The following is a 57224-nucleotide window of genomic DNA, read 5'->3' as shown; positions in this document are numbered from 1 at the left end:
ACGACCCGCCACGTCCCCACCAGCCTCTCAACGATCACCCCGCCGAAGAGACCAACGAACGACAAGATCGATTGCTACGACCACCTGAGCACGGGGGGGCGTCCCGGTGAATGGGTTGGCCGATATCCATGAACCCGAGTCGATCAAGCGGTGGGGCGGTGGGTCCGCGCAGCACGTGACGTCAGCCGCGGCAGGTCGGTCATGGCAGGTCGGCCGCCACGGGTCAGTCGCGGTGGTGTCGACCGATGGAGCGCAGTGATCGGCGGTTGTTCTCCTGACCGGGCTCGTTGTCCGTCACCGGCTTGCTCAGACCGGCCACCCAGTCGACGAACTCCTCGTCCTGGGTCGCCAACGGCTCCGCCTCGTCCGACGTCTTGGGGCTCTCCTCGTCGGCGCGGGACCGGTTGCGGCGGAACAGCCCGCCGAGCCGCCCGCGTCGGGAGGGCTGCTCTGCCACCGTCGGGGCCGTCGACGCCGCGGTTGGGGCGTCGGCAGGCACCGGATCGCCGGTGCCGACGGGGGCGCTGGCGGCGTTCACGGGGGCTTCGGTCGGGCCCGGACGTTCGGCCGGAGCGGTCGTCTCGCTGACGTCGGTCGGCGCCGTCGGTGCCGGCGAGCTGTCCCGCGATTCCGTCGACCTGCCCCGCCGGGAGGTGTCGAACGCGTTCCAGGTGCCAGCCCGGCTCAGGTCCGGCAACGGTGCCCGGTGCCGGGGCCTGGGGGTCGGGCCGGTCGGTTCGGGGGACCCGCTCGGCCCCTCCGATGCCGTCGCTTCCGGCGGTGCGGCCTGTGGTGGCACCGCCCACGTCGAGGCGACCGGCCAGGCCGACGGCGCAGGCGTCCACAGGTCGGCGTCCGGGTCACCGGCGGCGGTGGCCTCGAACAACCCTGCGGTGGAAACGTCCTCGGCGGCGGACCGTGCGGAGTCCGTGTCACCGTCACCGGCCACTGCCGAACCGCTGGTCGCAGCGGCCGGTGCCGTGGCGCTGCCCGCGCCGGTCTTCGGGACCCTCGGGGATGCGGTGGCGTCCGCGCCAGCGGTGCCCGACGCGGTGGTCGGTGCCGGTGTGGCATCGGCGGTCGCGTCGGGGGACTCCGCATCGACCGGCATCTGCGTCGCGCCGGTCGCCGTGGTGGCCGCTGCCTGCTTCGCGTCGGCGGCGGTAGGGGCCGGTGCGCGCTTCGCGTCGGAGCCGGTGGTGTCGGCGGACCTGCCCGATCGGGTGCCCTTCGTTGCGCGGCCGGCGGTCGGCTCGGTGGTGGCTGGGCTGGCAGGGGCCGCGTCGTCGGCCGCTTCGGAGGTGGTGTCCGGGTTGACCTTCGCCTTGCGGGTCCGTCGCGGCTTGCTCGTCGGCGCTGCCTCGGGCGTGCCGTGGTCGGCCGCTCCCGTGCTGGTCGTGCCGGTATCCGTGCTGGCCGCGGCAGCGCTGGTCCGGGCCGCGCTGCCGGTGGCGGAGTCGGCCGCGGCCGGATCGGCCGGGCCCGCTCCGACCGCGTCCGAGCTGGTCGATTCCGAGTCAGGCGCGTCCGAGCTGGTCGGGCCGGTTGGCGCGGAGGCACCGTCCGCCGACGGCGTCTGCCCCGCGGCGGTGAACTCACCTGTCGGTGCGGTCAGCCAGGCTGCGCGCTCAGTCGAACCGGCTGGAGACGACGGAGCAGCCGGAGACGACGGAGCAGCGGGAGACAACGGAACAGCCGGAGCTGCGACAGTCGGACCATGCTGGCCGCTCGCGGTGGTCGTCGGCCAGTCCCAGTGGGCCGGGACGGTGCGTACGCCATCGTTGTCGCCCGTGGCCCACGGACCCGCGACGACACTGCCGGGCCGTGTGGTGGTCAGCTCGGCGTTCGTCGTCTCGGTGTCGGTGCGCTCGGCGGCGTCGCTGTCGTTCGCCGACGCGGCACCGGGCAGCGCCGGGCCGGCGGGCAGCGGGCGCAGGATCGCGGAGGGCTCGATCGCCTCGGGGTCGGCGGTACGGGTGCCCGTCGGCAAGCGCAGCAGCGCGGCGGCGGCCGCGCCGAGGGCACCGGCGAGGATTGCGATCAGCGAGCCGTAGTACGGGGAGGCCTGGTAGCGGTCCACCGCGTCGCCCGGGCCGGCGGTCAGGTAGGCGAACGCCACCAGCACCGGACCGGCCACCCCGGTGGCCCCGCTGACAAGTGGGGCCTGACCCCGCGAGCGGGCCAGCCCGGCGGTCGCCGCCCCGGCCAGCAGCGCCACGATGGGTAGCAGGAGCAGCGCCAGCCGCTGGGCGGCGGCGTCGTCGAGCCGGCTCGGCTCCAGTACGCCGAGTCGGACGGTCGGCAGTGGGCCCGCAGTGCCGAGCGACGGCAGGACGGAGATCAGCGCCAGCAGCCAGACCGCGCCGGACACGGCGGCCATGTTCCAGCCGAGTTCGGGCCGGAACAGGACGGCGATCGCCGCGCCCGCCCCGATGACCGCACCGACCACGGCGCAGATGCCCACCGCCCAGACCGGGTCCACGGAGATCAGCTCCGCGGCGCGAGCCGGCTGCATGCAGAGCGGGGCGATGACCGTCGCGCCCAGCGCTGCCGCGCCTCCGACCGCCAACTGCCGGCCGGTGCTCGCCGCCGGCGCGTCGCGGCGGGCGAGGCGGCCGGTCAGGACGGCACCGGCGACGGCGGCGTTGGCGGCGAACCAGCCCACCCAGACCAGCTGGGCCGGCCACTGGTTGACTGTCGAGCCGGTGAATGCGCCGGTCAGGCGGACGATGCCGAAACCGTACGCGACGCCGAGCTGGCCGGCTCCGGCCAGCACGCTCACCCCGAGCGCCGTGAGCAGCAGTCTGCCCCAGGTCCGAAAGGCCATGTCCGGCACGTTACGCATCCGGTACACCCGATCGCCACCGGCGCGCCGCGCGGCGCGCCGGTGGCCATCGGCGGGTCTACTTGAGTTCGACCAGCCGGGCCAGGTAAGTCGTATCCCCGACATTGGTCAGCATGTGCACGGCGCCCGGGTCCCGGTAGACCACCCCGCCGGTGGGTTCGTCGGCGTCGATCCGGGTCCCGTCGATGGTCTGTACGACGTTCTTGGCGCCCTCGATCGCCACCACCAGATAGGGGTGGTCGTGTCGGTGCAGCGGTTGCCGCTCGCCCGGCTGGAGCCGGATGTGCCAGACCCGGACCCGCTCGTTCTCGAACACGATCTCCTGACCCACCGGTCCGAGTTCGGTTCCGTCGATCACGTCGGTCATCGTGCTCCGTCCAGTTGGGGCAGCACCTCGGCGGCGATCAGCTCGAGGTGGTCGAGATCGTCGAAGTCGATCAGGCGTAGGTGGACCCGGGTGGCACCGACCGCGGCGAACTCGCCGATCCGCTGCACGAGCTGCGCGGGGGAGCCGACCACCGGGTCCTCCGGTGGCAGCGCGCTCTTCTCGTGCAGGGGCGCCGCCCGACGCTGGGCCTCCGCGTCGGTCCGGCCGATGGCGACGACGATCCCGGCGGAGAGCACCAACGGGTCGCGCCCGGACTCCGTCCGTCCGGTGCGCTCGCACGCCTCGCGCACCCGGTCGTACGCCCCGGCGGTGACCGCCACGGACTTGAACGGCATGTTGAACTCGTCGGCGTAGCGAGCGGCCAGTTCGGGTGTGCGCTTGGGACCGCGTCCGCCCACGATGATCGGTGGCCCGGGCACCTGCACCGGCTTGGGCAGGGCCGGAGCGTCCACCAGTTGGTAGTGGTCGCCGGTGAAGCTGTAGGTCTCGCCGGACGGGGTTGCCCACAGCCCGGTGATCACCTCGAGCTGCTCGGCCAGCCGGTCGAAGCGCTCGCCGACCGGCGGGAACGGGATGCCGTACGAGGTGTGCTCGCGCTCGTACCAGCCGGCGCCGATGCCCAGATCGATTCGGCCACCGCTCATCTGGTCGACCTGCGCGACCATCACCGCGAGCGGGCCGGGGAGGCGGAACGTGGCGGACGTCACCAGGGTGCCGAGCCGGATCCGTTCGGTCTCCCGGGCCAGCGCGGCGAGGGTGAGCCAGGCGTCCGTCGGGCCCGGCAGGCCCGGGTCGGCGCCCATCGACTGGTAGTGGTCGGCGCGGAGGAAACCCTCGTAACCGCAGGCCTCGACCAGTCGGGCGAACCTGAGTTGGGTGTCGTAGGTGGCACCCCGGTTGGGTTCGGTGAAGACCGACACCCGCATGTTCATCGTCCTTCCGCGCCGGCCGCCGCCGGCTCGTCACGTTCCATCAACAGCTCGTGCAGGTCGGCGCTGACTCGCGCGACGTCGGCCAGGTGGGCGTTGCGGCCCAGGGTGCGCGGTCGGGGGATGTCGACGTCGAGCACCTTGCGGATCCGGCCGGGGCGAGGGCTCAGCACGACCACCCGGTCGGCGAGCAGCACCGCCTCGTCGATCGAGTGGGTGACGAAGACGATCGTCGGCTTGTTCTCCATGTGCACCCGCTGGAGTTCGCCGGAGAGTTCCTCGCGGGTGAGCGCGTCGAGCGCGGAGAACGGCTCGTCCATCAGCATCACCCGGGGCTCACCGATCAACGACCGGCACAGCGACACCCGCTGCTGCATGCCGCCGGAGAGTTCGTGCGGCAGGCGCTTCTCGAAGCCGGCCAACCCGGCCACGTCGAGCAGTTGCCGAGCCCGCTCGCGATGCTTGGCGCGGCTCCAGCCGAAGATCTCCACGGGCAGCAGGACGTTGTCCAGCACGGTGCGCCAGGGCAGCAGCGCCGGCTTCTGGAACAGCATGGCGATGTCCTGGCGCGGCCGGGTGATCGGCGTACCGGCGACGGTGACCTCACCGGCGCTCAGTGGCAGCAGCCCGGCGATCAGCCGCAGCAGGGTGGACTTGCCGCAGCCGGAGCGGCCGAGTACGGCGACGAACTCGCCCTCGGCGACGTCGAGGTCGATGCCGCGCAGCGCCTCCACCCGGCCGGACCGGCCCTCGAAGGTGCGGGACACCCCGGACAGTCGGATCATCTCCGGCGTACCTCCGCTGAGTCGACGGTCAGGAATCCGACAAAGGCTAGCCGCCCTGTCGAGGTATGACACCGGCTGGGGTGGTCGTCAGGTTGTTTCCGTTCCGCAACCCGATGCGCCTGGCGTCGCGACTGTGGGTTTCTCGTACGCTGTGCCCGCGAAGAATCCCCCCACGACGGCGGAGCCCGGCTTCCACCCCTCCCGCCGGCCCGTCATAACAACCCCCTCCGGTGGCCTGCCGGCCCCGGTCGGAAAGGACATGGTGCACTGATGAGAAGGCTGACCCGTACGGTCGCTACGGCCGCGCTGGCCACCGCCCTCGCCCTTGTCTCCGCCTGCAGCAGCGGGTCGGATTCGGCCGACGATGCCAAGGGCGGCGATGGCGGCAAGCTGCAGAAGGTGACCTACCTCACCTCGTTCGGCAACTTCGGCCGCGACTCCTACGCCTGGGTGGCGAAGGACAAGGGCTTCTTCAAGGACGCCGGCTTCGAGGTGGACATCAAGGCCGGTCAGGGCACCGGTGGTGTGATCCAGACCATCGTCGGCGGTCAGGCCGACTTCGGCCCGATCGACCTCACCGGCGGTCTGCTCCAGCTCGGCAACGGCCAGGCGAAGGACTTCACCGCCGTCGCCGCGATCCAGCAGCGCACCATGGCGGGCATCGCCACCGTCGAGGGCAAGAACATCACCTCGCCGAAGGACCTGGAGGGCAAGAAGCTCGCCGACACCCCCGGTTCCGTGGTCCGCAACCTCTTCCCGACGTACGCCCGGCTCGCCGGGGTGGACGCGACCAAGGTGACCTGGGTCAACGGTGAGGCGCAGAACCTGATCGGCACCCTGGCCAACGGGTCGGTGGACGGCATCGGCCAGTTCGTCGTCGGTCAGCCGACCATCGAGGGTGTGGCCAAGAAGAAGGCAGTCATGCTGCCGTACAGCAACGTGATGCAGGACCTCTACGGCAACGTGCTGATCACCTCCTCCAAGACCGCCAAGGAGAAGCCCGAGATGGTGAAGAAGTTCACCGCGGCGCTGCTCAAGGGTCTGGAGTACAGCCTGGCGAACTCGAAGGAGGCCGCCGACATCCTGAAGAAGAACGTCGACGCCACCAACCCGGTCTCCGCCGCCGCCGAGCTGGAGCTGATGGCCGCGTACGTCCGTTCCGGCAACACCGGCACCGCGATCGGCACCCTGGACAGCGGTCGGGTCGCCAAGAGCATCGCGATCCTGCAGGGCGCCGGCGCGCTGAAGCAGAACATCACCCCCGAGCAGATCATCGACTTCAGCCTCGCGCCGAAGGCCTGATCGTCCGGTCGTCACCAGGGGGTACGTCCTGCCGATTCCGGTGGGGCGTACCCCCGTCGCTCGTCGGCCCCCGGCGGGCCGTGGGATTTCGAGGAGGACAGAGATGACCGACGTCCGGTCAGCGGACCCGGCGGTGGCGGAACCCCCACCCCCGAGTGTCGGCACCAAGGCGGGGCGCGCGGGTCGAGGTGCCGGTCTCCGGGCCGGGGCCGGGGCGGCGCTGCTGCCCGCTGCCGGCCTCCTGGTCGCCCTGGCGGCGTGGTGGTTGGTCGCCCGGCTGGAGCTGATCCACCCGTTCGCCCTGCCGCCGCCCGGCGACGTGTTCACCGCGTTCGTCGACAAGCCCGCCCTGATGCTGGAGCACACCTGGGCCACTCTGCTGGAGATCGTGTACGGCTTCGCCCTCTCGGTTGCCGCCGGCGTCCTGATCGGACTGTCCCTGGCGACCTCCCGCACGGTCGAGCGGATGTTCACCCCGCTGCTGGTCGCGGTGAACGCGGTGCCGAAGATCACGCTGGGCCCGCTGCTGGTGGTGGCGCTCGGCTGGGGTCAGAAGCCGATCCTGACCATGGTGTTCCTGCTCTGCTTCTTCCCGATCGTGTTGTCCACCGCGACCGGTCTGACCACCACGCCTGCGGACCTGGCCGAGCTGGTGCGTTCCTGGAACGCCTCCCGCTGGCAGGCGTTCCGCAAGGTCCGCTTCCCGGCCGCGCTGCCGCAGATCTTCGTCGGGCTCAAGGTGGCCATGCCGCTGGCCGCGATCGGCGCGGTGATCGGTGAGTTCCAGGCCGGCGAGAAGGGCCTCGGGTACGTCATCCTCCAGTACGCCGGCGTCGGCGACGCCGCCACCGCCTGGGCGGCGATCATGCTGGTGGCGCTGGTGAGCATCCTGCTCTACTCGGCGCTCTTGCTTGTCGAGCGGATCGCCCTGCCCTGGGTCCGCGAGACCACAAGCAGCCACTGACCCGACGACAGAAGAGATCAACCCCAGGAAACGCGAAGGGCCGGCCTCCACATGGAGGCCGGCCCTTCTGTCGAAGCCGCAAGCGAGTGGGGTGTGGCCACACCCCCACCCGGCACCCGACGAACCCCCAGCCGAAGGAAAGGCCCGAGCGTTACCCCGCCAACCGCCAGCGCCCGTTGCGGGCGACGAGCGTGGTGAGCGCCTGCGGCATCAGACCGCTGTGGTTGTCCGGCGTCATGCGGATCGGGCCGGACAGGCCGTCCATCTGGGACGTCTCCAGGACGTCCCGGAGGCCGTCGCGGTTCACCTTCCCGATCTCGCCGCCGGCGCGCAGCTCGGCGTCGGCGATCAGTTGGACGGCGTCCGCGGCGAACGACGAGGACCCGCTGTAACCGCCGAAGCGGGCCGTGTAGTCCTGGAACCACTGCCGCCGCGCCGCCTTGGCCGGCGTGGTCGCGATGACGTCGTCGATGACCATGGTCTGCGTGAAGATCAGCGTGGCCTTCTCGGTCGCCTTGGCCGCCGAGCCGAGGAAGAGGTCCCCGGCCGCCCCCGCGTCAAAGTAGATCGACCCGCGGAAACTGGTCTGCTGGGCGCTTGTGGCGGCAAGCGTCGCCTGCTCCGGCGGGGTCCAGAAGAGCATCGCGTCGGGTTTGCCCGACGCGAGCTGCTGGACCTGCTGGCTGACGTCGGTGGTGGTGGTCTTGGCCTTCTGCTGCCGGAGCGAGATGTTTGCCTTGTCCAGCTCGTTCTTGAGCGCGGTCACGCCCTCCTGGCCGTAGGCGTCGTCGCTGACCAGCATCCCCACCTTGCGGATGTTGTTGCGGCGCAGTTCGGTGGTCAGTGCGGCGGCGCTGTCCTGGGCGTTGGGGCCCAGCTTGAACACGTAGCGCCGTTCGGCGGCCGGGCTGGCGATCGCGCCGGAAGCGGCGAGCGCAATGGTGGGAATCCGCTTCTCGTTGATGGTCCCCACGGCACCGAGCGCGCATTCGTTGCAGCCGCCCATGATGATGGCACTGACCTGAGAATCGCTGCTGAAGTCGGCGATGTTGCGAAGCGACTCGGCGGCGTCGGAACGGTTGTCCTTGATGTCCAGGTCGATCCTCCGGCCGTTCAATGCTCCGGAGGAGTTCAACTGCTCGACCTTGAGTTTCAAGGCCCGCTGGTATGTCTGACCGACCGTGGCCGCGGCGCCGGAGAGTTCGAGATCGGCGGCGATCACGATCGGACTCGTGTCTTGCTCCGCCTCGCCGAACTGGCAGCCGGTGAGCGTGGTGGCCACTACGGCCGATGCGAGCGCCGCGATGGTCGCGGAGCGGATGGGGCTCAACTCAGTCCTCCAGGTGCGGGCGCGGGCGCTGCCCGGTCACCGCCGCTAATCCGTCCTCCGTGGAGCACGGGATCTCCTCTGCCGTACGGTGTGCGCGAAGCCTGCAAAACCTTGCCAATGGCCGGCGCTGTGGTCAAGCGCGGACCCCGGCAGCATTTTCGGGACGGCCATCCCACATGCTGGGGTAACGCAATGTTTGCAAAAGCTCACTTTGCATGCACGCGTGACCACTCTGGAGTTACATGCCCTGATCAGGGGCTTGCGGAAATGAAGGTATCAGTTGCCCGGATCACGGGATGCGCTCCGTCCGACCGTTTCCTACCTCACTGCGGCTTCCCAAACAGGATCAACTCTGATGAAATCGCGGCCGTGCCGCGCGTGGTCCCCTCCGCTTACGGCATGGCTCGGCGGCTCAGGCGGGGAAGAAACGACGGAGGCGATGTCGTGAGCACCGGACCGACGACTCTGCCCGCACTCGGCGACAGCGGACGGCGTACGCGCCAACGGATGCCGAGACTGCGCGACGCCCGGATCCGGTCCAAGTTGGCCCTGATTCTGGTCGTCCCGGTGGCGGCGGTGATCGCGCTGGCCACGGTCCGCCTGATCTCCGTCGGCGAGGGCGCCTTCGACGCCACCCAGGCCCGTGCGCTCACCGCACTCTCCATCGACGTCAGCGCCCTCACCCAGGACCTCCAATCCGAACGGATGGCAGCCGCCGCCTACCTGGCCACCCCGCAGCAGCCTGCCGACGCGTACAACCTGCGGGTCCGGCAGACGCAGCAGAGGGTGGACGAGTACCGCGCCGAGCGGGAGCAGATCGGCGACGTGCCGACCGCCCTGCGGGACCGGCTCGCCACCATCGACGGCCACCTGGCCACGCTCGATGGCACCCGCCAGGAGGTGCTGGACCGGCGGCAGATGGCGGTCGCCGAGGCGGTGCTCCGCTACGGCGTCATCCTCACCGACCTCGTCTCGTACGGCGACGGTCTGGCCCAACTCCCCGGTGACGAGAGCCTGGCGGACAGCCGCCGCGCCGTCGCCGCCTTCGCCCGCGCCAAGGCTTCCGTCGCCGAGGAGCAGGCCGTCGCCTTCACCGCGCTGTCGACGGGTCAGCTCGACTCGGAGCAGTTCTCCTCCTTCGTGGCAACGTTGACGGGTCAGCAGGAGGCCCTGGTCTCCTTCTCCCTGGCCGCCGACCCGGTGCAGCGCGCCCTCGTCAACAGCACCGTCTCCGGTGACGCGGTCGGCCTCTCCGACCGGGTGGCCAGCGACATCACCCGCTCGGTCGGGCAGCGCCCTCTGGTCACCGCGCAGGACGCCACCGCGGCCATCGGCGCCGTCAACGACCTGATGCGCTGGGCCGAGGTCCAACTGCAGGACCGACTGTTCCAGCAGTCCGACGACGCCCGCTCGGACGTCATCCGGCAGGCAGTGGTCGAGTCGGTGCTGGTGCTGCTGACCCTGATCATCGCCGTGACGCTGGCCGTGGTGCTGGCCCGTTCGCTCAACGACTCGCTGCGCAGACTCCGTGAGGGTGCCCTCGCGGTGGCCAACCACGACCTGCCGGACGCGGTGCAGCGGCTGCAGAACATGGGCAGCGTGGGTGACGGTGGGGTGGACGAGATCGTCCGCCAGGTGCGCGATCCCATCCAGCTCAACACCCGCGACGAGGTCGGTCAGGTGGCGCTGGCCTTCAACGTCGTACACCGGGAGGCGGTGCGGGTCGCCGCCGAGCAGGCGGCACTGCGTACCAGCGTGTCGGCGATGTTCCTCAACCTGGCCCGTCGTAGTCAGACGCTCGTCGACCGGATGATCGGCGAGCTGGACGCGATCGAGCGTGGCGAGGAGGACCCGAAGCGGCTCGCGCAGCTCTTCGAGCTGGACCACCTGGCCACCCGGATGCGCCGCAACGACGAGAACCTGCTGGTGCTCGCCGGCGCCGACTCCGCCGTACCGCGCCGCGACGACGCGTTGGTGGTGGATGTCCTGCGCGCCGCCCAGTCCGAGGTGGAGCTGTACAACCGCATCGAGTTCGGGACTGTCGACACCGACATCTCGGTGGCCGCGCACGCCGTCAACGACGTGGTACGCCTCGTCGCCGAACTCCTCGACAACGCCACCCGGTTCTCCCCGCCGAACACCACCGTCGTCGCCGACGGTCGCCGGATCCGCGACTACGTCCTGATCCAGATCGAGGACCGTGGTCTCGGCCTCACCGACGAGCAGCTCGACTCGCTCAACCGACGGTTGGCCGCCCCGCCGAGCGTCGACGTGGCCGCGTTCCGGCTGATGGGTCTGGCCGTGGTGAGTCGACTCGCGTCCCGCTACGGCATCCGGGTGGAGCTGCGCCGCAACGTCGAGGGCGGCACCGTCGCCCAGGTGACGCTGCCCGCCGCCACCGTGGTGCTGCCGAACAGCCGGGGCCGCGACCAGGTGCTCACCAGGCCGCGTCAGCCGATGGCGGTGGAGCAGAACCCGCTCACCCCGGTCGGTCACGCCGAGCAGTTCGCGGGTGCCGCCACGACGGCGGCGACGCTGCCCGACCAGTGGCGCACCAGCACTCCGGCACCCGCTCAGTGGCAGTCGCCGCTGGACTCGCGCGACACCACGCCGGCCGTCCAGGCGGGTGGCTACACCGGCCCGCGTTCGACCGCGTCACCCGTGCCCGCGCCGGCCGCTCCGGCTCCCGCCGCCCCGCTCCCGCCGGCCGCTCCGGCGCCGGCTGCCCCGCTGCCGCCGGTCCGGACGGACTTCGGCAACGGCGCCTCGGTGGGCAGCCCGACCGTGGCCTACCCGACCGTCGACCCGCTGCCTCGGCGGGGTTCCACCGCGGACGCCCCGGATGGGCGCGGTGTCCAGGGTCTCCCGGTCGGGCCGGTCGCCGGGCCGGGCGCGGTGGCTCCGGCGGCCGCACCATCGGTGCCCGCCGCGCCGGTCAGCACCCGGCCGGACTTCCCGGCCGAGGCGCCGATCTTCCGGGAGATGGAGGCGGTCTGGTTCCGGTCGCACGGCGACGACGCCACCGCGATCTTCACCCGGCCCAACTTCGACGAGCCGCCCGCGCCCGCCGCCGCCGCTCCGTCCGACAACGGACTGCGTACCGGCAACGGCGGCCAGCCGGGCGCCGGTGCGGTGCCGGCCGCCGCGCCGGCCCGACCGAAGCTGCCGACCCGCACCCCGGGCAACGCCGGCGCCGACGGCACGACCACACCGGCTGCCGGGGGCCTCGGCACCACCACCGACGGGTTCACGCCGCGGTCGTCGGCGCCTCCGTCGTACACCCCGCCCCCGGCCGCACCGACGGCTCCGCCCGCGCCCGCCCCCGACCCGGCAGCCTGGCGTACGGCGGCCGACGAGGGCTGGTCCCGGGCCAGCCGGGCGGCCGAGCCGGCTCCCGCCGGCACCACCCGCTCCGGGTTGCCCAAGCGGGTGCCGCAGCAACAGCTCGTGCCGGGTGGCATCGAACCGAAGAGCGGCCGGGACCGCAGCCGGCGGACCCCGGACGAAGTACGTGGTCTGCTGTCGGCCTACCACCGCGGCGTGCAGCGCGGCCGGACGGCCGGAACGGACCTGAACAGCACCTCGACCAAGGAGAGCCGATGAACAGGCCAGCTGCCATGCAGGACATGGGTTGGCTGCTCACCAACTTCGCCGACAGCGTGGCGGGCATCGCCCACGTGGTGGCGGTGTCCGCCGACGGGCTGCTGCTCGCGTCCTCCCGGGATCTGCCGGGGGACCGGGCCGACCAGCTCGCCGCGATCACCTCCGGGGTGGTGAGCCTGACCGAGGGCGCGGCCCGGATGTTCAGCGCGGGCGGGGTGTTGCAGACAGTCATCGAAATGGACAGCGGGTACCTATTCCTGATGTCGATCAGCGATGGTTCATCGATGGCCGTGCTGGCCGCGCGCAGCTGCGACGTGGGCCAGGTGGGTTACGAGATGGCGCTGCTGGTCGAGCGGGTGGGTGCCGCGCTGGTGCCGCTGCCGCGAGACGCGGTGCGCTCTTAGCACCGCAGGCCGGCGCTCGTTACGAGCGTCGGGCCAGGGACGAGAGGCGGCGCAGGCCGGCTCCGCAGGGGACGAGGAGGTGATCGGGGATGGACCAACGACGCGCTGACCCGCGTGGCGCGCTGGTACGTCCGTACGCGGTCACCCGTGGTCGTACCGAGCCCCGGCAGGACATCGCCCTCGAGGCCGTCCTGACCGCCTCGCTCACCCAGGTCGCCGAGTCCCGCTTCGCCGGGCACGACAAGCACCGCATCGCCACGGTCTGTGAGGGCCGAGCACAGTCGTTGGCGGAAATCGCCGCGTACACCCGGATGCCGCTCGGCGTCGCCCGGGTGCTGGTCGCCGACATGGTGGCCGAGAGCCTGCTGACGTTACACACTGCTGCTCCCGCCGAGGGGTTCGAGGAGCGGATGGAACTGCTTGGAAGGGTGCTAAGTGGACTTCGCAGGCTATGACCCCGCAGGGGGGCGGCCGGGCCGGGGAATCGTATCCGCGAAGATCGTCGTCGCGGGTGGCTTCGGCGTCGGTAAGACGACACTGGTCGGGGCGATCTCCGAGATCACACCGCTGACCACCGAGGCGTTGATGACCGCGGCGGGCGTCGGCATCGACGACCCGTCGAAGGTGCCGGGCAAGGAGACCACCACGGTCGCCATGGACTTCGGCCGGATCACCATGGCCCAGGACCTGATCCTGTACCTCTTCGGTACGCCCGGTCAGACCCGTTTCTGGTTCATGTGGGACGAGATCATCCGGGGGGCGGTGGGTGCCGCCGTGCTTGTGGACACCCGCCGGATCACCGACGCGTTCGCCCCGCTGGACTACTTCGAGAACCGCAACCTGCCGTACGTGGTGGCGCTGAACAAGTTCGACGGCGCTCCGCAGTACGAGGCGGAGGAGGTCCGCGAGGCGCTGGCCATCTCGCCGCAGGTGCCGCTGGTGATGACCGACGCCCGGCAACGGGACTCGGTCAAGCAGGTGCTGGTGACGGTGGTCGAGCACGCCATGCTCCGGCTCCAGTCCGAGCACGGGCGGGGCTTCCCGACGCCGGTCGGCTGAACCGTCGCGTCACGGCCGGCACACGAGCCGGTCGTGACGCGTTCAGTCGACCCGGAGCCGGTAGCCGCGCTTCACCACGGTCTGCACCACGCGGGGCGCGCGCAGGCCGGCCCGTAGGCGGGCGACGGCCATCTCCACGGCGTGCTCGTCGGCGCCCCGGGGCAGCGTCCGCAGCAGCGCCGTACGGGACAGCACATGGCCCGGGGCCTGGGCCAGCGCCCGCAGCACCGCCATCGGTGCGGGCGCGAGTGGCCGCAGCTCGCCGTCGATCACCGCGGCGTGCCCGCGCAACGTGAGCAGGTGCCCACCGGCCTTGAACGTCACGGTCCGGCGGGGCAGTTCGTCGACGATGGTCCGTACCAGCGCGCCCAACCGGGCCCGACTGGGTGCGCTCACCGGCACCCCGTGCCGCAACAGCGGCTCGGCGGTCACCGCGCCGACGCAACTGGCCAACACGTCACTGCGCAACGCGGACAGCACCGCGTCGGTGCGGTCACCGGCGGCCCGCAGCAACGCCTCGGCCGCCGGCGCCGACGTGAACGTCACCGCGTCCACGAGCCGACCGGCGATCAGGTCGATCAGGCGGTGCAGCGGTGCCGGGTCGGTCGGCGGCGCCCAGCGGTAGACCGGCACCTCGATGACCGTGGCGCCGGCCGCCTCCAACGCGAGCGTGCACTCGGGCTGCCGCTCGCCGTGCAACTGCATGGCGATCACCTGCCCGGCCACCCCGCGCCGACGCAGGTGGTCGACCACCTCGTCGCAGCTCTCCGAGGCCGGCGACCACTGGTCGTGCAGCCCGGCCGCCCGGATCGCGCCGCGTGCCTTGGGGCCGCGAGCCACCACGTACGAACTGGCCAGCACCGAGCGCAGTGGCTCGGCCAGCCCCCAGCCCTCGGCCGCCTCCAGCCAGCCGCGCATGCCGATGCCGGTGTTGGCCATCAGGATGTCCGGCGGCAGGTCGAGACAGGCGCGGGTCGCCTCACGCAGCTCGGTGTCGTCGGAGAGCGGCACGATCCGCAACGCCGGGGCGAGCACCACCCGGGCGCCCCGGCGTTCGAGCAGCGCGGCCAACTCGTCGCGCCGCCGGTCGGCGGTCACCCCGATGGTGAAACCCGCCAGTTCTTCCCGCATCAAGCCTCCTGTCGCAGCCGCACCTCGACCAGCCCGTCACGACACCGCGCGTCGTGTCGGGCGACGGCCACCCCGGGCAGGTCGAGACAGTGCCCGGTGCGCAGGTCGTACACCTGCTTGTGCAGCGGTGAGGCGACCGTCGGCACGCCACCTCGGCTGCCGACGATGCCCCGGGACAGCACGTACGCCCCGGAGACCGGGTCGCGGTTGTCGATCGCGAACAGCCCGTCGACGGTTCGGAAGAGGGCGATCTGCACCCCGTCGACCAGGGCGGCGACCCCCCGGTCCGGTTCCAACCGGTCGAGGAGGCAGACGGTGGTCCAGGTGAGCGTCAGGGTCTGGGTCATCGCCGTACCTCCGGTAGGCCGAGGGTGACCGGTTGCCGACGGCTCGTCGGCTCGGATCCGGTCGGGGGTTGGTCGCGTACGGGCACCGGCTGGCCGCGTTCCCTGGTGAAGGTGATCGACGGGTCCGGTACGTCGGGGGCGTTGACGAAGGAGGTGTAGCGGCGCAACCGGTCCGGGTCGTCCAGGACGTCACGCCACTCGTCGGAGTACGACGACACGTGTCGGGCCATCGCCGCGTCGAGGTCCGCGCAGAGCCCGAGCGAGTCGTCCACGATCACCGAGCGCAGGTGGTCCAGGCCGCCGTCCAGCGCCTCGATCCAGCCGGCGGTGCGTTGCAGCCGGTCGGCGGTGCGGATGTAGTAGATGAGGAACCTGTCGATAAGCGTGATCAGCGCGTCGGTCGACAGGTCGGTGGCGAACAGGTCGGCGTGCCGGGGCCGGAAGCCGCCGTTGCCGCCGACGTAGAGGTTCCACCCGGTCTCGGTGGCGATGATGCCGAAGTCCTTGCTGCGCGCCTCCGCGCACTCGCGGGCGCAGCCGGAGACGGCCGACTTGAGCTTGTGCGGGGCGCGCAACCCGCGATAGCGCAGCTCCAGGGCGACGGCCAGCCCGACCGAGTCCTGTACGCCGTACCGGCACCAGGTCTCGCCCACGCACGACTTCACCGTGCGCAGCGCCTTGCCGTACGCGTGACCGGACTCGAAGCCGGCGTTCACCAACCGTCGCCAGATCTGCGGCAGCTGCTCCACCCGCGCCCCGAACAGGTCGATCCGCTGACCGCCGGTGATCTTCGTGTAGAGCTGGAAGTCCCGGGCGACCTCACCGATCACGATCAGCTTCTCCGGGGTGATCTCACCGCCGGGGATCCGGGGGACCACCGAGTAGCTGCCGTCGCGTTGCAGGTTGGCCAGGAAATGGTCGTTGGTGTCCTGTAGGGACGCCTGTTCGCCGTCGAGCACGTGCCCGCTGCCGAGCGAGGCGAGGATCGACGCCACCACCGGCTTGCAGATGTCGCAGCCACGGCCCCGACCGTGCTCGGCGACCAGCCGGGAGAAGGTGCGGATGCCGCGTACCCGGACGATCTCGAACAGCTCCCGCCGGCTGACGTCGAAGTGCTCGCAGAGCGCGCGGGACTGCTCCACCCCGGCCGCGTCCAGGAGTTGCTTCAGCATCGGCACGCAGGAGCCGCAACTGGTGCCGGCCCGGGTGCACGCCTTCAACGCCGGTACGTCCGCGCAACCGCCGGCGATGGCGGCGTCCACGTCGCCCCGGGTCACCGCGTTGCAGGAGCAGACCTGTGCGGTGGCCGGCAGCGCCCCGGCGTCCGCGCCGCCGCCCTCGGGGGCGAGCAGCGCCAGCGGCGCGGCCGGCAGCGGGCCGCCGACACTGGCCCGCAACGTCGGGTACGCGCTGGCGTCACCGACCAGCACCCCACCGAGCAGGGTGTGCGCGTCGTCGGAGAGGACCAGCTTCGCGTAGACCCGGGTGGCCGGGTCGGTGAACGTGACGTCCAGGCACCCCTCGGTCGCGCCGTGGGCGTCGCCGAACGAGGCCACGTCGACGCCGAGCAGCTTGAGTTTGGTGGCGGTGTCCGCGCCCGGGAAGGTCGCCGCCCCGCCGACCAGCCGATCGGCCACCACCTCGGCCGTCGCGTACCCGGGTGCGACCAGACCGTGGCAGGTGCCGTCGACGGCCGCGCATTCTCCGACAGCCCAGATCCGCTCGTCGGCGGTGCGGCAGGTCGCGTCGACGAGTACCCCACCGCGTGGGCCGAGCGGCAGACCGGCGTCCCGGGCCAACTGGTCCCGGGGCCGGATGCCGGCGGCCACCACCACCAGTTCGGCGTCGATCGCGGTGCCGTCGGAGAGTTCCAGGGCGGCGACACCGCCGTCCGGGCCGGGCCGGATCGCGGTGGTCGCCACCCCGAGGTGGGTCCGTACGCCCAACTCGTCGACGTAACGGCGGAGCATCGCGCCACCGGCCTGGTCCACCTGCACCGGCATCAACCGGGGCGCGAACTCGACCACGTCCGTGCTCAGGCCGAGCAGCCGTAGGGCGTTCGCGGCCTCCAGACCGAGCAGACCGCCACCGATCACCGCACCGGCCCGCCGGCCCTGGGCGTACTCCCGGATGGCCGTCAGGTCGTCCAGGGTGCGGTAGACGAAGACCCCGGGCAGTTCGGTGCCGGCCACCGGCGGCACGAACGCGTACGACCCGGTGGCCAGCACCAGCGCGTCGTAGCGGTACTCGCCGACCGCGGTGGTCACCACCTGCCGGTCCCGGTCGACGGCGACGGCCGGCTCGCCGAGCAGCAGTCGCACCCCGTCGTGCGGGGTGTGCAGGTTGAGGTCGCTCTCACTCACCCCGTCGAAGTACGCCGAGAGCCGCACCCGGTCGTACGCCGGGCGCCCCTCCTCGGCCAGCACGGTCACCCGCCAGCTTCCCTGCGGGTCACGGGCGCGCAGCGCGTCCACGAAACGCTGCCCGACCATGCCGTTGCCGATGACGACCAGTTCGCCGCCGCTCATCGCGTCACCTCCACCGATTCCGCCTGGCTGAGCCAGTCGACGATGCCGCTCACCGCGTCCCGACAGCCGCCGCAGCCGGTGCCGGCCCGGGTCGCGGCCACCACCGCATCGACGGTCCGGGCGCCGGAGCGCCAACTCCTGACCAGCGCGCCCTTGCTCACCGTGTTGCACTGACAGACCGTCGCCGCGTCCGGCATCAGCGCCGGTGAGGCGGCCGGGGTCGCGCCGACCGCGCCGAGTGCCCGGCCCAGCAGCAGCGCCCGCCGGTCACTCGGCACCGGCTGACCACGGTCGAAGAGTTGGATCACCGTGCCGACCGCCGGGTTGTCGCCGAGCAGGATCGCGCCGATCAGCCGCTCGTCCCGGATCCGCAACCGGGCGTACGTGCCCCGGGTCGGGTCGGCGAAGGTCAACTCCTCGCCGGGCCCACCACCTGCCGCCTCACCCATCGAGGCCAGGTCGATCCCGGCGGCTTTCAACCGGGTCACCACCGGCCGGGGCCGGTACCGGGCCAACGGCTCCGTACCGGTCAGCACGTCCGCCAGCACCTGGGCCTGAGCCCAGGCGGGCGCGACCAGCCCGGTGAGCACACCGTCGTGCTCGGCGCAGTCGCCGATCGCGGAGATGGACCGGTCGTTGGTGCGCAGCCGATCGTCCACCACCACGCCACGCCGCACGGTCAGACCGGCGGCCTGCGCGAGGGCGGTGTCCGGTCGTACCCCGCAGGAGAGCACCAGCAGGTCGGCGCGCAACGACCGGCCGTCGGCCAGGTCGAGGCGGACGCCGTTCGCGTCCGCGGCCACGCCGGTCGCCGACACCCCCAGTTGGACGCTGACCCCGAAGCCGGCCAGTGTGCCGGCGAGCACCGCGCCGGCGGTCGGGTCCAGTTGTCGTTCCATCAGGTGCGCTCTCGGGTGCACGACGGTGGTGGCCAGCCCGCGGGTGGCCAGCCCTCGGGCGGCCTCCAGGCCGAGCAGCCCACCGCCGAGCACCAGCGCACTGCGGGCGCCGTCGGCGACGGCGAGGATCCGCCGGCAGTCGTCGAGGGTCCGGAAGGGAACCACCCGCTCCGGCAGGGCTGCCGGGTCGAGGCCGGGCAGTGGCGGCACCACCGCGCGGGCGCCGGTGGCCAACACCAGGTGGTCGTACCCGATGCGTTCGCCGTCGTCGGTGCGGACCTCCCGGGCGGATCTGTCGACGGCGACCACAGGCACACCGCTGCGCAGGTCGACACCGTGCCCGGCGGCTTCGGTCAGCTCCACGTCCGGTTCGCCGATCCGCCCGGCCAGCAGGGTGGAGAGCAGAATGCGGTTGTACGCGCGGTGCGGCTCCGCCCCGAGCACGGTGACCTTCCGGTCGCCCTCCCGGGCGTGCAGCTCACCGGCGAGGCGCGCGCCCGCCATCCCGTTACCGACGATGACCACCCGGGCGGTCATGCCTTCTCCACCCGGACCGCGCAGATCTTGAACTCGGGCATCCCGGAGATCGGGTCCACCGCGTCGTTCGTCACCGAGTTGGCGCGTCCCGCCCCCGCGTAGTGGAACGGGGCGAACACGGTGTCGGGTCGGATCCCGGCGCTGAGCCGGGCCGGGGCGCAGAACTCCCCTCGTCGTGAGGTGACCCGCACCGGGTCGCCGTCGTCGATGTCCAGCCGGGCGGCCAGGTCGGGGTGCAGTTCGACGAACGCCTCCGGGGCGGCGCGCCGCAGCGCGGCCACCCGTCGGGTCTGGGTGCCGGACTGGTACTGCGCCAGCACCCGGCCGGTGGTGAAGTGCAGCGGGTACGCGGCACAGACCTCCTCGGCGGCCGGCCGGTGGTCGACGTTGTGGAAGCGGGCCCGGCCGTCCGGGGTGGCGAACCTCTCGGCGAACAGTCGTGGGGTGTCCGGCCCGTCCTCGGTCGGGCAGGGCCAGTAGACGCCGTCGTGGGTGTCGATCCGGTCCCAGCTGATGCCGGCGTAGTCGGCGGCCCCACCGGCGGAGGCGCGGCGCAGCTCGGCGAAGACGGCGGCCGGGTCGGCCGGGAACCGGGCCGCCGCGACGGCGGCCGGTCGCACGTCGGGCGGGTCGGCGTCGGACGGGTTGGCGTCCGTCATTTCAGTGGCGGCCAGCCGCGCCGCCAGGTCGGAGATGATGGCGAGGTCCGTGCGGACGCCGGGCGGGGGCGGACGTAGCGCGCGCCGACGCAGCACCCGACCTTCGAGGTTGGTCATCGTGCCGTCCTCCTCGGCCCACTGCGCGGTGGGGAGCACCACGTCCGCAAGCGCGGCCGTCTCGGAGATCAGAAGGTCGGCGACGACAAGCAGGTCGAGGTCGCGCAGCCGGCCCTCGACCCGGGCCGCCCGGGGCGCCGAGACCACCGGGTTCGACCCGAACACCAGCAACGCGCGCGGGCCGCCCGGGGTGCCGAGTGAGTCGAGCAGTTGGTAGGCGGGCACCCCCGGGCCGGGCAGCTCGTCGGGTTGCACGCCCCAGACCCGGGCCACGTGCTCCCGGGCCGCCGGGTCGTCGATCTTCCGGTAGCCGGGGAGCTGGTCGGCCTTCTGCCCGTGCTCCCGGCCGCCCTGGCCGTTGCCCTGGCCGGTGAGGCAGCCGTACCCCGAGCCGGCCCGGCCGGGCAGACCGAGGGCCAGAGCGAGATTGACGTACGCGGTGACGGTGTCCACCCCCTTGGCGTGCTGCTCGGCGCCGCGTGCGGTCAGGATGATCACGCGACCACCGGTGCCGAGCGCGCGGGCGGTAGCCTCCAGGTCGGCGACCGGCACCCCGGAGAGCTGTTCCGCGCGGGCCGGCCACCAGGCGGTGACACCCCGGCGGACCTCGTCGAACCCGGTGGTGCGGTCGGCCACGTAGGCCCGGTCGACCCAACCCTCGGTGAGGGCGATGTGCAGCAGCGCGTTGGCCACCGCGAGATCGGTGCCGGGCAGCGGTTGCAGGTGCAGGTCGGCCTGGCGGGCGGTGGCGGTGACCCGGGGGTCGACGACGATGAGCTTCCCGCCGTTACGGCGCTGCTCGGTGAGCCAGCGCACCAGCGGCGGCATGGTCTCCGCCGGGTTCGCCCCGACCAGCAGCAGGGTGTCCGCCCGGCCCAGGTCGGCGAGCGGGAACGGCAGCCCACGGTCGATCCCGAAGGCGCGCATCCCGGCGGCTGCCGCCGACGACATGCAGAACCGTCCGTTGTAGTCGATGTGTCGTGTACGCAGCCCGATCCGGGCGAACTTCCCCAACGCGTACGCCTTCTCGTTGGTCAGGCCGCCACCGCCGAAGACGGCGACCGCGTCCCGGCCCGCGTCGTCCTGGACGGCGCGGATGCCGGCGACCACCCGGTCGAGCGCGGCGTCCCAACTTGCCGGCTGCAGCTCGCCGGTGGCCGGGTCACGCACCAGCGGGGTGGTCAACCGCTCCGGGTGGTCGAGCAGTTCGGCGGCGGTCCACCCCTTCTGGCAGAGCCCGCCCCGGTTGGTGGGGAACTCGCGCGGGTGGACCGTCACCCCGGCGTCGTCCGCGCGCAGCGTCATCCCACACTGCAGTGCGCAGTACGGGCAGTGCGTCGCCACTTCCCGGGGCGTCCGCCCCGGTGCAGTCGCCGGCCGTGCACCGTCTGTCATGTCGGAAAAGCGTGCCGCCGGGCGGTTTCCGGTCCGGGTCCCTTCTGTTTCGGTCCTGTCAAGTGGGGCTCACACCGCACCGGGGCAGCGAACGCGTTGGAGGGTGTGAGTCGGAGTCTGCGGGGGTGAGGGTCGGAGCCTGTGGAGCTGAATCGTTTGCGACATCGGCGGCCGATTCGTTTGCGACATCAGCTCCAAAGGGGCAGCGCACGTTACTTCGTGGGTGGTGAGCGCACGTCGCCTCGTGGGTGGTGAGCGCACGTCGTGGCGGTGTGCGAGGCGCAGCTGAGCCGGCGAACACGGCAGGGAGCGGCGGGCGAGCGCGTCACCCTTCGCGGCCAGCTCGTAACCGTCCATCCACGGTCGCCCGGCGCCGGAAGAGGTCGCCGCGTGTGCTCGCCGACAGAGATCTTGGACAGTTTCCGTCCGCTGGGCGGGCTGTGTCCAAGATCTGCGCGGGACGGGCGTCCCGGGGCGCGAACACGTCCCCCGGATGCCCATCGGCATGGTCGGGGTCTGGGTCGTTCACCGCGCGCCGTCTATACTGTGGGAAAGTTGTCTCAAATTATGGGAGGCTGCGATGGGCGTGGCGGACGTCTTCAACGCGTTGGCCGGCACGTACGACGAGTCGCGCAGGCGGCTGATTCCGTGCTTCGACGCCTTCTACGGCACCGCCGTCGACGTGGCAGCGCCGCCGCTGCGGGCCGCGCTCGCCGCGGGGCGTACCCCGGAGGTGTTGGATCTGGGCGCGGGCACCGGCCTGCTCTCGCTGCTGCTCTCCGCCGCGGTGCCCGGTGTCCGGTTGACCCTGGTGGACGGTGCTCCGGCGATGCTCGCCCGCGCCACCGACCAGTTGGACGCACGGTCCGTGCCGCACCGGACCGTGCAGGCGGACCTGGCCGACGAGCTGCCGCCCGGCCGGTACGACGCGGTGATCAGCGCCCTGGCGATCCATCACCTGGACGACGCCGGCAAGCGTGCGCTCTACCGGCGGGCTGCCTCCGCGCTGGTGCCGGGTGGGGTGTTCGTCAACGCCGAGCAGGTGGCCGGCCCGACCGCGGAGCTGGACCGGCGCTACGACGAGGTGTGGCTGGAGCGGATCGCCGAGCTGGGTGCGTCCCCCGACGAGATCGCGGCCTCCCAGGGACGGATGCGTCACGACCGCCCGGCGAGCGTGGCCGACCAGTGCCGGTGGCTCACCGAGGCGGGCCTCGTCGACGTCGACTGCTACTTCAAGGAGTGGCGCTTCGCGGTGTTCGGCGGTCGGGCGGCCGGGTGAGCCCGGCGTAATGTGCGTTTCTCCGCCGGTGGCGCAGCGGTGCGCGCGGGGATGACTGTCGGTCACACCGGTGGGTAATCTGCTCGGCATGACTGCCAAGGTGACTCTCTCGTTCACCGACGAGACGATCGAGGAGGCGCGGCGGTTCGCCAAGCGCGAAGGGCTGTCGCTCTCCGCGTGGATGGACCAGGCCGCCCGGGAGAAGGCGCTGCGCGAGGTCTTCACCGCGCACGCCGACGCCGTGGGCCGCGCCAGCCTGGATCTGGAGTCCGCCGCCCTCGCCGACGCCCGCGAGGTGGGCATGGTCAACGACCTGTTCTCCGACGGACGGCCGCGTGCTGCGTAGGGGTGAGATCTGGCGCATCGAGGGCGCCCGGGAACGCCTCGGCCTCGTGATCAGCTCGGACGTCTACAACTCCACAGGCGTGCCCATCGTGATCGTGGTCGAGGTGGTCGAGGAGTCGCTCCTGCGGGATTCGCCGCTCGCCGTCTCGATGGGCCGGTACGTGGTGATGCCCGACCGGATCTCCTCACCGATGAAGAAGTGGTTCACCGAGTGCGTGGACGTCGCCGACACCGACACCATGCTCCGGGTCGGCCGTGCGTTACGCATCCTCCAGCAGCTCTGACCGCGACAGCAGACCCGACCGCGTGCTCACCATCGCCGCCGGCCCGTGGTGCGATCCCCGTTTCCGGCCCGACCCGTGACGGGCACTGCCAGGTAACCGGGTGTTCCTAGCGTTTCCCCTCGTCACACCGACGAGGAGGAGCCGCCGTGAGCACGCTCACCAGCACCGCAGTCACCGCCGAGCCGCCCGCCGTCACCGGCCGCCGCCAGCCGCTGCACGACTGGCGCCCGGAGGACCCGGAATTCTGGCGAACCACCGGCGCGCCGATCGCCCGGCGCAACCTCTGGGTCTCGATCTTCGCGGAGCACGTCGGCTTCTCGGTGTGGAGTCTCTGGTCGGTCACCGTGCTCTTCCTCGGCCCCGCGTACGGCATCGACCCGGCCGGGAAGTTCCTGCTCACCGCCGTGCCGGCCGCGCTCGGCGCGGTGCTGCGGCTGCCGTACACGCTCGCGGTGGCCCGCTTCGGCGGACGACGCTGGACGATCATCAGCGCACTGCTGCTGCTGGTGCCCGCGGTGCCGATGACGGTCCTGCTGGAACCCGGGGTGTCCTACTCCACCCTGATGGTGCTCGCCTGCCTCACCGGGGTGGGCGGCGGCAACTTCGCCTCCTCGATGGCCAACATCAACCTGTTCTACCCCCAGCATCTCAAGGGCCGCGCCCTCGGGCTCAACGCCGGCGGCGGCAACCTGGGCGTACCCGCCGTGCAGCTTGTCGGTCTGGCGGTCCTCGCGACTGCGGGCGCCGCGTACCCCCGGTTGGTGCCGGCGGTCTACCTGCCGCTGATCGTGCTGGCCGCGCTGGCGGCGGCCCGCTGGTTGGACACCGTGCCCGGGGCCCGCAACGAGCCCGGCGCGTTGCGTGACGCGGCCCGTGACCCGCACACCTGGGTGATGTCACTGCTCTACATCGGTACCTTCGGCTCGTTCATCGGTTTCGGCTTCGCCTTCGGGCAGGTGCTCCAGCTCCAGTTCGCCGAGCGGTTCCCCACCCCGGTCGACGCCGCCTGGCTGACCTTCCTCGGCCCGCTCGTCGGCTCGCTGATCCGGCCGCTCGGTGGGCACCTCGCCGACCGGTTGGGCGGGGCCCGGGTGACCTTCTGGAACTTCGTGGCGATGGCGGCCGGCGCGAGCACCGTGCTGTACGCGGCCCGGGAGCGCTCGTTCGGGCTCTACCTGGCCGGGTTCATCGCCCTCTTCGTCTTCTCCGGCGTCGGCAACGGCTCCACGTACAAGATGATCCCGGCGATCTTCCGGGCCCGGGCGGCGGACGCGGTGGCCACGGGTGAGCGTGGTCCGGAGGCCGCCGCGCGGTGGGCGCGCAGGATGACCGGTGCGCTGATCGGCGTCGCGGGTGCGGTCGGCGCCTTCGGAGGGGTGCTCGTCAACATCGCGTTCCGGCAGTCGTTCCTCAGCTCGGGCAACGCCGACGCCGCCTACCTGGCCTTCATCGGCTGGTACGCGTTGTGTTTCGCGATCACCTGGGTCGTCTACCGGCGGCCGAGGGCGGGTCGGTGGGCCAACGTGTGAGCTGAGTCACCAACGGCGCGTCGCCGCGCGGCACCGCACCCCCGTTTTGACCTGCGCACGGGGCGCCGGGTATCGTTGCCTGCTGTTGTACGACATCCAGAGGCGTGCCCCATCAGGTACGCTTGGTCGTTCGTGCGCGCTGGTCCGGCCTGCAAGATCTGGTCACCTCGGCGCGCGACCCCAGACCGACGACGAGACAAGGTAGACCTGTGCGTACGTACAGCCCGAAGCCGGGTGAGATCGAGCGTCAGTGGCACGTCATCGACGCCTCTGATGTCGTGCTGGGCCGCCTGGCCACCCACGCCGCCACGTTGCTGCGTGGTAAGCACAAGCCGACTTTCGCGCCGCACGTCGACACGGGCGACTTCGTCGTCATCGTGAACGCGGGCAAGGTTGCGCTGACCGGCAACAAGCGCCAGACCAAGGTCGCTTACCGCCACTCCGGTTACCCGGGTGGTCTGAAGCAGATCGGTTACGACGAGCTGCTGACCAAGCGCCCCGAGCGGGCCATCGAGCTGGCTGTGAAGGGGATGCTCCCGCACAACAAGCTCGGCCGTCAGCTCATCAAGAAGCTGAAGGTCTACGCCGGTGCTGAGCACCCGCACCTCGCGCAGCAGCCGGTGCCGTTCGAGATCAAGCAGATCGCGCAGTGAGCGCGGGCGAAGGAAGCAGCATGACCGACATCATCGAGACCGAGGTCGCCCCGGAAGCCCCTGAGGCCACCGAGGCGCCGGCGCCCGTCGCCCGCGCGCCTCGTGGTGACCGGCCGATCCAGACCGTGGGCCGCCGCAAGGAGGCCATCGTCCGGGTCCGCATCGTCCCGGGCACCGGCAAGATCACCTGCAACGGCCAGGAGCTCGAGGCCTACTTCCCGAGCAAGGTGCACCAGCAGCTCATCAAGGACCCGCTGGTCACCGCCGAGAAGCTCGAGCAGTTCGACGTGATCGCCAACCTGCGTGGCGGCGGCACCACCGGCCAGGCCGGTGCGCTGCGGCTGGGCATCGCCCGCGCGCTGATCATCAACGAGCCGGACGACCGCCCGGCCCTGAAGAAGGCCGGCTTCCTCACCCGGGACGCCCGGGTCAAGGAGAGCAAGAAGTACGGCCTCAAGAAGGCCCGTAAGGCTCCTCAGTACTCGAAGCGCTGATCTTTCCCAGCGCGTTGTACTTCTGACGGACGGCCGGTCCGCCTCCCCTCTGCGGGGGAGGTGGGTCGGCCGTTCCGCTTTCTCCTCACTTGCAGTGCTCATTCGGAGGTTGGCGGGTATGGGTCGGTTGTTCGGCACGGACGGCGTACGCGGGCGGGCGAACGCGGATCTCACCCCGGAGTTGGCGCTGGCGCTCGCGGTGGCCGCCGCGCACACGCTCGCCGAGACGGACCGCAGCCATCCGCCGCTCGCCGTCGTCGGGCGGGACACCCGGGCCAGCGGCGAGATGCTCGAGGCCGCCGTGGTCGCCGGTCTGACGAGTGCCGGCGCCAACGTGGTGCGGGTCGGCGTGCTGCCCACCCCCGCGGTGGCGTTCCTCACCGCCGAGGCCAAGGCCGACCTGGGTGTGATGCTCTCCGCGTCACACAACCCGATGCCCGACAACGGCATCAAGCTCTTCGCCGCCGGTGGCCACAAGCTGCCCGACGAGATCGAGATGCAGATCGAGGCGGCCGTCGAGACGAACGCCACCACCGCCTGGGACCGGCCGATCGGCGCGGGCGTCGGCCGCGTGCACGACCTGCTCGACGGTGCCGACCACTACGTCCAGCACCTGGTGGGCACCGTTCCGCACCGGCTCGACGGGATCAAGGTCGTGGTCGACTGCGCCAACGGCGCCGCCGCCGAGGTCGCCCCCGTCGCCTACCGGGAGGCCGGTGCGGAGGTCGTCGCCATCCACGCGGAGCCCGACGGTCTGAACATCAACGACGACTGTGGGTCCAACCACATCGAGGCGCTGCGCGCCGCTGTGGTCGAGCACGGCGCCCACCTGGGCATCGCCCACGACGGCGACGCCGACCGCTGCCTGGCGGTCACCGCCGACGGCGACGAGGTGGACGGCGACCAGGTCATGGCGATCCTCGCGCTGGCCATGCGGGACGCCGGCACGCTCACCCAGGACACCCTGGTGGCCACCGTGATGAGCAACCTCGGGCTGCGACTCGCGATGTCCGCGCAGGGCATCCGGCTGGTCGAGACCAAGGTCGGCGACCGGTACGTGCTCGAGGAACTGCGCGCCTCCGGGCTGGCGCTCGGCGGTGAGCAGAGCGGCCACATCGTCATGCCCGCGCACGCCACCACCGGCGACGGGGTCCTCACCGGCCTACACCTGATGGCCCGGATGGCGGCCACCGGCCAGTCCCTGGCCGAGCTGGCCTCGGTGGTCACCAAGCTGCCCCAGGTGTTGATCAACGTGCCGGTCGGCGACCGGACCGTCGGTGCCGCCGCCCCCGCCGTACGCGCCGAGGTCGAGCGGGCCGAGGCGGAGCTGGGCGAGACCGGCCGGGTGCTGCTGCGCCCGTCGGGCACCGAACCGCTGGTCCGGGTGATGGTGGAGGCGGCCACCGAGGCGACCGCGCGTGAGGTCGCCGAGCGGATCGCCGAGCTGGTGCGCACCGCGAGCCCGGTCGCCTGAGGTCACCTCCGGGCGGCCTCACAACCGCAGTTGGGTCGCCCGCCCGTACGTGTCGGCGGGGTCCTCACCGTCAGTGAGGTCGAGGTCCTCGGTGACGCGTCCGTCGGTCAGCCGGACCAGCCGGTCACAGCGGGCCGCGATGGCCTGTTCGTGGGTGGCCAGCAGGATCGTCATGCCGTGCCGGTCACGGAGGTCGAGCAGCAGGTCGAGGATCTGCCCACCGGTGGTGGAGTCGAGGTTGCCGGTGGGCTCGTCGGCCAGCAGCAGGCCCGGCGCCCCCATCAGGGCCCGGGCGATGGCGACCCGTTGCTGCTGGCCACCGGAGAGCTGCGCGGGCAGGGCGCGCTCTCGGCCGGCCAGGCCGACCGCGTCGAGCAGTTCGCGGGCTCGGGTCGCGTGATCGGCCAGGCCCCGGCGGGGGAGGACGGGAGCGATCACGTTGTCCAGCACGGTGAGTGCGGGCAGCAGGTGGTAACGCTGGAACACGAACCCGACCCGCTGCCGGTAGCGGGCCAGTGCGGCACGGCGCAGCGAAGTGATCTCCACGTCGTCGACGGTGACGGTGCCGCTGTCGGCCTGCTCGATGGCGCCGATCAGGTGCAGCAGTGTCGACTTGCCCGAGCCGCTGGGACCGGTCAGCGCCACCACCGACCCAGCCATGATCTCCAACGAGACGTCGTCGACAGCTGTCAACTTTTCCGTGCCGGTACGGAACTGCCGGTTCAGCCCGACAGTCCGGACCGTGCTGCCGGTGGGTGCCTCCATCGTCACTCCTCCGCGAGTAGCCGTGCGGTCGGGAGCCGGCGCAGCAACGCGGCCGGCACGAGCGCCGCTAGACAGGTGAGCAGCACCCCGCCGAGGGCCACGGCGGCCGCGACCATGATCAGGGCGGCCGGCAGATCGCCGACCAGCCAGGCGGCCCCGGCGAGCCCGAGACCGGCGCCGGCCACCGCCCCGAGCGCGCCGATGAGGAACCCTTCGTAACCCACCAGGCGGCTCAGCGCGGTGTCCGTCCAGCCGACAGCACGCAGCGTGGACAACTCGGCGGCGCGGTCCCGGACGTTCAGGTACAGCACATCGGCGACGGCACCCGCGCCCAGCAGGACGGTGACGACTGCGGCCAGGGTGTCCGCACCCCGTACGTTCAGCGAGACGGTGTCACCGAGCAGATTGCCGACGATCGCGCCACGGAAGGCGTAGGCGGCGGCGCTGACCACTGTCAACGCGGTCAGCCCGATGGCCAGCGCTCCGGCCCCGAGCAGCGTGCGCCCGGGGGTGCGGACCAGGTTGACCACTGCCATCCCGAAGAGGTTTCTCGGCCGCCGCACCCACCGGGCCGGGGCGACCATGGGCCGCAGCGCGGCGGCCGGGTGCGCACCCGCAGCCCGCAGCGCCGGGGCCACGCCCGCCACCAGCGCCAGCAGCAGAGCCACCGGTACGGCGAGCGCTGCCTGATGCCAGCCGATCTCGATGTTCAGCGCGGCGGCCAACGGGAACGCCAGCCCGAGGGCGAGCAGGCCGGCGACCAACCCCAGCGCGGCCACCTCGCCGAGGACCAGCGTCGCGATCCGCCGTGCTGACCAGCCCAGGCAGGCGAGCACCGCCAGTTCGGGGCGGCGGTCCCGGACGGCGGCGGAGACCGCGTTGCCGAGGAACAGCGCGCAGACCACAAGCACCAGCCCGAAGAGGACGAGGCTCTTGCGGTCGACCGCCTTGGTGATCACCGAGGCGACCCCGAGCGCGGACCATGGCTCGGTCAGCCGTAGCTCGGGCCGGCCGAACGAGCCCGCCGGCAGCTCGACCGTCTGCGGGGCCGGAGACGAGCCGAAGGTGAGATCGACGTCCAGCCCGGTCTCGTCGGCGATCCGCTCCGCGACGAGCCGGACCCGTTCGGCGGACCGTTCGGTGTAGCCGGCGACGTCAGCGACCCGAACCCGGATCGCACTGATCGGTGCTGTCCGGGTGGGGGTGTCATCACCCTTCAGCAGCCCCGGCACCGCCCCCAGGCTGGTGAGCAGCAGGGGCGGTGCGGAGAGGTAGCCGGCGGGGTTGCCGCTCGGTTCCAACGGCCGGCCGCCAAGGGCCTGGCGGCTACGCTCGTCGGCACCGTCGGTGCGGGGCGGCTCGTACGTCTCCAGCGGCACCCGCGACAGGTCGCTGAACCCGCGCAGCTTCTCCGGATCGAAGACGCCGACGGCCTGCCAGGACCGGATCACACCCGACGGCGGCTGAGGGAGCGCACTCATCGGGCGGAAGCTGTTGTCGTCGGCAAGCCACGGACGGGAGCCGAAGTTGAGGTTGTTCTCGTTGCCGTAGACCGCGTGATCGAATGGCGGTCGCGCGACGGCACGCAGGGTGCCGTCGGGGAGTCGGTCGTACTCCGGGGGACCCGCTTGCATGATCGAGTGCAACTCGCCCCAGCAGCAGCCGGCCGGGGAGAGCCCTTCGGCGAGCAGGTCGCGGTACCCGTCGGCAAGCGCGTACTCCTCGGTCCCGACCTTGACCCCGGTGGCGTCGCCGAGCGCCTGTTCCAGGTCGGCGACGCTGAGCCCGGCGGGCCGCGCCTGCGGCAGCCGGGTGAGCGCGGACCGCACGGTGGCGTCGATGTAGGGGCGGCTGGTGCTCAACACCGGGATGGACCGGTCGGGCACATGGTTCGGGACGGCGGTTTCGGTGGCGGTGTCGTCTGGCCGGAGAGAGCGGCCCTCGGTGACCGCGTCGTCGAGGCCGACGAGACGCTGCTCCGCGGCGGGGTCGACGGCCGCCAGCAGGAACGGCACCGTCATCCGGTAGGTGTTCACCAGTCGGTCGGTGGCGACGCGTTCGGCCCGTCCGTCGCGCCACTGGTTCTCCTCGAAGCGCCCGTCGGGCAGCAGCCGGACGGTGTCGACGCTCCAGTCCTCCCGTTCGGAGGTCAGCCCACCGTTCGACGGCTTCGGGGTCAGGTAGGGGTCGCAGATCGGCTCGCTCCGTCCGTCGGGGAGCACCTCCCGTGGGACGTCGCCGCAGTACATGTCGTGCGGATACGACCGGCCGTCCGAGTACGGGATCGAGGACGAGTTCGCGCCGTAGTCCCCCTCCGGGTAGAGCAGCGGGCGCTTGGTCACGTACACGTAGCGCGGGCTGCTGGGGGCGGTGGAGAGCCCGCGCTCGGCGGTGAAGGTGGGATCGAGTCGGATGACCTGCTGATCCAGGGAGCGGTCGACCGCATCGGTCAGGTCGAACCGGACCCGCACGAACGAGGTCGAGTGACCAAGCATGGCGATCGGAGCGGCCACGTCGACGCCGGCGACCTGCTTCACCTGCTCGTACTGGGCGGGGGTGATGCCACCGAAGAGGCCGGACAGGTAGTTCGGACGAACCAACCCACGGTCGACCTCCAGCGGCGTGCGTGTCCCCTGGGGACGGACCAGGATGTCGTAGGCGGCGCGGGTGTTGCGCTCCAGCGAGCCGGTGACGTCGAGACGGGAGGTGGTGGTGGCGCCGGTCAGAACGATGAAGCCGGTGGTTGCCACCAGCACCCCTGTCAGCAGCGCCACCGACCGACCAGCACGGCCGCGTAGCTGCGCCCAGATGAACCCGAGCATGTCGCGCCTCCCCGTGTGCTACTCCACACTCTGCGCGTTACATTGTCACAATGCAAGACCTGGCCCGGTCGGTCAGCGGACACGGAGGAGAACAGTGGCGATCCAGCACGCGGTCCTGGCGCTGCTCGCGCGCGGCCCGAGCTACGGCTACGAGTTGAAGAGCGCCTTCGAGGCCGCCGCCGGGCCACAGTGGGGGCCGCTCAACATCGGCCACCTCTACCAGATCCTCGATCGGCTATCCCGGGACAGCCTGGTCGTCGCCGAGCGGCAGGCCCAGCAGGTCAAACCCGACCGGGTGGTCTACCAGATCACGCCGGCCGGGCGTACCGAACTCGGCCGCTGGCTCGACGAGCCGAGCCCGCGCAGTGGCGGCTTCCGGGACGACTTCTTCCTCAAGGTCACTGCCGCCGCCCGGTCGGGCTCCGTGCAGACCGTCCGCACCGTGCTCAGCAACCAACGTGGGTATCTGCTTCGCGAGTTGCGCAATCTGGACGGGCTGCGCCGCAAGGCCGCCGACCCGGTGGTCGGGCTGCTGCTCGCCGCGGCGAGCCGGCACGTCGAGGCCGACCTCGCCTTCGTCGACGATGCCGAGGCGGTGCTGCTGGCCGAGGGTGGCGAACTGCTCGCCACCCTCGCGGTCATACCGTCGCAGCTCACGTCGCCCACCGCCGACGCATCCTCGCCCCCATCGGCGGATGGCGCCGGCCCGGCCCAGGCCGCCGGCTGACCCCGTCGGTCAGCGACGCTCGCGCAGGGCGCGCAGCCGGGTGACCGCCTCGGTCAGCACCTCCGGGCGCTTGCAGAAGGCGAACCGGACCAGCCGCCGACCCGCGTCGGCATCGTCGTAGAAGACCTGGGTGGGCACCGCCACCACACCGCAGCGCTCTGGCAGCGAGCGGCAGAACTCCATGCCGTCCCGGCCGCCGAGGGCGGTGATGTCGGCGGTGACGAAGTACGTCCCCTCCGAGTCGAGCACCTCGAACCCGGCGTCGGTCAGCCCACCGACGAGCTGGTCACGCTGCTGCTGGAGGCTGTCCCGGAAGCCGGTGTAGTAGTCGTCCGGCAGGGCCAGCGCCACGGCCACCGCCGGTTGCAGTGGCGCGGCGTTGACGTAGGTGAGGAACTGCTTCACCCGCACCACCGCCGAGATCAGCGCCGCCGGGCCGCTCACCCAGCCGACCTTCCACCCCGTGCAGGAGAACGTCTTGCCGGCCGACGAGATGCGCAGGGTCCGCTCCCGCATCCCCGGCAGGGTGGCAAGCGGCACATGCGGGCTCGCCGCGTCGGTGAAGACCAGGTGCTCGTACACCTCGTCGGTGACCGCGTACGCGTCGAACTCCTGACACAACTCGGCGACCTGCGCCAACTCGGCCGCAGTGAAGACCTTGCCGGTCGGGTTGTGCGGTGAGTTCAGCAGCACCAGCCGGGTGCGCGGGCCGAACGCCGCGCGCAGCGCCGCCGGGTCGAAGGCGTACCGGCCGTCGGCCGCGGGACGCAGCGTCACCGGTCGGCGGACCGCCCCGGCGAGCGCGATCGAGGCGGCGTACGAGTCGTAGTACGGCTCGAAGCACACCACCTCGTCGCCCGGTTCGCAGAGCGCGAGGATGCTCGCCGCGACCGCCTCGGTCGCGCCCGCCGTGATCGCGACCTCGCCGTCCGGGTCGTACCCCAGGTCGTAGAACCGCCGCTGATGGGCCGCGACGGCCGCACGCAGGGCGGGGATCCCCGGGCCGGGCGGGTACTGGTTCTGCCCGCCGCGCAGCGCCTCGGCGGCGGCGGCAAGCATCTCCGGTGGGCCGTCGGTGTCGGGGAACCCCTGGCCGAGGTTGACCGCGCCGGTGCGTACCGCGAGGGCGGACATCTCGGCGAAGATCGTCGTGCCGAACGGCCGCATCCGGGCCACCAGCGGGTCGACATCGGTGCTCATCGTCACCTGCGCCAGCCTACGGCCACCGGCCGCCCGAACCCCAGCCCCTGCTCGCCTCGACCGACCGCGCGGGTAGGCCGCCGGGCGCGTCGGAGATGGCTGCTCCGGGCGGGAGTGGGTATGGGACGGACGAGCTGGGGATGGGGGGCGAAGGTCGTCCCGGTTGCGACGCTCCAGCCACCGATCGCTCAAATTCCGTGATTGATAACCCGACTTTCGAGCACCCATCGTGAGTGAAACTGCGTTAGGCTGCGGGCCATGTGTGGAATCGTGGGATACGCGGGCGCGCGCCCCGCACTCGGCATCGTCCTCGACGGGCTGCGGCGGTTGGAATACCGCGGCTACGACTCGGCAGGCGTCGCGATCGTCTGTGACGACCGGCTGCTGACCGAGAAGAAGGCCGGCAAGCTGGCCAACCTGGAGAAGGTGCTGTCCGAGCGGGCCGCCGACGACCCGACCTCCTGCGCAGCGAGCCCGATCGGCATCGGTGACGGCACCACAGGCATCGGGCACACCCGGTGGGCCACCCACGGTGGCCCGACCGACCGCAACGCCCACCCACACGTCGCCCCCGACGGGCGGGTCGCGGTCATCCACAACGGCATCATCGAAAACTTCGCCAAGCTCCGCGCCGAGCTGGAAGCCGACGGCGTCCAGTTCGCGAGCGACACCGACACCGAGTGCGCCGCGCACCTGCTCGCCGCCGCGCTTGCCGACCTGCGCGCCGCCGGCCAACCCGACGGCCCGCAGTTGCTCGCCGCCGGCATGCGGGTGGTCTGCCAGCGGCTGGAGGGCGCGTTCACCCTGCTCGCGGTGGACGCCGCGGTGCCCGGCGCGGTCGTCGGCGCCCGGCGCAACTCGCCGCTCGTGGTCGGCCGGGGCGACGGGGAAAACTACCTGGCCAGCGACGTGGCCGCGTTCATCGAGCACACCCGGGAAGCGGTCGAGCTGGGCCAGGACCAGATCGTGCTGATCACCGGTGACAGCATCGAGATCACCGACTTCGAGGGCCAGCCCGCCACCGGCAAGGACTTCCACATCGACTGGGACTCCTCGGCCGCGGAGAAGGGCGGCTACGACTGGTTCATGCTCAAGGAGATCGAGGAGCAGCCGCAGGCCATCGCCGACACGCTGCTCGGCCGGCTCACCGAGAGCGGCGAGATCGCCCTCGACGAGGTCCGTCTCAGCGACCAGGATCTGCGCGACGTCGACAAGATCTTCATCGTGGCCTGCGGCACCGCCTACCACGCCGGCATGGTCGCCAAGTACGCCATCGAGCACTGGACCCGGATCCCGTGCGAGGTGGAGCTGGCAAGCGAGTTCCGCTACCGCGACCCGGTGCTCGACAGGTCCACGTTGATCGTGGTCATCTCGCAGTCCGGCGAGACGATGGACACCCTGATGGCGCTGCGCCACGCCAAGGAGCAGAAGGCCCGGGTGCTGGCGATCTGCAACACCAACGGCTCGACCATCCCCCGCGAGTCCGACGCCGTGCTCTACACCCACGGCGGGCCGGAGATCGCCGTCGCATCCACCAAGGCGTTCCTCACCCAGGTGGTCGCCTGCTACCTGATCGGCCTGCACCTGGCCCAGGTGCGCGGGATCAAGTTCGCCGACGAGGTGGGCGCGGTGGTCGCGCAGTTGCAGGAGATCCCCGGCAAGCTGCGGGAGCTGCTCGACCGGATCGAGCCCGTCCGCGAGCTGGCCCGGGAGCTCAAGTCCGAGCCGACGGTGCTGTTCATCGGCCGGCACGTCGGCTACCCGGTGGCCCTGGAGGGCGCGCTGAAGCTCAAGGAGTTGGCGTACATGCACGCCGAGGGCTTCGCCGCCGGTGAGCTGAAGCACGGCCCGATCGCCCTGATCGACAAGGGCACCCCGGTGATCTGCGTGGTGCCCTCCCCGGTGGGCCGCGGCATGCTGCACGACAAGGTCGTCTCCAACATCCAGGAGGTCCGGGCCCGGGGCGCTCGGACCATCGTCATCGCCGAGGAGGGTGACGAGGCCGTCGTCAGGTACGCCGACCACCTGATCTACGTGCCGCGTACGCCCACCCTGCTGGCCCCGCTCGTCACCACCGTGCCGTTGCAGGTGCTCGCCGCCGAGATCGCCAACGCCCGGGGACACGACGTGGACCAGCCCCGCAACCTGGCCAAGTCGGTCACCGTCGAGTAACCACCTCGCACGTCCGGAACCCCGGTCGCCGCAGGCCGCGGCGGTCGGGGTTCCGTCGTCACCAGCCCAGCACCACCCGAGCCATCCCGTCCAGCGCCGGGTTACCCGCTTCCCAGTAGCCGGTGTGCCTGCCACGGCCGCTCGGGAACACCCGCCCACCGAAGCCAGGGTCGGCCGGGTCGTGACCGAACCACAGCTCGTGCCCCGTCCGGCCGGGCCAGCCCAGCACGCCGGCAAGCGGTGCCGCGCCGAGCAGGGCCCGCCGGCCCAGCTCGTCCGGTGGCCGGGCGGCCCGGATCACGTCGTCCGGGGCGCTGCTCGCCCAGACCTGCCCGGGTGGCACGCCCAACTCGGTGGCGTGTGACGCGCCGACGCCCGGCGAGCCGACGAAGACGAGCGCGTCGGCGGCGAGCCCATGCTCCCGGGCCGTCACCCCCACCACCAGCGACCCGTAGCTGTGCCCGAGCACGGTCTGCCGCGCCGGCGGCCCGTCGTGGCTGATCCGCAGCCCCTCCTGAAAGCGGTGCAGCGCCGGGCCGGCGTCCCGGGCCTGACCGGCCGAGGCGGCCTCGGCCAACTGGTCGGGAGCGTCGTAGTCCAACCAGAGCACCGCCGCGCTGCGCTCACCCGGTGCGAGCGCCGTGCACCGCTCCAGCACCCGGGCCGCCCGGCCCAGCTCACCGGGGGCGTCGTCCAGGCCGGCGGTCATCCCCGGCACGTAGGTCAGCACCCGGTCGGCATGGTCCGGGTCACCGAGGGCCACCACCGCCCGGCCCTCACCCGCCGGATCCAACCCGAGCAGGTACGCCCGCGGCGCCCCGCCAGCCGTCAGCCGCCCGGCCAGCGCCTCCAGGCCGGCCAACCGCCCGGCCACCCCACGCAACCGGATCGACGCGAGCGGCCCCGGCGGCACCCGGGACAGCAGACGCCGCCGCTCGGCGAGCAACTCCGTACGCCAAACGTCGAGCTGTAACCGGTTGGCCTGGTCGCGGGCGGCCACCGGCACCCCGTCCAACCGGCCGACCAGGGCCGACTCACGCCCGACCAGCCACCGTCGCTGCGCCGGAGTCAACCCGGACCACCACGCGCCGACAAGCGCGGGCGCGGTACCGAAGGCTGGTCGGCCCGGCGGCGGTGGGGACGCCCACCCGGTGCCGGCGGCCCGGGCCAGCTCGTCCAACCGGTCAGCGGCGACCCGGTCCGCGGCAGTTGCCCCGTCGAGCGCGGCCCGCAGGGCCGCGGCCACCCCATCCGCGGCCACCCCCGCCGCCGTCGTGCCCGCCCGGTCGCTGGGCCGGACCCGGGCGGGGTCGACCCGTACCCCGCCCGAGCGGTCCACCAGCAGGCCGGCCGCATCGGCCCGGGCGACCGCGTCGACGAGCCGAGCCTTCGCCACCGTCAACCGACCCGCCAACTCGGCAAGCACCTGGTCGACCTCGATCAGCGCGGGTGCGATCGAGGCCAGCTCGTCCCGGAGACCGGCGAGCCGGGTGTCGGCGGCCGTGGCCGCCGGGCCCGACCAACCGCCCCGCAACCGCCCGCCGCTGGTGCGCAGCCCGTCGACCCGCCGGTCGACCGGCCCGGTCAACCCCGCCCACGCCGCCCCGGCAACCCGCCACCCGTCCGGATCGACAGCCCACAGCTGTCGATAGCCGACGCTGCTCACCGGGGCAGGGCGGCGAATCGGTCGGCGGCCCGGTCGTCCACCGTCTCGTACGACTCGGCCGCCACCCGGACCCCGCCGGAGGTCGCCGCGACCCGGGCACCGAGCCGGCAGAACCACGCGTGCCCGGCGGTCTCCAACGCGGCCAGGGCCACGCCCGCTCGCCACCCGGGTGCCGCCACCACCAACCCGGGGAAGCCCGCGAGGCCCGACGCCAACCGCCGCGCCTCGTCGTCGAGCAGGACGGCGACCGCCCGCAACTCCTCCGGCCGGACAGCGAACGGCTCGTCGCTCATGGCCACACCCCCGTGGACGATCGGTATCGACGCGCTGACGCTAGGCGCGAACCGGAGGCCGTGCGGTGCCCTGTGGACAGCCGGCGTCGAGGCGTACGCCGGGGTGTCCACAGGCGTTGCCCAGCGCGAGCCCGACGGCTAATCTGCGGCCCCGCCCGCCGGTAGGGTGAGATGGTGATCGTCGCTGTCGGCATCGATGTCGTCCTGGTCGACCGGTTCGCCCGGGCCCTGGCACGGACGCCGCTGCTCGCCGACCGGCTCTTCACCCGGGGTGAGCGGCACACCCGCTCCGGCCACCCGCGCTCGCCCGAGTCGCTCGCCGCCCGGTTCGCCGCCAAGGAGGCGGTGGCCAAGGCGCTCGGCGCTCCGGCCGGGCTGAGCTGGCACGACTGCGAGATCGTGCCCGACCCGGATGGCCGCCCCTGGCTTGCCGTCACCGGCACGGTCGCGGCGGCGGCCGACGCGCGTGGGGTCAACCACTGGCACCTCTCGCTGTCGCACGACGGCGGGATCGCGTCGGCGATGGTGGTCGCGGAACGATGACGTCGGCTGGGAGGGCCGAGCAGGTCCGCCCGCGAACGGGATGGGACACGGTGGCATGAGATCGGTGTGGCGGGTGGCCGACGTACGGGCGGCCGAGGCGGGGCTGATGGGCACGCTGCCCGAGGGGACGCTGATGCAGCGGGCCGCTGCCGGCCTGGCTCGTCGAGCCGCGCTCCTGCTCGACGAGCGGGGCGGGGTCTACGGCGGCAGGGTGTTGCTGCTTGTCGGCTCCGGCGACAACGGCGGCGACGCGCTGTACGCAGGTGAGCGGTTGGCCCGCCGAGGTGTCCAGGTGTCCGCCGTGCTGCTCACCCCCGGGCGGGCGCACGCCGCCGGCCTGGCCGCGCTGCGTGCCGCCGGCGGTCGTCTGGTGCCGGGTCCGTCCGGCCCGGTCGACCTGGTCGTCGACGGCATCGTCGGCATCGGCGGCACCGGTGGGCTCCGGGCGAACGCGGACGAGCTGGTCCAACGCCTCGGCGACCTGCGGGGCCGCGACGGGGAGCGGGCCACCGTGCTTGCGGTCGACGTGCCCAGCGGGGTCGCCGTCGACACCGGCCACGTGCCGCTCTCCGCGTCCGGCCGGCCCACCGCGGTCCGCGCCGACGTGACGGTGGCCTTCGGCGCGCTGAAGCCCGCCCTGGTGGTCGGGCCGGCCGCCGCGCTGGCCGGGCAGGTCGAGCTTGTCGACATCGGGTTGCGGCAGTGGCTGCGCGGCACCCCGGCGTTGCGGGTCACCGAGTGGTCCGACCTGGTCGACTGGTGGCCGAAGCTGGGCCCGGCGTCGGAGAAGTACACCCGGGGCGTGGTGGGGGTGGCGACCGGGTCGGAGACCTACCCCGGTGCGGCGGTGCTCTCCGTGGGCGGCGCGCTGGCCGGGCCGACCGGCCTGGTCCGCTACGCCGGCGGTGCCCGCGCCGAGGTGCTGCACCAGCACCCCTCGGTGATCGCCAGTTCGCGGGTCGCCGACGCGGGCCGGGTGCAGGCCTGGGTCTGCGGCTCCGGGCTGGGCACCGGCCCGGAGGCGGCGGCCGAGCTGCGGGCCGTCCTGGCCGCCCCGGTGCCGGTGGTGCTCGACGCCGACGCCCTGACCCTGCTCGTGGACGGCTCACTCGCCGACCGGCTGCGGGGTCGGGACGCGCCAATCGTGGTCACCCCGCATGATCGGGAGTTCACCCGCCTCTGCGGGGAGGAACCGGGCGCCGACCGGGTCGGCGCCGCGCTGCGGCTGGCCGCCTGGATGAACGCGGTGGTGCTGCTGAAGGGGGACCGCACGGTGATCGGCACGCCGAACGGTCGGGCGTACGTCAACCCGACCGGCACCCCGGCGCTGGCCACCGGTGGCACCGGCGACGTGCTGGCCGGGCTGCTCGGCTCGCTGCTGGCGGGCGGGGTGCCCGCCGATCGGGCGGCGGCTTCGGCCGCGTACCTGCATGGGCTCGCCGGGCGGGAGGCGGCCCGGAGCGGGCCGGTGACCGCGCCCGACGTGGCGGCGGCGTTGCGCCCGGTGCTGGCCCCGCTGGGCTGAACCGGCCGGTTCCGGGCCCGGTGACCGGCTCACCGTGCCGGCACGTGCGTCGCCGCCCGCGGTGATCACGGCGGAAAGTAGGCTGGGAGCATGTGGCAGGCCGAGGTACGCGTCGATCTTGATGCCATCCGCGAGAACGTGAGCAGACTCCGGTCCGGCACCAACGCCGAGGTGATGGCGGTGGTGAAGGCCGACGGGTACGGCCACGGCATGCTTCCCGCCGCCCGCGCGGCGCTCGACGCCGGCGCGGACTGGCTCGGCGTCTGCACCCTCGACGAGGCGCTCACCCTGCGCCGGGGTGGGGTGACCGTGCCGGTGCTGGCCTGGCTGCTCGCGCCCGGCCTGCCGCTGCACGAGGGGGTCAGCGCCGGGGTGGACCTGGGCGCGGCCAGCCTGGCGCAGCTTGACGAGATGAGCGCGGCGAGTCGTCTCGCTGGGCGTCCCGCCCGCCTGCACCTCAAGATCGACACGGGGTTGTCCCGGGGCGGCGCGACCGTCGCCGACTGGCCCGCGCTGCTCGACGCCGCCGCGAAGGCGCAGGCCGACGGCCTGGTCGAGGTGGTCGGCGTGTGGAGCCACTTCGTGTACGCGGACTCGCCCGGTCACCCCACCACCGACCGTCAACTGGCCGTCTTCCACGAAGGGCTGGCAATGGTCGAGCGGGCCGGTCTTCGACCGCGCTGGCGGCACCTCGCCAACTCGGCGGCCACCCTCACCCGCCCGGACACCCACTTCGACATGGTCCGCCCCGGCCTGGCCGTCTACGGGCTCTCCCCGGTGGCCGGCGAGACGTACGGGCTGCGGCCGGCGATGACCGCCCGCGCCCGGGTGATGCTCACCAAGCGGGTGCCCGCCGGCACCGGCATCTCCTACGGGCACGCCTACACGACGCAGAACGACGCGAACCTGGCCGTGGTGCCACTCGGGTACGCCGACGGGGTTCCGCGCCACGCGTCGAACACCGGCCCGGTCCAGCTCGGCGGCGTACGCCGGACGATCTCGGGGCGGGTCTGCATGGACCAGTTCGTACTCGACTGCGGCGACGACCCGGTGGCCGACGGCGACGTGGCGACCCTCTTCGGCAGCGGCGCCGACGGCGAGCCGACGGCTGACGACTGGGCCGAGGCGGTCGGCACCATCAACTACGAGATCGTGACGCGGTTCGGCAGCACCCGGGTGCCACGGGTCTACGACGGCGTGGCGCCATGAGTTACCGCATTCCACGTCCGCGCACGGCCGCCGGCCGGGTCGCGGGGATCGTCGGCGCGGCGGTGGGGGTGGCCGCGGCGGGTCTGGCGGCCGGCGTCGCGACCGAACGGACCCTGGTCCGCCGGCTCAAGGCCGACCCGGCCGACCGCTACGCGCACGAGACGTTCGACAAGCAGCGGTACGACGAGGCGTTCCGGCTCGAGTTGCCGGACGGCACCGACATCCAGGTCGAGGTGGTCGAGCCGACCCGGCCGGTGCCGGGGCACCCGACGGTGGTGCTGGTGCACGGCTTCTGCCTGGACATGGGGACCTTCCACTTCCAGCGCCAGATGCTCGCCGCCCGCGGCGACTACCGGATCGTGGCGTACGACCAGCCCGGTCACGGCCGGTCCGGCCGCCTGGAGACCGGCGAGTACGACCTCGCGGTGCTCGGCCGGACGCTGCGCCAGGTGATCGACCGAACCGCCCCGGACGGGCCGCTCGTGCTTGTCGGCCACTCGATGGGCGGCATGACCATCATGGCGTTCGCCGAGTTGTTCCCGGAGCTGTTCGGTGACCGGGTGGTGGGCACCGTTCTGATGGCCACGTCGGGCGGGCTCGTCGCGGAGACCAAGCTGGTCGCTCCCGCGCTGCTCGGCCGGGTCGGCGGCCCGGTGCTCTACATGGTGAGCAACGCCACCCGGTACGGCGGGCCGGTGATCGACAAGGCCCGCAAGTCGACGTCGAACGTGGCCTGGCTGCTGACCCGCAAGTACGGCTTCGGCACCCGCAAGCCCAGCCCGTCGCTGGTGTCCTACGTGGAGACGATGAACTCCCGGACGTCGGCCGACACGGTCACCCGCTACCTGCGGACCCTGGCCACCCACTCGCGCTTCCCGGCGCTGGCGGCGCTGGCGTCGACGCCGGTGTTGGTGGTGGTCGGAGACAAGGACATGATCACTCCGGTGACACACTCGGAGGAGATCGTCCGCCGGTTGCCGCACGCCGAGTTCGTGAAGATCAAGGACAGCGGCCACGTGGTGATGCTGGAGCACGCGGACGAGGTCAACGCCGCCCTGGCGCGGTTCCTGGAGTCACTGCAGAGCGTGGAGGAACGGTGAGTCACGTCGTCAAGCTGCCGACCGTCGAGGACACTCGGGACTTCGGCCGGCGGCTGGCCGGGCTGCTGCGCGCCGGCGACCTGGTGCTGTTGACCGGCCCGCTGGGTGCCGGCAAGACCGCGCTCACCCAGGGCATCGGTGTCGGGCTCGGTGTCCTCGGGGACATCACCTCGCCGACCTTCGTGATCGCCCGGGTGCACCGACCCGATCCGGCCCGGGGCGGCCGGGTGGCACTCGTGCACGCCGACGCGTACCGGTTGGGCGACGCCACCGACCCGCGCGCCGAGATCGACGACCTGGACCTCGACGCGTCGGTGGACGACTCGGTCACGGTGGTGGAGTGGGGCGAGGGTCTGGTCGAGCAGTTGGTCGACGCGCACCTGTGGGTTCGCATCGACCGCCGGGACGACGACACCCGCATCGTCGAGTTGGACCCGGTCGGCGGCGACTGGGCCCGGCGACTCGCCGACCTGGGCTAGGTCCGCGGGTGTCGTACCGGGTGCCTAGAGTGCGGGGGACCGACCCGCGCTGGAAGAGGTTCCTGATGCCCGACGACGCTCCCGCCCTGGATCTGCTGGCCCTGCTGCCGGAGCAGTGGCGTGCCGTGCTCACCCCGCACCTCGACCCGGCCCGCACGGCCGCGCTTGGCGAGTTCGTCGCCCGGGAATACGCGACACAGACCGTCTTCCCGCCGCTGGAGGACCTGTTCTCGGCCTATCGGCTCTGCTCACCGCAGGACACCCGCGTGCTGATCCTCGGGCAGGATCCCTACCACCGGGCCGGGCAGGCACACGGGTTGAGCTTCAGCGTCCGTGACGGGGTGACGGTGCCGCCGTCGTTGCGCAACGTCTTCAAGGAACTGGGCGAGGACGTCGGCGTCCCCAAGCCGAGCAGCGGCAACCTCGACGGTTGGGCCGCGCAGGGTGTGTTGCTGCTCAACTCGGTGTTGACCGTCCGGCAGGCCACCCCGGGCTCGCACGGCAACGCCGGCTGGGAAGAGTTCACCGATGCGACAATCCGGGCGCTGGACGCGGCACCGGGTCGGGTGGTCTTCCTGCTCTGGGGCGGTTACGCCCGGAAGAAGGCCGCGCTTGTCACCAACCCGCAGCACGTGGTGCTGGAGGCAGGCCACCCCAGCCCGATGAATCCGCGCGGCTTCCTCGGCAGCCGTCCGTTCAGTGCCGCCAACAAGGCACTCGCCGACGCCGGCCTGCCCACCATCGACTGGGAGCGCACCGCCGGCTGAGCTGGGCTCGGGCAGCGGCTGGTTCGGACCGGCAGTTGGCTCAGCCGTCGCTGGCCAACTGTCGGTCCCGGTAGCGGCTCAACAGTTCGGCGGCTCGCGGCTCGCTGAGTTCCAGCTCGACAAGCGGCACCACCTGGTAGGTCCGCCCGCCGTGGCGCACCTCGATCGTCTCGGGCAGTTCGTCGCACATCGTGGCCCTGATCTCCCCGTACCGGGTCGACCACAGATGGTCGCCCGGTTCCTCGGGCTCCAACCACACCCCGCCGAACTCACCCCAGCGGGCGTTCCACCGCTGGCCGTAGTTCGCCTCCAGCCAGCGGGTGAACGGCTTGGAGTCCCGCCAACGCAGGGCGATATCCAGCGCGTCGACCGGCACCGGCGCGCCCTGTAGCAACGCCGCGGTGCAACCGGTGATCACCTGCGGGAAGTTGGTGAGTCGATCCAGTAGCCGATCCAGCCCCAACCCGTCGATCCGCTCGGCGATCGGCCGGGCGGCCAGGTCGTCGATCTGGGCGTCGAGGTGCGCGTCCAACGGCTCGACCCCGACCACCAACTGCACGTCCATCGCGGCAAGCAACCGCTCCAGCACCGGGATGGTCGGTGCTCGCTCACCGCGTTCGAACCGGGCCACCGCAGCCTGGCTGACCTCGGCGAGTGCGGCCAACTGACGCTGGCTCAGCTCGCGTAGCTGTCGTTGATGCCGCACGGCGGCACCGAGCACTGTGACAAGGCGAGTCGATGACATCCCGGCATGGTGGACCACGGGCGAGATGCCCGGGATCCCGCTGCGGCAGGTCGGCGACTTGCGGCGCGATCAGCGCCCCACAATCGCCGAGCGCATGGCTCGGCAGGCATCCCCTCGATGAGCGTGATGTCTGTGAGTCATCGTGATTACTCACAGACATCAGGCTCATTTGCGGATGTAGTTCCGGCGCTCGTCCCTGGCGAGGCGTTGGGCCTGGCGGCCTACGGCGGCGGGGCAGTCTGAGGCGAGGCGGGGCGGGGCGTGACCGGGGCGCGGGGCGGGGCGGCTAGGCTGGCTTACCGTGCTCGTACTCGTGGTGGACAGCTCGACCCCCGCGGTCACCGCGGCGCTGGTGGAGGTCTCGGCAGACGGCGTGGCGTCGCGGGCGCATCGCTGCACTGTCGACGCCCGCGCGCACGGTGAGCTGCTCGCGCCCCAGGTGGATGCGGTCCTCGCCGACGCGGGCGCGCGCCCGCGTGACCTGACCGCCATCGTCGCCGGGCTCGGCCCTGGGCCGTTCACCGGGCTGCGGGTCGGCCTGGTCACCGCCGCGACCATGGGTCAGGTGCTCGGCATCCCCACGTACGGCGTCTGTTCGCTTGACGCCATCGGCTACCCGGCGGCGTCCGGCGAGGCGGTGCTGGCGGCCAGCGACGCCCGGCGCAAGGAGCTGTACTGGGCCGTCTACGACGGTGCCGGCCAGCGGATCGTCGGGCCCGAGGTGTCCGCACCCGGGGTGGCCGCCGCGCGGGCCCGCGAGTTGGGCGCGACGATCGCGGTCGGTGACGGGGCACACCGGTACGCCGAGATTCTGGACCTGCCCGTTCGGGTCGAGCCGCGCTACCCGGACGCGACGGTGCTGGCTTCGCTCGCCGCCGAGCGGATCCGGGCGGGCGCCTCGAGTGAGCGGCTCACCCCGCTCTACCTGCGCCGCCCTGACGCGGTGGCGGCGACCGGCCGTAAACCGGTCCTGCCGTGACCGCGGTACGGCTCGAACCGTTCCGCTGGTGGCACATTGACGAGGTGCTGCCGATCGAGGCGGACCTCTTCGGTGCCGAGAAGTGGACGCCCGCCATGTTCTGGAGCGAACTGGCCAACCGGCACCACTACCGGGTCGCCATCGACGCGGACGGTTCGGTGCTCGGCTACGCCGGGCTCGCCGGCGTACCGCCCGACGAGGTGTGGGTGCAGGTCATCGCCGTCCGTCGGGACGTCCAGCGGCGCGGCGTGGGCCGCGTCCTGCTGGAGGAGCTGCTCGCCGAGGCGGGACGGCGTGACGCCCGCAGCGCCCTGCTGGAGGTCGCCGTGGACAACGCCGCAGCCCAGCGGCTCTACGCGGCGTACGGGTTCGAGCCGGTCGGGGTGCGGCGCGGCTACTACCAACCGAGCAACACCGACGCGCTTGTCATGCGGCGCGACGCCGAGCTGACCGGGGACGGACCACACGACCATGGCTGACGAACCACTGATCCTGGGTATCGAGACCTCCTGCGACGAGACCGGCGTCGGCATCGTGCGGGGCCACACCCTGCTGGCCGACGCGCTCGCCTCGAGCGTCGAGGAGCACGCCCGGTTCGGGGGTGTGGTGCCGGAGGTGGCCAGCCGGGCGCACCTGGAGGCCATCGTGCCGACCATGGACCGGGCACTGACCGAGGCGGGCGTCACGCTCGCCGACATCGACGCGATCGCGGTCACCTCCGGGCCGGGGCTGGCCGGCGCGCTGCTGGTCGGCGTTGCCGCCGCCAAGGGGTACGCGGTCGCCGCCGAGAAGCCCGTCTACGGCGTCAACCACCTCGCCGCCCACGTCGCGGTGGACACCCTCGAGCACGGTCCGCTGCCCGAACCCGCAATCGCGCTCCTGGTGTCCGGTGGTCACTCGTCCCTCCTGCTCGTCGACGACCTGGCCCGGGGTGTCACCCCGCTGGGCGCCACCATCGACGATGCGGCCGGGGAGGCGTTCGACAAGGTCGCCCGGCTGCTCGGTCTGCCCTTCCCAGGGGGCCCGCCCATCGACCGGGAGGCCCGCGCCGGTGATGCCACCTCGATCGCCTTCCCGCGCGGTCTGACCGCCGCCAAGGATCTCGCGGCCCACCGGTACGACTTTTCGTTCTCCGGGCTGAAGACGGCGGTGGCCCGGTGGGTCGAGGCCCGTCAGCGTGCCGGCGAGCCGGTGCCGGTGGCCGACGTCGCCGCGTCCTTCCAGGAGGCGGTCTGTGACGTGCTGACCAGCAAGGCGCTCGCCGCCTGCCGGGCGCAGGGCATCGAGACCCTGGTCATCGGCGGGGGAGTGGCGGCGAACTCCCGGCTGCGGGCGATGGCCGAGCAGCGAGCCGAGAAGTACGGCATCCGGGTCCGGGTGCCCCGGCCGAAGCTGTGCACCGACAACGGTGCGATGGTGGCCGCGCTCGGTTCGCACCTGGTCGCCGCCGGGGTCGCCCCGAGTCGACTGGACCTGCCGGCCGACTCGGCGCTGCCGTTGACCACGGTCAGCGTGTGAGGGGGCGGCGGACATGATCGTGCGGATGTGGGAGGCGCGCGCCGAGGCGTACGGCGTCGCCGACCTGATCACCTGGGTGTGCGACACCGCCCTGCCCGAATTGGAGCACGACCCGCTGCACGTCTCCAGCGAGGTGTTCTCCTCCACCGACCACCGCGTGGTGGTCATCTCCAAGTGGCGCAGCAACCCCCGCACACTGCCGGAACCACCCGCCCTGTTGGTGGCCCGCGCCCCGCACTCCTGGGACTTCACCCAGGTCGACCGCTGACGCGAGCCACCATCCAGAGTCGTAGCTGACCGGTCAGCTACGGCGCATCATCCGGTATGTGGCGATCCCGCCGGTGCCGAGCGCGGCGAGGAAGACCAGCCAGACGACGGTGCTGCTGACCCCGACCTGCGGACCGGAGTTGGCGGAGGCGGCGGCCAGGAGGCCGTCCTCACCGGGGGCGGGCAGCGCGGCCGGCGGCAGCTCCGGCCAGCGGACCAGGCCGGTGGACTCCAGCATCTGCATGTGATGCGTGACGAAGGCGGTGGCGTCCTCGCAGAGCTTGCGGACGGTGGCGTCCCGGGTGCTGGCCCGTACGGCGCTGATCACCGGGAGAATGGCGCCATGAGCGACCCGGAGGCGGGTCACGAAGATCTGGTCGAACCGGGCGCCGGAGGCGTCCTTCATCTCCGTCAGCCAGCCTTTTTGTTGGGCCGTCGGCTCGCTCGGGATGCTCGCGCCCAGCTTGTTGGCCGCCTCGACCACGAGTTCATCGAGCTTCTGGTGCTCGCCGGCGATGCCGGCGCCGATCTCCCGTACCTTCGCCGACTGTCCCTTCTCGGCGGCCATCTGGCCGGCCGGCATCTCCCACAGCCCGGCCAACCGCACCCCGTTGAGCAGTGTCATGTCGGCGGCGTTGAGCTGTCGCCCGCCGGCGGGGGCGGCGATGGCCGCGCCGGGTAGGACACCGACCCCCGCGATGATCGCGATGAGCAGCATCGCCGCTCGGTGGGTCCGGGTGCCCAGTCGGCGATGGGCGGATCTGAGCGGTGCCATGTCTGTGGTGCCTCCTCGGTCCGGACCGAACGCGTCTGGACCGGGCAGCCGCGCCTTGCCGGTTGCCCGTCCGCCCACTGGTACGGGCTGATCGCGCGATCAGTTCATCGTTGAGCGACCCGGATCCGCGGCTGACAGCGAGCAACTCCAGATCCACGCCGGACAGCGTAGGAATCAGCCCACGTCGAGGGGATCGGCGAGGAGCCGTTCGAAGGCCAGCTCGGCGGCACCGATCAGGGGTGCGTCGGTCCCCAGCTTCGGCGTGCGCAGCCGCACGTGCTCCAGGCACGCGCCGAGCGCGTTCGAGTTGAGCCGGCTGCGGATCTGGGCCGCCGCGGCGAGGTAGAGATCGCGCATGGTTCCGCCGAAGATGACCATCTCCGGGTTGAAGACGTTCACCAGGTTGGCCACCCCGAAGCCGAGCCAGTCGCCGGCCTGGCGGACCGCCGTCTGAGCCACGGCATCCCCCCGGTCGGCCGCGTCGAAGACCTCGAGCAGCGCGTCACGGCCCCGGGCGTCGGAACGTCCGGCGGCGCGCAGCAGGCCGCGCTCGCCGATCTCGGTCTCCCAACAGCCCCGGGAGCCGCACTCGCAGGGCCTGCCGTCGCGGACCACCTTCATGTGGCCGACCTCGCCGCCGTACCCACCGTGCCCGGTCAGCCGACGCCCGCCGGCGATGATGCCGGCGCCCACGCCGACGTCGCCGTACAGGTAGAGCACGTTGTCGCAGCCCGCCGCCACACCTCGTGCGTGCTCGGCGAACGCGGCGACGTCGGCCACGTTGCCCACGGTGATCGGTACGTCGATGCCCAGCTCGTCGGCGAGGGCCGCGCCGATCGGCTCGTCCACCCAACCGGTGGTGGGGCCGAGCCGGACCAGGCCGTCGTCCCGGCGGACCATCCCGCACACCGCGACGCCGGCACCGACGCAGATCGCGTCCGTCGGCACCACCTGCTGCATCTCCTTGACCACCCCGGCCAGCAGCGGCGCGGCCTCCGCCGCCAGCAGGCCGCGCGGCCGGTCCAGGTCCCGGCGGTCCAGGACCGCGCCGCCAAGCCCGATCCGTGCGGCGCGCAGTCGGTCCACCTCCACCGAGTACGCGTACGCGTAGACCCGGGCCGATTCGGGCCGGACGACGAGTGACGGTCGTCCGGCCCGGCCGGTCTCCTTCGGTGCTCCCTCGCTGACCAGCCCCACTGCGGACAGGTCGGCGGTGAGCGCGCCGATGGTGCTGCGGTTGAGGCCCAGTGTGGTGGTCAGCTCGGCACGCGTGGTCGCCCCGTGGACGTGCACGTGCCGCAGCAGGGCACCGAGGTTCTGCCGTCGGACGTCATCCTGGCTCGGTCCCGGGCGCATGCTGGTGCTACCTCCCGCGCGGTCAGCGGGTGCCGGTGGCTGCCGCGCGCCGGCGGGAGAGCGCGTCGACGCTCGCGGCGAGCAGCAGCACGACGCCGGTGACCACGTACTTGACTCCCGCGCTGTACCCCATCAGGCCCATCCCGTTTTCGATGACCGCGACCACCGCGCCGCCGAGTACGGCGTCGAGGACGCGGCCCTTGCCACCGAAGAGGCTGGTGCCGCCGATCACCGCCGCGCCGACCGCGTAGAGCAGTACGTTACTGCCCCCGGTGTTCGGGTCGACCGAGTTGGCCCGGCTGGCCGCCACGATGCCGCCGATGGCTGCCATCGACGAGCAGATCACGAAGACGGAGATCCGGATCCGGTCGACTCCGATGCCGGCCCGGCGGGCCGCTTCCCGGTTGCCGCCGACGGCGTAGATGTGCCGGCCGTAGCTGGTGCGTTGGAGCACGAAGGTCCAGATGACAAGCAGCACCGCGATGATCGGCACCACGATCGGCACACCCTTGAGCGAGACGATGAGGACGTTGCGGCTGCGCTCCAGGTTGAGCACGTACACGGCGGTGCCGAGGATGACGGCGAGCCCGCCGATCCGCAGCGCCACCACCGCGATCGGGTCGGTGATCAGACCGCGGGCCGCCCGGTTGCGGTGGCGTAGCAGTTGCACCGCCGCGTAGCCGACGACGGCGACGGCGGTCAGCGCCCAGCCCAGCGCGGGGGCGAGGTTGCGGTTGGCGATGGCGACCAGCACCTCGTCGCGGACGGAGATGTTGGTGCCCTCCTGCACGAGCAGCAACACGACGCCCTGGAAGGCGAGGAAGCCGGCGAGAGTGACCACGAAGGACGGAATACCGATCTTCGCGACGAGCATGCCGAGCGTGGTGCCGATGATGACACCGGTGGCGACCGCGGCGAGGACGGCGACCCACCAGGGGTAGCCGAGCACGGTGACCACGTTGGCCAGCACCGCCGCGCAGACACCGCTGGCGAAGCCGGCGGAGAGGTCGATCTCGCCGAGCAGCAGCACGAAGACCAGGCCCATCGCGATCAGCGTGACCGCCGCGCCCTGGGTGAAGAGGTTGGCGAAGTTGCCTGCCGACAGGAACGACGACGGCCGCATGACCGCGAAGACGGTGCAGAGCACGATCAGGCCGAGCACGGCTGGTAGCGCGCCGACGTCGCCACCGCGTACCCGGCTCACGTAGTTGCGGACGTGGCTCCCGACGGTCGGCGGCGGTGTGACGGCCGCCGGGCCGTCCTTGCGCACGGCGGTGGTGGTCATCGGACGCCTCCTGAGATCGAGTCGGCCGGCTGCGGGCCGTCGCCGTTGCCGCCCGGGTCGGTGGCGAGGCCGTGGCCGCCCGAGCGCCCGGCGGTGATCAGCTCAACCACCTGGGCGTGAGTGATGTCGGTGGTCTTCACCTGGGCGACCATCTGGCCGAGGTACAGCGCGGCGATCCGGTCGGAGACGGCGAAGACGTCGTTCATGTTGTGCGAGATGAGCACCACTGCCAGGCCGTTGTCGGCGAGGCGACGGACCAGTTCGAGGACCTGGGCGGTCTGTGCCACGCCCAGGGCGGCGGTCGGCTCGTCCAGGATGACGAGCCTGCTGTTCCACAGCACCGCCTTGGCGATGGCCACGGTCTGGCGCTGACCGCCGGAGAGGCTGGAGACGTGCTGGCGAAGCGAGGTGACGGTACGGATGGAGAGCCCCGCCAGGGTCTCGGCGGCGAGCTGTTCCATTGTCGGCTCGTCCAGGACGATGCCGCTGCGCTTCTCCCGACCGAGGAACATGTTCTGCACGATGTCCAGGTTGTCGCAGAGCGCGAGGTCCTGGTAGACGACCTCGATGCCGAGCGTGGCGGCGTCGCGGGGACTGCCGATGTGGACCGGTTCACCGTTGAACAGGACCTCACCGGCGTCGGTGGGGTGGATGCCGCTGATGCACTTCACCAGGGTCGACTTGCCGGCGCCGTTGTCGCCGACAAGTGCGGTCACTTCGCCCGGGTGGACGCTCAGGGCGACGTCGCGGAGCACCTGGACGGGACCGAAGCTCTTGTCGATCCCGCGGAGTTCCAGCAGGGGAATCGCGGACACGGGGTCTCCTTCTTAAGGGAGGGTCGGGGCCCGTCCGGCGGGCGCCGCCCGGCACGGGAGGGTGCTCCCGTGCCGGGCGGCGATGGTCGTCCCGGCGGGTACTGCGGCGTCGGTCAGCTGATGCCGGCGTCGGCGCAGAACTTGGCGTACGCCGCGGTGCAGACCTGCTCCTTGGTCGCGTAGCCGTCGGCGATGACGTCCTTGACGTTGTCCTTGTAGATGGCCTTCGGGGTGAGCAGCACCGAGGGGACGTCGCGGTCACCGTCCTTCACCGACTGGCCGGTGTCCTTCTTCTCGCCCTTGGCCAGCGCGATGGCCAGGTCCGCAGCGGCCTTGGCCTCTTCCCGGACTGCCTTGTAGACGGTCATGCACTGGTCACCGGCGAGGATGTTCTGCAGGCCCTCCACGCTGGCGTCCTGCCCGGTCACCGGCACCTTGCCGTTGATTTTGTTCTTCTTCAGGATCGAGATGGCGGCGTTGCCGAGAGTGTCGTTGGCGGCCAGTACGCCGTCGATCTTGCCCTTGGTCGCGGTGAGCTGCTGCTCGAAGATGGTCGCGGCGGTGGGGCCGTCCCAGCCCGGCACGGCGTCGTCCGGGCCCTTGGTGTATTCCTTGGAGTCGAACTTCGGCTTGAGCACCGAGTCGTAGCCGGCCTTGAACAGGGTGGCGTTGTTGTCGGTGGGCGAGCCGTTCAGGTACGACACGACAGGGTTCTTGACGCCCTTCTCGGTCAGGCACTTCGACAGGCCCTCACCCTGGAGCTTGCCGACGACCTCGTTGTCGAAGCTGACGTAGTACTGGGCGGAGCCGCCCAGGGTGAGCCGGTCGTAGTCGATGGTGGCGACGCCCTGCGACTTGGCCTTGTCGAGCACGGCCTTGCCGGTGCCGGAGTCCAGGTTGACGATCATCAGGGCGGTGACGCCGCTGGTGATCATCTGGTCGGCGATGGTCTGGAAGGCGGCCTTGTCGTTCTGGGCGTTCTGAATGTCGGACTGGACGCCGGCGGCCTTGAACGCCTCCTCCAGGAAGCGACGGTCCGCCGTCTCCCAGCGGGGGGAGGACTTGCTGTCCGGGAGGATCACGCCGATCTTGGGAGTCTTCTTGGAGTCGGTCGAACCAGAGCCGGAGTCGTCGCCGCAGGCGGTCAAGCCGCCGGTCGCGAGCAGGCCCACGGCGGCGATGGTGAGGATCCCCTTACGCATGTGCAGGGTCCTTTCGGAGGTGGGGGAGGTGTTGTTTTGTTGTGTCCGGCAACGTATTTCGCGTCACACCGGCTCCACAAGACCGCGCAGGTGCCTAGTTTGTTGGGGGCGATAACAATTCAGCAACGCGACTGTTACTCCCCGGGTATCCCACCGGGGAGTCGACGTAACGAGAGTCGTCAGCGGGTCTGATCGGGACGGCGCTAGCCGACCGGCTCGCCGATCAGCACCGTCGGTGCACCGTCGACCCGGGTGAGCACCAGACTCGCCGACTCGGCCCCGGCCAGCCGCAGGTCCCGGCGGAGCTGCTCCGGGGTGAGCGCCGAACCACGCTTCAGGATCTCCACCCGGCCCACCCGACGCTCGCGCAGCAGCGCCCGCAGTCGCTTGAGTGAGAACGGCAGCACATCGGTGATCTCCAGGCAGCGCGCGTACGGGGTGCGGATCGGCCTGTCGGCGTAGAGGTAGGCGATGCTCGGGTCGCCGAGCGTGGCGTCCAGTTCGGTGGCCAGTTCGGCGAGGAGGTGCGCACGGACCACCGCCGGGTCCGGGTCGTACAGGTAGCGGCGTGGCGGCCCGACCGGCGCCTCGGCGGCACCCGAGCCGGTGAGCTGATGGCTGCCCTGCTGGCGGTAGAGGGTGGCCCGGCGGGGCACCTCCGCCAGGTCGCCGCACCAGAGCGCGGCCTCGACCAGGTCGCCGTCCACGCCGACCCACTCGGCTTCCGCGCCGGCCGGAATGAGCGCGTGGTCCAGGCCCGGCGCCACCTTCACGACGGTGCGCGGCACCCGCTCGGCCAACCCGGTGACGAAGTCCCACGGTGGTGAGTAGGCGCGCGGGTCGAAGATCCGTCGCCCGGTGCCGGTCGCGCGGCGGGCCGGATCGCAGAAGACCCCGTCGACACCTGACACGTCGAACCCGGTCGCGTCGCCGCACTCGACGGTGAACAGCGCGGCCAGGCCGGCCGCCTCGGCGTTGGCGGCGGCCATCGCCGCGGTCACCGGGTCGGCCTCCACGCCGTACACCCGGATGCCGGCGCGGGCGGCGGCCAGCGCGTCCGCCCCGAGCCCGCACCCGAGGTCGGCCAGGGTGTGGACGCCGGCCGCCGACAACCGGGCGGCGCGACGGTCGGCGACCACCCGGCGGGTGGCCTGCTCCAGACCGGGGCGGGTGAGGAACATCGCAGCGGCGGCCGGGCCGAACTTGCCGACCGCCCGGTGCCGCAGCTCGGCCTGGGTGAGCGCCGCCGCGGCAAGCGTCGGCGGCACCCCGGCCGCGCGTAACGCCGACGCCGCAGCCAGTGGATCACCACCGGCCAGCCCGGCCGCCGCCGCGAGCGCGGCCGACCCCTCGGGGGTACGCAGCGCCGCCAGCTGATCGAGATCCACCCGGCCATTGTCCCGTCCGGCTCGGAAAACTTGGCTGGCGGGGCGCGACGCGCTGGCACTCTCCTTGACGGAGTGCTAGCCACGGAATAACCTGCGATTAGCACTCTCACCCTGAGGGTGCCAGCTTCCGGGTCTCGCGACCCGGGTGCGCACGCCAGGCGGACCGGCACCCGCGACGACGGCACCGCCCGGTGGCATGAGGCAGATTGACGCTGGTCAGCCCCGCTGGCCAGCAACGAAACCAGTACCCCAGGAGGGTATGCCCGTGACTACCGCGACCAAGGTTGCGATCAAGCCGCTCGAGGACCGCATCGTGGTCCAGGCGAACGAGGCTGAGACCACCACGGCGTCGGGCATCGTGATCCCCGACACCGCCAAGGAGAAGCCGCAGGAGGGCACCGTCCTCGCTGTGGGCCCGGGGCGCGTCGACGACAACGGCAACCGGGTTCCGGTTGACGTGCAGGTCGGCGACACCGTCCTTTACTCGAAGTACGGCGGCACCGAGGTCAAGTACGCCGGCGAGGAGTACCTGGTGCTCTCCGCCCGCGACGTCCTCGCGGTCATCGAGAAGTAAGCAACCGATCAGTTCCAGTGCCCCGGTCCGGCTCGCCGGGCCGGGGCACTGGCGCTTCGAAGGGACATTAATGGCGAAGATCCTGAGCTTCTCGGACGACGCCCGACACCTGCTTGAGCACGGTGTCAACGCCCTCGCGGACGCGGTCAAGGTCACCCTCGGCCCGCGCGGGCGCAACGTCGTCCTGGACAAGAAATTCGGTGCGCCGACGATCACCAACGATGGTGTGACCATCGCCAAGGAGATCGAGCTCACCAACCCGTACGAGAACCTCGGCGCGCAGCTCGTCAAGGAGGTGGCGACCAAGACCAACGACGTCGCCGGCGACGGGACCACCACCGCGACCGTGCTGGCCCAGGCGATGGTCCGCGAGGGTCTGCGCAACGTGACCGCCGGGACCAACCCGGCCGGCCTCAAGCGGGGCATCGACGCGGCGGCCGTCAAGGTCTCCGAGGCGCTGCTCGGCAAGGCCGCCGAGGTCACCAGCAAGGAGTCGATCGCGAACGTGGCGACGATCTCCGCACAGGACTCCACAATCGGCGACCTGATCGCCGAGGCGATGGAGCGGGTCGGCCGCGACGGTGTCATCACCGTCGAGGAGGGCTCGATGCTCACCACCGAACTGGACGTGACCGAGGGTCTCCAGTTCGACAAGGGCTTCATCTCGCCGAACTTCGTCACCGACCTGGAGGGCCAGGAGTCCGTCCTCGAGGACGCGTACATCCTGGTCACCACCCAGAAGATCTCGGCGATCGAGGAGCTGCTGCCGCTGCTGGAGAAGGTCCTGCAGAACAGCAAGCCCCTGCTGATCATCGCCGAGGACGTGGACGGCCAGGCGCTCTCCACCCTGGTGGTCAACTCGCTGCGCAAGACCCTCAAGGTCTGCGCGGTCAAGGCCCCGGGCTTCGGTGACCGGCGCAAGGCCATGCTCCAGGACATCGCGATCTCCACCGGCGCCGAGCTGGTCGCCCCGGAGCTGGGCTACAAGCTCGACCAGGTCGGCCTGGAGGTGCTCGGCACCGCCCGGCGCGTCGTGGTCGACAAGGAGAACACCACGATCGTCGACGGCGGCGGCCAGAAGTCCGACGTCGCCGACCGGGTGGCCCAGATCCGCAAGGAGATCGAGGCCTCCGACTCCGACTGGGACCGGGAGAAGCTGGCCGAGCGGCTGGCGAAGCTCTCCGGTGGCATCGCCGTCATCAAGGCCGGCGCCGCCACCGAGGTCGAGATGAAGGAGCGCAAGCACCGCATCGAGGACGCCATCGCGGCGACCAAGGCCGCGGTCGAGGAGGGCACTGTCCCCGGCGGCGGCGCCGCCCTGGTGCAGATCCTCTCCGTGCTCGACGACGACCTGGGCTTCACCGGTGACGAGAAGGTGGGTGTCTCGGTCGTCCGCAAGGCGCTCGTCGAGCCGCTGCGCTGGATCGCCCAGAACGCCGGTCACGACGGCTACGTCGTGACCCAGAAGGTCGCCGACCTCAAGTGGGGCAACGGCCTCGACGCCGCCAAGGGCGAGTACGTCGACCTGGTCAAGGCCGGCATCATCGACCCGGTGAAGGTGACCCGCAACGCGGTCACCAACGCCGCCTCGATCGCCGGTCTGCTGCTCACCACGGAGAGCCTCGTGGTGGAGAAGCCGGAGCAGGCCGAGCCGGCCGCCGGCGGCGGGCACGGCCACGGTCACGGCCACCAGCACGGCCCGGGCTTCTGATCCGGTAGCAACACCCGTTCCGGGGCGCACCGCCGTCAGGCGGTGCGCCCCGGCTCGTTCCTGCGGGCTGCCAGGTCATTACCGAACGCTGACGTTGTTGGCGACCGGGCGAGATGATCGCGCACACTGGGCCGATGAGCACCACGTCACGGCGGTACGCCGCGCTGGCCGGAATCACCGCCGCCGCCGTCGCGATCGGCATCGCCGAACCGGTCGCGGTGTTGACCGGCCCCCGGTCTGCGCCCCTGGTCGCGGTCGGCGGGGTGATCGTCGACGCCGTCCCCGAGCCGCTGAAGCAGTTCGCCATCGACCTCTTCGGCACCGCCGACAAGATCGCCCTGCTGGTCGGCACGGCCGCGCTGCTGGCAGGCTTCGCCGCGCTCCTCGGCGTACTGGCGATCCGCCGACTGGCCGTCGGGCTGGCCGGCATCGGCGCGTTCGGCGCCATCGGCGTTGCCGCCGCGTTGACCCGCTCCGGCGCCGACCTCGCCGACGCACTGCCCTCCCTTGTCGGCGCCGGCCTCGGCGCCCTGGTGCTCTGGCTGTTCATCGCCGGGCCGTTCGAGCTGAACCCCTGGTCCTGGTCACCGCCCACACCGCCGGCTGGCCCCGGGTCGCCTGCTGGTCCCGGGTCGCCTGCTGGTCCCGGGTCGCCTGCTGGTCCCAGGTCGCCGGGGCAGTCGGTGCCGGTGTCTCCGGCGGGGCCGGTGCCGGTGACCCCGGCCGGACCGACGGCGGCGATCGAGTCGAGCGGGCCTGACGAGGTGGACCCGGAGTCGCGGCGGCGGTTCCTCACCGGCAGCGGAGCGCTGCTCGGCACGGCCGTGGTAGCCGGCCTCGGCGGGCGCTGGCTGGCAGGTCGGCGCGGCGTGTCCGCAGCCCGCGACGCGATACGCCTGCCCGCGCCGGTCGCTCCCGCACCGGCCGTGCCGGCGGGCGCGGACCTCAAGCTCGCCCAACTCGCGCCGTACGTCAGCCCGAACTTCGGGTTCTACCGCATCGACACCGCGCTGGTGGTGCCGCAGGTCGACCCGGACACCTGGCGGCTGCGGATCCACGGGCGGGTCGGCAAGGAACGCACCTACAGCTACGCCGAACTCCTGGCCCGACCGCTCGTCGAGCGGTACGTCACGCTGGCCTGCGTCTCCAACGAGGTGGGCGGTGACCTGATCGGCAACGCCCGCTGGCTCGGCGTACCCCTGCGGGAACTGCTCGACGAGGTCGACCCTGACGACGACGCCGACCAGGTCGTCGGTCGGTCGGTGGACGGCTGGACCTGCGGCACCCCCACCGCCGCGCTGCGCGACGGACGAGACGCACTGCTGGCCGTCGGGATGAACGGTGAGCCACTACCGGTCGAGCACGGCTTCCCGGTCCGAATGGTGGTGCCGGGCCTCTACGGCTACGTGTCAGCCTGCAAGTGGGTGACCGAACTTGAGCTGACCCGGTTCGCCGACTTCGACGCGTACTGGATCCCGCGCGGCTGGTCCCGCGAAGGACCAATCAAGACCCAGTCGCGGATCGACACACCCCGCAGGCGCAACCGGCTGACCGCCGGGCCGGTGACCGTCGCTGGCGTGGCGTGGGCGCAACACCGCGGCATCAGCCGAGTCGAGGTACGCGTCGACGGCGGCCCGTGGCAGCAGGCCGCGCTGGCCCCGAGCGTGTCGGTGGACACCTGGGTGCAGTGGTCCTGGCGCTGGGACGCCACGCCGGGCGAGCACCGGCTCCAGGTCCGAGCAACGGATGCGACAGGCGAAACCCAGACCGAACGTACGCAGGACGTCGTCCCGGACGGCGCCACCGGCTGGCATACGGTCCCCGTCAACGTCCGCTGACCCACGTCACGGCGTCGCCGCTTCGCGGGTGGGTGGGTCGTGTCCGTGGCCTGCCTTGGGGCCTGCGCGACTGTCCTCCGAATCGAAGGACCGGCGGACAGACCTTTGGTACCCCGGACCGTGCCCGCAGATCTTGGACAGTTTCCGTTCTGTGCGGACGGTAAGTGTCCAAGATCTGTAGGTGCGGTGCGGTGCGGTGCGGTGCGGTGCGGTGCGGTGCGGT

General features: G+C 72.0%; 50 protein-coding genes. 28 read left to right on the top strand and 22 right to left on the bottom strand.

All coding sequences use genetic code 11. The annotated features are described in order from the left end of the window. Positions 1-223: 223 nt before the first annotated feature. The 4 genes from AB0C15_RS28665 to AB0C15_RS28650 form a co-directional block, all read right to left on the bottom strand. Positions 224-2827, bottom strand: coding sequence for a hypothetical protein (locus AB0C15_RS28665; RefSeq protein ID WP_357357088.1), 2604 nt, complete (start codon positions 2825-2827; stop codon positions 224-226). A gap of 76 nt (positions 2828-2903) precedes the next feature. After that, complete coding sequence (locus AB0C15_RS28660; RefSeq protein WP_357357086.1) at positions 2904-3212, bottom strand: cupin; 309 nt, start codon at positions 3210-3212, stop codon at positions 2904-2906. After that, positions 3209-4159: an LLM class F420-dependent oxidoreductase gene (locus tag AB0C15_RS28655; RefSeq protein ID WP_357357084.1), complete on the bottom strand. Its 951-nt coding sequence runs from the start codon at positions 4157-4159 to the stop codon at positions 3209-3211. The genes AB0C15_RS28660 and AB0C15_RS28655 overlap by 4 nt, the downstream gene beginning before the upstream one ends. A 2-nt stretch (positions 4160-4161) precedes the next feature. Further along, positions 4162-4947 (bottom strand): ABC transporter ATP-binding protein, encoded by a 786-nt coding sequence (locus AB0C15_RS28650; RefSeq protein WP_357357082.1) that lies wholly within the window; start codon positions 4945-4947, stop codon positions 4162-4164. A gap of 270 nt (positions 4948-5217) precedes the next feature. Between AB0C15_RS28650 and AB0C15_RS28645 the strand changes: the two genes are divergently transcribed. Together AB0C15_RS28645 and AB0C15_RS28640 are read left to right on the top strand one after the other, a co-directional pair. Beyond that, positions 5218-6249 carry an ABC transporter substrate-binding protein gene (locus tag AB0C15_RS28645; protein ID WP_357357080.1) on the top strand — a complete coding sequence of 344 codons (1032 nt, stop codon included), beginning with the start codon at positions 5218-5220 and terminating at the stop codon, positions 6247-6249. 103 nt (positions 6250-6352) lie between these two features. Next, a complete protein-coding gene (locus tag AB0C15_RS28640) occupies positions 6353-7213 on the top strand; it encodes an ABC transporter permease (RefSeq protein ID WP_357357078.1) in 861 nt (286 codons plus the stop codon). Between the two features lie 151 nt (positions 7214-7364). Here AB0C15_RS28640 and AB0C15_RS28635 read toward each other — a convergent pair whose 3' ends face one another. Then, positions 7365-8543 carry an ABC transporter substrate-binding protein gene (locus tag AB0C15_RS28635; protein WP_357357076.1) on the bottom strand — a complete coding sequence of 393 codons (1179 nt, stop codon included), beginning with the start codon at positions 8541-8543 and terminating at the stop codon, positions 7365-7367. Between the two features lie 444 nt (positions 8544-8987). On the opposite strand from AB0C15_RS28635, the gene AB0C15_RS28630 reads away from it, so the two are divergent. The 4 genes from AB0C15_RS28630 (at position 8988) to AB0C15_RS28615 (ending at position 13609) form a co-directional block, all read left to right on the top strand. Then, positions 8988-12146 carry a sensor histidine kinase gene (locus AB0C15_RS28630; RefSeq protein WP_357357074.1) on the top strand — a complete coding sequence of 1053 codons (3159 nt, stop codon included), beginning with the start codon at positions 8988-8990 and terminating at the stop codon, positions 12144-12146. Continuing rightward, positions 12143-12550, top strand: coding sequence for a roadblock/LC7 domain-containing protein (locus AB0C15_RS28625; protein WP_007465177.1), 408 nt, complete (start codon positions 12143-12145; stop codon positions 12548-12550). Before AB0C15_RS28630 ends, AB0C15_RS28625 begins: the two co-directional genes overlap by 4 nt. A gap of 89 nt (positions 12551-12639) precedes the next feature. Next, complete coding sequence (locus AB0C15_RS28620; protein WP_124778091.1) at positions 12640-13005, top strand: DUF742 domain-containing protein; 366 nt, start codon at positions 12640-12642, stop codon at positions 13003-13005. Further along, the gene (locus AB0C15_RS28615) at positions 12986-13609 is read left to right on the top strand and encodes an ATP/GTP-binding protein (protein ID WP_030329978.1); all 624 of its coding nucleotides are present in this window, start codon (positions 12986-12988) and stop codon (positions 13607-13609) included. Before AB0C15_RS28620 ends, AB0C15_RS28615 begins: the two co-directional genes overlap by 20 nt. Before the next feature lie 42 nt (positions 13610-13651). Here AB0C15_RS28615 and AB0C15_RS28610 read toward each other — a convergent pair whose 3' ends face one another. From AB0C15_RS28610 to AB0C15_RS28590, 5 genes are read right to left on the bottom strand one after another with little or no spacing between them, the layout of a single operon-like run. Next, positions 13652-14740 (bottom strand): uroporphyrinogen-III synthase, encoded by a 1089-nt coding sequence (locus tag AB0C15_RS28610; RefSeq protein ID WP_357357072.1) that lies wholly within the window; start codon positions 14738-14740, stop codon positions 13652-13654. Beyond that, positions 14740-15087 carry a nitrite reductase small subunit NirD gene (gene nirD, locus AB0C15_RS28605; protein WP_357357070.1) on the bottom strand — a complete coding sequence of 116 codons (348 nt, stop codon included), beginning with the start codon at positions 15085-15087 and terminating at the stop codon, positions 14740-14742. Before nirD ends, AB0C15_RS28610 begins: the two co-directional genes overlap by 1 nt. Further along, a complete protein-coding gene (nirB, locus tag AB0C15_RS28600; RefSeq protein ID WP_357357068.1) occupies positions 15084-17615 on the bottom strand; it encodes a nitrite reductase large subunit NirB in 2532 nt (843 codons plus the stop codon). Before nirB ends, nirD begins: the two co-directional genes overlap by 4 nt. After that, positions 17612-19051 carry an FAD-dependent oxidoreductase gene (locus AB0C15_RS28595; RefSeq protein WP_357357066.1) on the bottom strand — a complete coding sequence of 480 codons (1440 nt, stop codon included), beginning with the start codon at positions 19049-19051 and terminating at the stop codon, positions 17612-17614. The genes nirB and AB0C15_RS28595 overlap by 4 nt, the downstream gene beginning before the upstream one ends. After that, entirely contained in the window at positions 19048-21222 is a 2175-nt protein-coding gene (locus AB0C15_RS28590) for a molybdopterin oxidoreductase family protein (protein WP_357357064.1), read from the bottom strand. The genes AB0C15_RS28595 and AB0C15_RS28590 overlap by 4 nt, the downstream gene beginning before the upstream one ends. A 580-nt stretch (positions 21223-21802) precedes the next feature. Here AB0C15_RS28590 and AB0C15_RS28585 point away from each other — a divergent pair. From AB0C15_RS28585 to glmM, 7 genes are all read left to right on the top strand, one after another. After that, positions 21803-22501: a class I SAM-dependent methyltransferase gene (locus AB0C15_RS28585; protein WP_357357062.1), complete on the top strand. Its 699-nt coding sequence runs from the start codon at positions 21803-21805 to the stop codon at positions 22499-22501. An 88-nt stretch (positions 22502-22589) separates the two neighbouring features. After that, the gene (locus AB0C15_RS28580; protein ID WP_357357060.1) at positions 22590-22847 is read left to right on the top strand and encodes a DUF6364 family protein; all 258 of its coding nucleotides are present in this window, start codon (positions 22590-22592) and stop codon (positions 22845-22847) included. Beyond that, complete coding sequence (locus AB0C15_RS28575; RefSeq protein ID WP_357357058.1) at positions 22837-23130, top strand: type II toxin-antitoxin system PemK/MazF family toxin; 294 nt, start codon at positions 22837-22839, stop codon at positions 23128-23130. The genes AB0C15_RS28580 and AB0C15_RS28575 overlap by 11 nt, the downstream gene beginning before the upstream one ends. A 146-nt stretch (positions 23131-23276) precedes the next feature. Then, positions 23277-24659, top strand: coding sequence for a nitrate/nitrite transporter (locus AB0C15_RS28570; protein WP_357357055.1), 1383 nt, complete (start codon positions 23277-23279; stop codon positions 24657-24659). 209 nt (positions 24660-24868) lie between these two features. Beyond that, complete coding sequence (rplM, locus tag AB0C15_RS28565; protein WP_053653864.1) at positions 24869-25312, top strand: 50S ribosomal protein L13; 444 nt, start codon at positions 24869-24871, stop codon at positions 25310-25312. Between the two features lie 20 nt (positions 25313-25332). After that, the gene (rpsI, locus tag AB0C15_RS28560; protein WP_357357053.1) at positions 25333-25806 is read left to right on the top strand and encodes a 30S ribosomal protein S9; all 474 of its coding nucleotides are present in this window, start codon (positions 25333-25335) and stop codon (positions 25804-25806) included. Positions 25807-25924: 118 nt separating this feature from the next. Next, positions 25925-27280 carry a phosphoglucosamine mutase gene (gene glmM / locus AB0C15_RS28555; RefSeq protein WP_357357051.1) on the top strand — a complete coding sequence of 452 codons (1356 nt, stop codon included), beginning with the start codon at positions 25925-25927 and terminating at the stop codon, positions 27278-27280. Positions 27281-27298: 18 nt separating this feature from the next. Here the strand turns inward: glmM and AB0C15_RS28550 are convergent, their stop codons facing one another. Then, positions 27299-28045 (bottom strand): ABC transporter ATP-binding protein, encoded by a 747-nt coding sequence (locus AB0C15_RS28550; RefSeq protein ID WP_357357049.1) that lies wholly within the window; start codon positions 28043-28045, stop codon positions 27299-27301. A 2-nt stretch (positions 28046-28047) separates the two neighbouring features. After that, positions 28048-30867, bottom strand: a complete 2820-nt coding sequence (locus tag AB0C15_RS28545; RefSeq protein WP_357357047.1) for an FtsX-like permease family protein — start codon at positions 30865-30867, stop codon at positions 28048-28050. Positions 30868-30961: 94 nt separating this feature from the next. On the opposite strand from AB0C15_RS28545, the gene AB0C15_RS28540 reads away from it, so the two are divergent. After that, positions 30962-31594, top strand: coding sequence for a PadR family transcriptional regulator (locus AB0C15_RS28540; protein WP_357357045.1), 633 nt, complete (start codon positions 30962-30964; stop codon positions 31592-31594). Between the two features lie 9 nt (positions 31595-31603). On the opposite strand, the gene AB0C15_RS28535 is transcribed toward AB0C15_RS28540, so the two are convergent. Next, the gene (locus AB0C15_RS28535) at positions 31604-32794 is read right to left on the bottom strand and encodes a pyridoxal phosphate-dependent aminotransferase (RefSeq protein WP_357357090.1); all 1191 of its coding nucleotides are present in this window, start codon (positions 32792-32794) and stop codon (positions 31604-31606) included. Between the two features lie 258 nt (positions 32795-33052). Here AB0C15_RS28535 and glmS point away from each other — a divergent pair, with 258 nt between their 5' ends. After that, complete coding sequence (gene glmS, locus AB0C15_RS28530; protein ID WP_357357043.1) at positions 33053-34966, top strand: glutamine--fructose-6-phosphate transaminase (isomerizing); 1914 nt, start codon at positions 33053-33055, stop codon at positions 34964-34966. 58 nt (positions 34967-35024) lie between these two features. Here the strand turns inward: glmS and AB0C15_RS28525 are convergent, their stop codons facing one another. Both AB0C15_RS28525 and AB0C15_RS28520 read right to left on the bottom strand, forming a co-directional pair. Beyond that, positions 35025-36632, bottom strand: coding sequence for an alpha/beta hydrolase (locus tag AB0C15_RS28525; RefSeq protein WP_357357041.1), 1608 nt, complete (start codon positions 36630-36632; stop codon positions 35025-35027). After that, on the bottom strand, positions 36629-36925 hold the full coding sequence (locus tag AB0C15_RS28520) for a hypothetical protein (protein ID WP_357357039.1): 297 nt from the start codon (positions 36923-36925) through the stop codon (positions 36629-36631). The genes AB0C15_RS28525 and AB0C15_RS28520 overlap by 4 nt, the downstream gene beginning before the upstream one ends. Before the next feature lie 174 nt (positions 36926-37099). Here AB0C15_RS28520 and AB0C15_RS28515 point away from each other — a divergent pair, with 174 nt between their 5' ends. From AB0C15_RS28515 to AB0C15_RS28490, 6 genes are all read left to right on the top strand, one after another. Then, positions 37100-37468: a holo-ACP synthase gene (locus AB0C15_RS28515; protein ID WP_357357036.1), complete on the top strand. Its 369-nt coding sequence runs from the start codon at positions 37100-37102 to the stop codon at positions 37466-37468. A 55-nt stretch (positions 37469-37523) separates the two neighbouring features. Then, positions 37524-38993 (top strand): NAD(P)H-hydrate dehydratase, encoded by a 1470-nt coding sequence (locus AB0C15_RS28510; protein WP_357357034.1) that lies wholly within the window; start codon positions 37524-37526, stop codon positions 38991-38993. A 90-nt stretch (positions 38994-39083) separates the two neighbouring features. Next, entirely contained in the window at positions 39084-40202 is a 1119-nt protein-coding gene (gene alr / locus AB0C15_RS28505) for an alanine racemase (protein ID WP_357357032.1), read from the top strand. Then, positions 40199-41302 carry an alpha/beta hydrolase gene (locus tag AB0C15_RS28500; RefSeq protein WP_357357030.1) on the top strand — a complete coding sequence of 368 codons (1104 nt, stop codon included), beginning with the start codon at positions 40199-40201 and terminating at the stop codon, positions 41300-41302. The genes alr and AB0C15_RS28500 overlap by 4 nt, the downstream gene beginning before the upstream one ends. Further along, complete coding sequence (gene tsaE, locus AB0C15_RS28495; protein WP_357357028.1) at positions 41299-41781, top strand: tRNA (adenosine(37)-N6)-threonylcarbamoyltransferase complex ATPase subunit type 1 TsaE; 483 nt, start codon at positions 41299-41301, stop codon at positions 41779-41781. The genes AB0C15_RS28500 and tsaE overlap by 4 nt, the downstream gene beginning before the upstream one ends. A 65-nt stretch (positions 41782-41846) precedes the next feature. After that, positions 41847-42548 (top strand): uracil-DNA glycosylase, encoded by a 702-nt coding sequence (locus AB0C15_RS28490; RefSeq protein ID WP_357357026.1) that lies wholly within the window; start codon positions 41847-41849, stop codon positions 42546-42548. Positions 42549-42588: 40 nt separating this feature from the next. On the opposite strand, the gene AB0C15_RS28485 is transcribed toward AB0C15_RS28490, so the two are convergent. Continuing rightward, the gene (locus AB0C15_RS28485) at positions 42589-43293 is read right to left on the bottom strand and encodes a helix-turn-helix transcriptional regulator (protein ID WP_357357024.1); all 705 of its coding nucleotides are present in this window, start codon (positions 43291-43293) and stop codon (positions 42589-42591) included. Positions 43294-43594: 301 nt separating this feature from the next. Between AB0C15_RS28485 and tsaB the strand changes: the two genes are divergently transcribed. Genes tsaB through AB0C15_RS28465 form a run of 4 tightly spaced genes read left to right on the top strand, consistent with a single transcriptional unit; the run spans position 43595 to position 46058 of the window. Then, positions 43595-44272 carry a tRNA (adenosine(37)-N6)-threonylcarbamoyltransferase complex dimerization subunit type 1 TsaB gene (gene tsaB, locus AB0C15_RS28480; protein WP_357357022.1) on the top strand — a complete coding sequence of 226 codons (678 nt, stop codon included), beginning with the start codon at positions 43595-43597 and terminating at the stop codon, positions 44270-44272. Then, complete coding sequence (gene rimI, locus AB0C15_RS28475) at positions 44269-44751, top strand: ribosomal protein S18-alanine N-acetyltransferase (protein ID WP_357357020.1); 483 nt, start codon at positions 44269-44271, stop codon at positions 44749-44751. Before tsaB ends, rimI begins: the two co-directional genes overlap by 4 nt. After that, positions 44744-45790: a tRNA (adenosine(37)-N6)-threonylcarbamoyltransferase complex transferase subunit TsaD gene (gene tsaD, locus AB0C15_RS28470; RefSeq protein WP_357357018.1), complete on the top strand. Its 1047-nt coding sequence runs from the start codon at positions 44744-44746 to the stop codon at positions 45788-45790. Before rimI ends, tsaD begins: the two co-directional genes overlap by 8 nt. Before the next feature lie 13 nt (positions 45791-45803). Continuing rightward, entirely contained in the window at positions 45804-46058 is a 255-nt protein-coding gene (locus AB0C15_RS28465) for a hypothetical protein (protein WP_357357016.1), read from the top strand. 33 nt (positions 46059-46091) lie between these two features. Here AB0C15_RS28465 and AB0C15_RS28460 read toward each other — a convergent pair whose 3' ends face one another. From AB0C15_RS28460 to AB0C15_RS28435, 6 genes are all read right to left on the bottom strand, one after another. After that, a complete protein-coding gene (locus AB0C15_RS28460; protein ID WP_357357014.1) occupies positions 46092-46832 on the bottom strand; it encodes a DUF4142 domain-containing protein in 741 nt (246 codons plus the stop codon). A 174-nt stretch (positions 46833-47006) separates the two neighbouring features. Next, the gene (locus tag AB0C15_RS28455) at positions 47007-48188 is read right to left on the bottom strand and encodes an ROK family protein (protein WP_357357012.1); all 1182 of its coding nucleotides are present in this window, start codon (positions 48186-48188) and stop codon (positions 47007-47009) included. Between the two features lie 22 nt (positions 48189-48210). Further along, positions 48211-49473, bottom strand: a complete 1263-nt coding sequence (locus AB0C15_RS28450; RefSeq protein ID WP_354888800.1) for an ABC transporter permease — start codon at positions 49471-49473, stop codon at positions 48211-48213. Then, the gene (locus AB0C15_RS28445) at positions 49470-50288 is read right to left on the bottom strand and encodes an ATP-binding cassette domain-containing protein (protein ID WP_357357010.1); all 819 of its coding nucleotides are present in this window, start codon (positions 50286-50288) and stop codon (positions 49470-49472) included. Before AB0C15_RS28445 ends, AB0C15_RS28450 begins: the two co-directional genes overlap by 4 nt. Positions 50289-50401: 113 nt before the next feature. Continuing rightward, on the bottom strand, positions 50402-51490 hold the full coding sequence (locus AB0C15_RS28440; RefSeq protein WP_357357008.1) for a substrate-binding domain-containing protein: 1089 nt from the start codon (positions 51488-51490) through the stop codon (positions 50402-50404). 203 nt (positions 51491-51693) lie between these two features. Beyond that, entirely contained in the window at positions 51694-52878 is a 1185-nt protein-coding gene (locus tag AB0C15_RS28435) for a methyltransferase domain-containing protein (RefSeq protein ID WP_357357006.1), read from the bottom strand. A gap of 259 nt (positions 52879-53137) precedes the next feature. On the opposite strand from AB0C15_RS28435, the gene groES reads away from it, so the two are divergent. The 3 genes from groES to AB0C15_RS28420 all read left to right on the top strand — a co-directional run bounded on the left by groES (position 53138) and on the right by AB0C15_RS28420 (position 57001). After that, a complete protein-coding gene (groES, locus tag AB0C15_RS28430; protein WP_030330046.1) occupies positions 53138-53452 on the top strand; it encodes a co-chaperone GroES in 315 nt (104 codons plus the stop codon). Between the two features lie 70 nt (positions 53453-53522). After that, positions 53523-55163: a chaperonin GroEL gene (groL, locus tag AB0C15_RS28425; protein WP_357357004.1), complete on the top strand. Its 1641-nt coding sequence runs from the start codon at positions 53523-53525 to the stop codon at positions 55161-55163. A gap of 134 nt (positions 55164-55297) precedes the next feature. Next, positions 55298-57001, top strand: a complete 1704-nt coding sequence (locus tag AB0C15_RS28420; RefSeq protein ID WP_357357002.1) for a molybdopterin-dependent oxidoreductase — start codon at positions 55298-55300, stop codon at positions 56999-57001. Positions 57002-57224: the final 223 nt, after the last annotated feature.

It is taken from the genome of Micromonospora sp. NPDC048835 (genome assembly GCF_040649995.1).
Lineage (GTDB): Bacteria > Actinomycetota > Actinomycetes > Mycobacteriales > Micromonosporaceae > Micromonospora.
Note: the sequence above shows the minus strand (reverse complement) of the source record. Positions and strands in the feature narration are given on the sequence as shown.

What these genes read in the sequence shown, in the direction of transcription:
- AB0C15_RS28665 (WP_357357088.1), bottom strand. Translation starts at nt 2,827, where the DNA reads ATGGCCTTTCGGACCTGGGGCAGACTGCTGCTCACGGCGCTCGGGGTG.
- AB0C15_RS28660 (WP_357357086.1), bottom strand. Translation starts at nt 3,212, where the DNA reads ATGACCGACGTGATCGACGGAACCGAACTCGGACCGGTGGGTCAGGAG.
- AB0C15_RS28655 (WP_357357084.1), bottom strand. Translation starts at nt 4,159, where the DNA reads ATGCGGGTGTCGGTCTTCACCGAACCCAACCGGGGTGCCACCTACGAC.
- AB0C15_RS28650 (WP_357357082.1), bottom strand. Translation starts at nt 4,947, where the DNA reads ATGATCCGACTGTCCGGGGTGTCCCGCACCTTCGAGGGCCGGTCCGGC.
- AB0C15_RS28645 (WP_357357080.1), top strand. Translation starts at nt 5,218, where the DNA reads ATGAGAAGGCTGACCCGTACGGTCGCTACGGCCGCGCTGGCCACCGCC.
- AB0C15_RS28640 (WP_357357078.1), top strand. Translation starts at nt 6,353, where the DNA reads ATGACCGACGTCCGGTCAGCGGACCCGGCGGTGGCGGAACCCCCACCC.
- AB0C15_RS28625 (WP_007465177.1), top strand. Translation starts at nt 12,143, where the DNA reads ATGAACAGGCCAGCTGCCATGCAGGACATGGGTTGGCTGCTCACCAAC.
- AB0C15_RS28620 (WP_124778091.1), top strand. Translation starts at nt 12,640, where the DNA reads ATGGACCAACGACGCGCTGACCCGCGTGGCGCGCTGGTACGTCCGTAC.
- AB0C15_RS28610 (WP_357357072.1), bottom strand. Translation starts at nt 14,740, where the DNA reads ATGCGGGAAGAACTGGCGGGTTTCACCATCGGGGTGACCGCCGACCGG.
- nirD (WP_357357070.1), bottom strand. Translation starts at nt 15,087, where the DNA reads ATGACCCAGACCCTGACGCTCACCTGGACCACCGTCTGCCTCCTCGAC.
- nirB (WP_357357068.1), bottom strand. Translation starts at nt 17,615, where the DNA reads ATGAGCGGCGGCGAACTGGTCGTCATCGGCAACGGCATGGTCGGGCAG.
- AB0C15_RS28595 (WP_357357066.1), bottom strand. Translation starts at nt 19,051, where the DNA reads ATGACCGCCCGGGTGGTCATCGTCGGTAACGGGATGGCGGGCGCGCGC.
- AB0C15_RS28590 (WP_357357064.1), bottom strand. Translation starts at nt 21,222, where the DNA reads ATGACAGACGGTGCACGGCCGGCGACTGCACCGGGGCGGACGCCCCGG.
- AB0C15_RS28585 (WP_357357062.1), top strand. Translation starts at nt 21,803, where the DNA reads ATGGGCGTGGCGGACGTCTTCAACGCGTTGGCCGGCACGTACGACGAG.
- AB0C15_RS28580 (WP_357357060.1), top strand. Translation starts at nt 22,590, where the DNA reads ATGACTGCCAAGGTGACTCTCTCGTTCACCGACGAGACGATCGAGGAG.
- rpsI (WP_357357053.1), top strand. Translation starts at nt 25,333, where the DNA reads ATGACCGACATCATCGAGACCGAGGTCGCCCCGGAAGCCCCTGAGGCC.
- glmM (WP_357357051.1), top strand. Translation starts at nt 25,925, where the DNA reads ATGGGTCGGTTGTTCGGCACGGACGGCGTACGCGGGCGGGCGAACGCG.
- AB0C15_RS28550 (WP_357357049.1), bottom strand. Translation starts at nt 28,045, where the DNA reads ATGGAGGCACCCACCGGCAGCACGGTCCGGACTGTCGGGCTGAACCGG.
- AB0C15_RS28545 (WP_357357047.1), bottom strand. Translation starts at nt 30,867, where the DNA reads ATGCTCGGGTTCATCTGGGCGCAGCTACGCGGCCGTGCTGGTCGGTCG.
- AB0C15_RS28535 (WP_357357090.1), bottom strand. Translation starts at nt 32,794, where the DNA reads ATGAGCACCGATGTCGACCCGCTGGTGGCCCGGATGCGGCCGTTCGGC.
- glmS (WP_357357043.1), top strand. Translation starts at nt 33,053, where the DNA reads ATGTGTGGAATCGTGGGATACGCGGGCGCGCGCCCCGCACTCGGCATC.
- AB0C15_RS28520 (WP_357357039.1), bottom strand. Translation starts at nt 36,925, where the DNA reads ATGAGCGACGAGCCGTTCGCTGTCCGGCCGGAGGAGTTGCGGGCGGTC.
- AB0C15_RS28510 (WP_357357034.1), top strand. Translation starts at nt 37,524, where the DNA reads ATGAGATCGGTGTGGCGGGTGGCCGACGTACGGGCGGCCGAGGCGGGG.
- alr (WP_357357032.1), top strand. Translation starts at nt 39,084, where the DNA reads ATGTGGCAGGCCGAGGTACGCGTCGATCTTGATGCCATCCGCGAGAAC.
- AB0C15_RS28500 (WP_357357030.1), top strand. Translation starts at nt 40,199, where the DNA reads ATGAGTTACCGCATTCCACGTCCGCGCACGGCCGCCGGCCGGGTCGCG.
- AB0C15_RS28490 (WP_357357026.1), top strand. Translation starts at nt 41,847, where the DNA reads ATGCCCGACGACGCTCCCGCCCTGGATCTGCTGGCCCTGCTGCCGGAG.
- AB0C15_RS28485 (WP_357357024.1), bottom strand. Translation starts at nt 43,293, where the DNA reads ATGTCATCGACTCGCCTTGTCACAGTGCTCGGTGCCGCCGTGCGGCAT.
- tsaD (WP_357357018.1), top strand. Translation starts at nt 44,744, where the DNA reads ATGGCTGACGAACCACTGATCCTGGGTATCGAGACCTCCTGCGACGAG.
- AB0C15_RS28465 (WP_357357016.1), top strand. Translation starts at nt 45,804, where the DNA reads ATGATCGTGCGGATGTGGGAGGCGCGCGCCGAGGCGTACGGCGTCGCC.
- AB0C15_RS28460 (WP_357357014.1), bottom strand. Translation starts at nt 46,832, where the DNA reads ATGGCACCGCTCAGATCCGCCCATCGCCGACTGGGCACCCGGACCCAC.
- AB0C15_RS28455 (WP_357357012.1), bottom strand. Translation starts at nt 48,188, where the DNA reads ATGCGCCCGGGACCGAGCCAGGATGACGTCCGACGGCAGAACCTCGGT.
- AB0C15_RS28450 (WP_354888800.1), bottom strand. Translation starts at nt 49,473, where the DNA reads ATGACCACCACCGCCGTGCGCAAGGACGGCCCGGCGGCCGTCACACCG.
- AB0C15_RS28440 (WP_357357008.1), bottom strand. Translation starts at nt 51,490, where the DNA reads ATGCGTAAGGGGATCCTCACCATCGCCGCCGTGGGCCTGCTCGCGACC.
- groES (WP_030330046.1), top strand. Translation starts at nt 53,138, where the DNA reads ATGCCCGTGACTACCGCGACCAAGGTTGCGATCAAGCCGCTCGAGGAC.
- groL (WP_357357004.1), top strand. Translation starts at nt 53,523, where the DNA reads ATGGCGAAGATCCTGAGCTTCTCGGACGACGCCCGACACCTGCTTGAG.
- AB0C15_RS28420 (WP_357357002.1), top strand. Translation starts at nt 55,298, where the DNA reads ATGAGCACCACGTCACGGCGGTACGCCGCGCTGGCCGGAATCACCGCC.